Raw genomic sequence first — 57671 nt, 5'->3', positions numbered from 1 at the left:
GCCGAACGCGAACCAGGGTCCATATGACCGATAGAACGTTCGCCGAGAAAGGACGCACGGCCGCGGATCGCAAGCATGGGCGTGGTGCGATCGGCCGCTTGCGCCGCTTCCGCAGCTATCGCCTTGGCATCGCCGCCCCCGGCCAACACGACCTGCACCGGCACCAGCACATCCAGCAAGGTTTTCTGCCCCGCCTCCGAGCGCCCGCGCGCTTTGACGGCATCAATCGCCTTCGCCGTCGCCGCGACGAGATCCGCTCGGATCGACTGCTCCGGAAGCGCCTTACCTAGTTCCATGAAGAAAGTGCCAACCAGCGGCCCGGAAGCGCCGCCGACCTTCATGACCAACGTCATTCCGATCGCCTTCAGCATTTCCGGTAGCGATTTGTCAGCAAGGCCGGGCAGTGTCGCGAGCACAGCCTCGAAGCCGCGCTTCATGTTCAGCCCGTGATCGCCGTCGCCGATCGCCTGATCGAGGCTGGTCAATTCGTCGGCGTGCTGGATCACGGATTCCGCTAACGCCCGCACCAGCTTTTCCCTGGCAGCCCGATCGAGACTCATGCCGCCACCCTCCCGCCGGCCGCATCGAATAACAGCGGCTTGTTGAGTCGGAGCGACACCATGTCTCCCGGGCCCAACCTCGCCTCGGGGTCTGCCAACGTCACGACCGGCCGGCCGCCGAGGTCGAGGTGGAGATGGCTCTGGTCGCCGAGATGTTCGACTCGCGTGACGGTTGCCGACACGTCTCCGCCGCTGCGTGCGATCATCAGGTGCTCGGTGCGCGCGCCAATGGTCTTGGCGCCGGGCGGAATGCCGGCAAATAGAGCCGCCGGCAGCAGGTTGATCATCGGCTGGCCAAGCCGCGCAGCGACATGGGCGTTGATCGGATTCTCGTAAATCTCGCGCGGCGTACCGATCTGCATCAGCCGGCCGGCCTCGACCACGCCGATGCGCGAAGCCATGGTCATCGCTTCCGTCTGATCATGGGTGACATAGAGGATCGTGGCGCCGAGATCGGTCTGGATGCGCTTGAGTTCGAGGCGCATTTCGCCGCGCAGCTTGGCGTCCAGCGAGGAGAGTGGCTCGTCCATCAGATAGATCGAGGGCGAGCGCACCAAGGCCCGGCCGATCGCGACGCGCTGCATCTGCCCGCCCGACAACTGCGTCGCCTTGTTGTGCAGCTTGGTTTCGATGTGGAGAAGACGCGCGACCTCCTGCACCTTCGCGCGAATCTCGGCCTCGGGTACGCGGCGGATCGGCGCGCGTAACGCAAAGGCCATGTTCTCGAACACGCTGAGATGCGGATACAAGGAATATTGCTGGAAGACGAAGGCGACGTCGCGATCGGCCGGCGCATCGCCGGTCACATCACGTCCACCGATCCGGATCGAACCGCTGTCTGGCGTCTCCAGTCCGGCGACAAGTCGCAGCGCCGTCGTCTTGCCGGCACCCGTCGGCCCCAGCAACGCAACGAATTCGCCGTCTCCAACCGAGAGCGACAGGTCGACGACGGCGTGAGTCCGGCGGAACGCCTTGGAGACCGCCCTGATCTCAACTTCAGCCATGCGCACCTCCTTCATACAACGCAGTGCGGATGGCCCGGCCCGACGCCTTGTCGAAGACCGAGAGCGTATCCGGCCGGAAGTCCAGCCCGACACTTTCCCCAGTCCGAAAGCATATGCTGCTGGGCGAACGGGCCTTGAGCGCGCCGTAACGCGTCGTAACGGTCACGATCTGCGTCGTGCCGAGATATTCCGACCCATAAACCTCACCCCGCACCATGCCGCGATCGGTGAACCGCACATGCTCCGGCCGGACCCCGAGGACGAGGTCGCTTTCCACCAGCGCCTCGCGTGCAGCAGGAATTGCAACTTCGCGCTCGCCGAGCCAGATCGCCTGCGCGCCGACTTGCAGTCGACCGCGGAACGGCAGGAAATTCATAGGCGGTGAACCGATGAAGTCTGCGACGAAGAGCGAAGCAGGCCGGTCGTAGATGTCGCGCGGGCTCGCGACCTGCTCAACGATGCCATTATTCATCACCGCGATCATGTCGGCCATCGCCATCGCCTCGAGCTGATCATGCGTGACATACACGGTCGTCGCGCCCAGCCGGTCATGCAGCCCGCGCAATTCATGAATCATCGCCTCGCGCATTTCGGTATCGAGCGCACCGAGCGGCTCGTCCATCAGGAAGCATTTGGGCTGGCGGACGATGGCTCGCCCAAGTGCGACGCGCTGCCGGTCGCCGCCGGCGAGGCCCGACACTGACCGGTCGAGCAGATGGGAGATACGCAAAATACGCGCGGCCTCCACCACCCGCCGATCGTGCTCCGCCGCTCCGACGCCCTCGCATTTCAGGGGAAAGCCGATATTGCGCCGGACATTCATGTGCGGATAGAGCGCAAACAGCTGGAACACGAAGGCGATATCGCGCGCCGAGGCGCGATTCATCGTAACATCCTCGCCGCCGAGCCTGATGGTGCCGGCCGTCGGCAATTCCAGGCCTGCGATCATGCGCAGCGTCGTGGTCTTGCCGCAGCCGGACGGTCCAAGCAGGCAGAGGAACTGGCCGTCTTCCACCGTGAAGCTGGCGGCCTTGACCGCATGAAACGTCCCGAAGGATTTGTCGAGCCCTTCGACCCTGATCTGTGCCATCGCGCCTTACTCCCTGACCTTCGAGACGATGGTGAACATCACCGTCCCGAACAGCGCAGTCGCGAACGACCAAGAATAGAGCGTGAGGAAAAATGGCTGCATCAGCATGACGACGCCCGCGGCGATGATCGTCGTCGCGATAGCCTCCAGCGGACCGCGTCGCAGAATCCTGTTTGCGAGGCCGCGTCGGCGCGTGGATGTGTTCGCATCGAGGCTCATTTGCGGACGGCTCCAAAGGTGATGCCGCGCAGAAGATGCTTGCGCAACAGCACCGTGAACACGACGATGGGCACCAGGAAGAGCGTCGTACCGGCGGCTACTGCTGGCCAGTCCTGCCCGCCCTCGCCGATGATGATCGGAATGAAAGGCGGCGCCGTCTGCGCGTTGCCGGAGGTCAGAAGCACCGCAAAGGCGTATTCGTTCCACGCAAAAATCAGGCAGAAGATGGCCGTCGCTGCGATTCCTGTTGTCGCCTGCGGCAGCACTACTTTCACGAAGGCCTGAAACCGCGTGTAGCCGTCGATCATCGCTGCCTCCTCGTATTCCCGCGGGATTTCGTCGATGAAGCCCTTCAGAAGCCAGACGGCGAGCGAAACGTTGACGGACGTGTAGAGCAGGATCATCCCGAGCCGGGTATCCGACAGTCCGACGGTGCGGTACATCAGGTAGATCGGGATCGCGACCGCGATCGGCGGCATCATCCGCGTCGACAGAATGAAAAACAGCAGGTCGTCCTTCAGCGGCACGCGGAACCGCGAGAACCCATAGGCTGATAATGTGCCTAGTGCGACGGCGAGCATCGTCGAACCGAACGCGATGATCAGCGAATTGACGAAACGCGGGACATAGTTCGACGGCCCGGCCACAACCATATTGCGGCTGCGGGCGATGCTGTCGCAAAGCCCGTGCGGCTGGCCCAGCGTCTGGATAAATTCCGGCGTCTGGCGCGAGCGGGTTGTGAATAGATTACAGTAGCCTTCGAGCGACGGCTTGAACAGTATCTTTGGAGGATAGGAGATCGCATCGTCGGGCGACTTGAACGAGGTGAGCACGATCCATACCAGCGGAATCATCGTGATGATGGCATAGAGTATGACGAGCAGGCCGGCGAAGCGGCGCGTGCCGGCCGATGGTTCGACGACTGAATGGGCTGCATTTGCGACACTCATCGGTTTTTCACCCGGTTCAGCGCCTTGACGTAGATGTTGGCGAGGCCGAACACCGTCACGAACAGAATAATTGCGAAGGCAGAAGAATAACCGGTTCGCCAACTCTCAAAGGCTGCCCGCTTAAGCGTGATCGAGGCAACTTCCGTGGTCGAGCCCGGCCCACCGCCGGTCAGGAGGTTGACCATGTCGAACATCTTGAAGTTCTCGATACCGCGAAAGAGCACCGCGAGCATGATGAACGGCAGCGCCATCGGCAGCGTAATCGACCAGAACTGCCGCCAATTCGACGCGCGGTCGACCTCCGCCGCCTCATAGATGTAATCCGGAATCGAGCGCAGTCCCGCTAAGCAAATCAGCATCACATAGGGCGTCCACATCCAGGCATCGACGATGATGATGGCCCAGGGACTGAGTGTCACGTCTCCCAGCATCTGGAACGACGAGGCGCCGCGTCCCGTGAAGAAAGCGACCACATAATTGAACAATCCGATCTGCGGCTGATAGAGAAAGGTCCAGAAATTGCCGACGACGGCCGGCGAGAGCATCATCGGCAGCAGAATGATCGTGGTCCACATGCCATGGCCGCGGAATTTCTTGTCGATGAGGAGGGCAAGACCAAATCCGAGCACGGTCTCGATGAGCACGGTCCAGATCACGAAATGCGCCGTCACCTGCATCGCCGCCCAGATATCCGGATCGGTCAGGATCGACTGGTACCAGTCGGTGCCCAGCCATATCGTCGGCGCGTTCGCCCGATTGGCGCGGTAGTTGGTGAACGAGAGATAGATCGTCCACACCAGCGGGAAGATATTGATCGCCAGCAGCAGCACGATTGTCGGCGTGATGAAGAGCCAGGCGAGCGCCTGGTCCGACAGGCCCCGGATACGACGCACCACGGCTGGTCTGACCGGAACGGCCCGATAGGTGATCTGCGACGAAGCGCTCAAATCGTTCATGGCTTTGGTCGATCCTCGCGCCGGAACCATCAGCTATGCGACAGCTGCCGACGTGGCCGAAGAGAGCCTGGAGCGCGCTCGCGTGCGCTCCAGGCGGTTGCCCTAGAACTTCTTGCCTTCTTCCTTGAAGATGGCCTTCCAGTCCTTCACCAGACCGTCGAGCGCTTCCTGCGCGGTGCCCTTGTCCGCCACCACGTAGTCATGCACGCGCTTCTGTTCGGCTTGCAGGAGTTGCGCATAGGAGGGCTCGGCCCAGAAGTCGACGACCATTCCCATCGACTGCAGGAACTCCTTGGCGAACGGCGCGCTGGTCGGGAAGCTCGGATCGTTCAGCACGGACTTGGCGCAGGAATAGCCGCCGAGCGCCCACCACTTCTTCTGCACGTCGCCGCCGGAGAACCACTTGATGTATTGCAGCGCCTCGGGCTGGTTCTTGGAGTAGGAGACCACCGAGATGCCCTGTCCGCCGAGCTGGGTTGCCTGCGCGGCGGGACCGGCCGGATTGACGAAGAAGCCGATCTTGTCGCCGCCGACATTCGGGTCCTTGTGGAGGCCCGGGAAGAAGGCGAAGAAGTTCATCTGCAGCGCGACCTGGCCGGACTTGAAGGCGTCAAGCCCTTCGGACATGTAGGAGTTGGAAGCGCCGGGGGGCGTGCAGCACTTGTAGAGCTCCTTGTAGGCCTCGAGCCCCTTCACCGCGCTGGCCGAGTTCACCAACCCGTCCATCGCATAGGGCTTCTTCGGATCGTCGTATTTGAAGCCGTAGTCGTAGAGGTAGTTCGAGACCCCCATGGTGATGCCTTCGGAGCCACGCTCGGTATAGATCGAGGCGCCATAGACCTTCTTGCCGTCGATGTCGCGGCCCTGGAAGAATTGCGCGATGTCGCGGAGCTCATCGAGCGTCTTCGGCACGCCGATGTCGCGGCCGTATTTGGCCTTGAAGTCCTTCTGCACGTCCGGCCGCGCGAACCAGTCCTTGCGATAGGTCCAGCCCACCGCATCGCCCATCGCCGGCAGCGCCCAGTAGTTCGGCGTGTTCTTCGGCCATTCGGAATAGCCGATCACCGTGGCCGGCATGTAGTCGTCCATGCTAATTCCTTCCTTCTTGAAGAAATCGTTGAGCTTGACGTACTGGCCGTTCTCCGCCGCGCCGCCGATCCATTGTGAATCGCCGATGATGAGATCGCACAACGAGCCGTGCGAATTGAGTTCGTTCAGGAAGCGATCGGCATAATTGGTCCACGGCACGAACTCGAACTTCATGCCGATGCCCGACTTCGCGGTGAAGTCCTTCGACAATTCGACCAGCGCGTTGGCGGGGTCCCATGCGGCCCAGCACAGCGTGATGGTCTTGCCTTGCGCCTGCGCGGGCGTGGTGCCCGCTCCGACGCCGAATGCGGCGGCAACAGCCCCGCATGCCACAACAAGCGTCTTCATTGTCCGTTGCATTGCACGTTCCCTCCGAGTGGGCCGGCCATCGACGTGGCGCGGCTTTCCTGTCCGCCCGAATGCTTCGAGCAGAGCGACACAGTCCGTGACGAGCTGAATAACTAAACTAGCGTTTCCTCGCGCCACCCGGATTCTAGAGGCCCGGCAGGCTCGATTTGTTTAGTGAACCACCATTTACTAAACATTGCAAGCGGAGTTGGCGCGTTCTTCGCGGCGGGCGTCCGATCGGTCTTGATGATGTTGTGAGGGGCTCGCGCGCAACGCGCGTCAGTTCGAATGCGGCAGCGCGGTTTCGGCTGCGGCAGCATGAGCCGGCGGAGGCAATGAACTCTCCCCACTCGTCATTGCGAGCGAAGCGACCGGGGAATCGAACCCCTGTTTCAGCCTTGAGAGGGGCAGGTCGATCCGCTCGACTTATCCCGAAGAGCGTTCGTCGAGACCTCTATCCACCACGCACTCCGCACCATCGACAACATAGGCTGCGTGACGAAAATCCCTGATGGTGGCGAGCTTGCCGGCGGACCAGTCGAGGAGCATGAAATATTTCGCCCGCCCGCCCGGCTCATTCGGATCGAACACCAGGATCGCGGGACGTCCCTCGACCTGCCCCGTCACCAGGTGCCAGTCGCTGACCTTCGAGTAATTGCCGAAATAGTTCGACACCTCGGCCTTGCCTTTCAGCCTGGTGCGGTTGACGAGTTCGAGCCTGACGTCGTCGGCGATCATGGCGCGGATCGCGTCGAAGTCGCGGGCATTGAAATGGCCAACATAGGCGTTGAGCCGCGTCCGATCGGCGTCCGACAGGCCCGGCTGCGGCACATCGTCGGGCTCTCCGGCGAACTCACGCAGTTGCGTGCGTCCGCGATGCAGCGCGGCCTTCACCGCCGGCAGGCTGAAATCCATGATGTCGCAGACCTCAGCCAGTGAGCAGCCGAGCACGTCCATCAGGATCACGCTGGACCGTTGCGCCACCGGCAGTCGCATGAAGGTGCGCAGGCCGGTCGCGGCGATCTGGCGGCTTTCCACATCATCGAGCTGGTCGGCAATCATCTCCACCTCCTCAGCCGAATGCAGCGCCTCCTGCCGGTTGCGGCGACGCAGGAAATCCAGCGCGGTGTTGTGCGCGACGCGGAACAGCCAGCCCTCAGTGTTGACGACGGGCGTGACCGATCGCAGCGCCTCCATCGCCTTGATCAGCGCATCCTGCAGCACATCCTCACCATCGATGACCGAGCCGACCATGCGGGCGCAGTAGCGATGCAGTTTCGGTCGCATCCGCGCCAGCAGGGCCTCGATATCGATGGTAGTCAGCGGGTCTGACGCCATTGCTCCTCCGCCTCGGCTGTCAGGACTCGTCCAGCATACGGTAGTTGCCGACGATCCTCACATCACGAACCAGCGGCGGCTCCGCGCAGCGGTCGCGGATCCCGTCCTGGAACGTCTGAAACGCCTTGAGCTTCGGGATCGGGCTCGAGCCGTCCTCGGTCGCGGCCTCGACAAAATGGATGAAGGTGTCGTCCTCCAGCCGCAGCGTCAGATAGCGCACGCCGTCGGGCCCGGCCGCCTTCAACTCCGCAAATACGGCCGCAACCAGCTCGGCGTTCCTGTCGGCCAGCTCCGGCTTGGCCTTGTACCTGATCAACGTCCTTCTCATCGCGCGCTCCTTGCTGATGTCGCGACCTGGCTCGCTCATCGCGCTCCATCTTTCCATTCTAGCATGACCCTTGTCGGAAAACCGGTGCTGCGCTCCTCCGGATCAAGGTCGCGTAAATGGCCGCGTCCCCCTAAGACGTTTGCCGGCCGGCGAAGGATGCGGCCCCAGGAGAAATTATTTACGGGCGCATCCTTTGCCACTCCGGCCTCGTCTAGCCCGCAGAACGCGCCGCGAAAGGGCGGCGCGACACACGGAGACAGGGCGATGCAGACCCCGACCAATCGCGCCGCGCAAAACTGGGTGCTTGGCATCACCGCGCTTGCATCCTTCATGATGGCGCTGGACGCCATGATCATCACGACGGCATTCGCGGCCATTCGCGCCGAATTCGGCAGCCCGGTCGAGACGCTGCAATGGACTGTCAACGCCTTCAATCTGACCTTCGCCGTGCTGCTCCTGACCGGCGCCGCACTCGGCGACCGCTTCGGCCGCCGCCGCATGTTCGCGGCCGGGCTCGCCCTGTTTGTCGTTGCATCGGCGGCCTGTGCGCTCGCAGGCAATGCGACCGCGCTGATCGCCGCCCGCGCACTGCAGGGCGCCGGCGCCGCGCTAGTGATGCCGCTGGCGATGGCGATCCTGAGCGGCACGTTCGGCCGCGGGGAGCGCGCCCGCGCGCTCGGCATTTTCAGCAGCATCACCGGCTGCGCGCTGATCATCGGCCCCGCCATCGGCGGCTTCATCACCGAACATTTCGGCTGGCGCTGGGTGTTCTGGATCAACCTGCCGATCGGCCTGATCACGATCGCCCTGGTGCTGGCACGGTTGCGCGAAAGTTTTGGACCTTCTGCCGCATTGGACATCCCAGGACTGGCGCTCGTCGCCCTCGCAGCGCTGGCGTGGGTGTGGAGCCTGTTGCGCGGCAATGCTGTGGGGTGGACGAGCGCCGAGGTCATGGGTACGCTGATGTCAGGCTTGGTGTTCACCGCCGGCTTCGCGCTCCGGGAATTGCGCGCGGCCGCGCCGATGGTGCCGATGCGGCTGTTTGCATCGCGCGCCCTCGCCTCCGGCATGTCCGCAAGCGTCCTGTTCTACGCCGCGATGTATGGCGTATTGTTCCTGCTGCCGCAGTTCTTGCAAACCACGCTGGGCTTCGACGCCTTCGGCGCCGGACTTCGCCTGCTCCCCTGGACAGCGACGCTGTTCGTCACCGCCCCGGTCGCCGGCGCGGTCGTCAACAGGCTCGGCGAGCGGCCGCTGGTGGTGACGGGATTGTTGATGCAGGCGATCGGCCTTGGCTGGATCGCCGAGATCGTGAGCCCCGCGGTTGCCTACTCCGCCCTGGTCGCGCCGTTGGTGCTGGCCGGCGTCGGCGTCTCGATGGCGATGCCGGCAGCACAGAACGCCATCCTGAGCTCGGTCGCGGTGGCCGAAATGGGCAAGGCGTCCGGCATCTTCAACATGGGCCGCTTCCTCGGCGGCATGTTCGGCATCGCCGCGCTGGTGGCGAGCTTCTCGGCCAACGGCGGGGCCTACTCGGCCGCGCATTTCGAGCGCGGATTTGCTGCCGCGATGAGCCTCGCCGCAACGCTGTCGCTGGCCGGCGCAATTGCCGGGTTTTTCCTGCCGGCACGGCGACGGACCGCCGACGCAGCCGCGACGCAAGATGCGTGACGCTCGCGACGACAGAGTTTCGTTATCGGCACAGCGCCTTATGTCGCCACCCTTCTTTCTGATAGTGAAACGTCGTTCTAAAAATGACTTCTGGTGGAAGGGATCGCAGTCCTCTGACAGGCATTGCAACCCGCGGGACACGCTTTTGCGTCCTCGCGGCGCAAATCGCCCGAGCTTTGCCTGGTCACTCCACCCTCTAAGCCAAGAGGGCGCAGGGAAGACCGGGTGCTGACCTCGCACCCGCGGTCCGCTGCGCGAAATGGTAGCGCAAAAAGACCGCACAGCAGCATACAGGTGGTGCCAATCACTCGGCCTTCCCTGCGCAGTGGGTTGACGGCTTATGCCGTGCTCTCCCGGGAGCCGAGTTCGTTCTGGCCTCCCTCACTTCCAGCGAATTGACGATGCAGTTGACCCGGTTGGGCGCTCCACACCTCCGCGAAAGCTTGACCGTAGCGACGACGGCCAGGACCACACGGTTTTGCCGTACGCACGGCTCGCTGGTTCGCCGCATTATCTTCCAGCGTTGTCGACGTTGCCGGAAGAATGCAGGCGAGACGAACCTAGACAGCGCCGCTCGTCGGCACGAAGCCTCGGGCTCACGGAGAGCAATCCGCCCTGCCCGCACCTCTCGCACCCAACGCTGCCCGCGTCCACCGCAAGCCCGGCTCGCAACCAAGACGACACGAGATCGCCCCTCAAGGATGAGCCGGGATGCCGCAACACATACGTCATTTCCGAATTTCGGTAAAGTGGAATATTTTTGCGAGGAGGGGTTGACGGGGGTGTTTTGCCCGACGCCCCCAACACAGCGAGACGGACTTGGAAGTAATAGATTTTCTTTGTACTCAGGTGGCTCCTCAAGTATCCGTCCCAGAACAACTAAGTTCGTAGATTCGAGGAAAACCTACCCCGGTAAACACCCAGAGGCGGCTACCAACCAAGGCGTTATCCCGAACCTTGTTTGCCGATTTTGATCACGTCTAGCGTCCTGGAAATACGGCTCGCTCATCTATTTTGTGGTACGCGACGTGATGATCCATTGCATGTCCAAAGAGCTATACCACGCGCGACGCCCGAGTATGCTTCTGCTCATTCAAACTCGGCCGGAGCAGACAAAGACTAACAAACTTAGCCGACTTCAGCCTGATGCTCTAAAAGCAATTGCTCTGCATTCTTTGGGACATTTGTAGACAGAGCATTGAGATCCGCTTCCGTCAGAATAGGCGCGGAACGCATCTGATCCTTCGCTTCAACTCGCGAGACATCAATCTCGGCAAACCTATTTTCCATCTTTCTGAAATGAGCGTAACACCCGATGATCGAGGACATCTGGTTCATTCTGCATAGCCTTCAGTTTCTTGATGATGTCCACCAGCAGCTTTCGAGCCTGTGCCTTTCTCCCAAACCATCCAGTCAGATGCGCCTGCATGTCCGAGAAAAGGGAGACGAGTATCTCTATTAGAACGTTCGGGAATGTGTGGCGTTTGAAATCTTCGCAATTCAGGTAGATAGAGCGGACCTCCTTGGGGAGCCGTGCTGCAGAGGCATGCAACAGCAACGTCTTGCCACAACCTCGACGAGCGAAAATCGCATGGTTCTGCTTCGCGCAGGCGTCCTCAAGCGCGTTACCGACGTTGATGTAGGCTATGCGCTCCCCACCTAGCTAGCTGGACACGTAGGCCTTCGGTGATCAGTTGGCGCAGTCGCGCAAGCTTTTGTTTGTCCACCATGTCGTTCCCTCCGAGTACTCTCATTAGGAGAAACTGGTCGCGATTGCACGCCGATCGAGCCTGTTGCAAACAGGACGAAAGTTGAATGCGCGCGACAAATTCGTTCGCGGAGGATCTTGCAGGGAGATTGAATACGACCCTGCGCCTAGGCGAGTCCCAAAGCTCCGGATAAGGACGCTTGGCTTCGATAGCAGTTTGGAGAAAGCTAGGATCGAATTGGTAGCGGGAGACCGCTACAGCCTTTCACCACACCACGCAAATCTGCGATATTTCCTCCGATCGTCCGCCTAAAACTCAGAAGCTTGTCGAATTGCTCCAGATGTCCATGTTCCGGATGACCCCGGGGGCCGGGCTGGCCGCATCTTTAAGGCAGTTCTCCAAACAAGGTGCTGACGACGTGATCAGCGCCGGGTGAAATCAGTAGAGCCGATCGAAAGAAGATCGACCGCGACAACGCGCGCCGACTGTTCGGTCAGCCTTGACGGACGGGGACAGGCGGCGATCACCGCCTGTCTCCTCGTTCCTTCTTCTATTCGTCTCCGAAGATCGTTTCGTCCACGAGACGCCAATAGGCGGAGACGACCTGTGGATCCTCGGGTGACAGTCCGCTTGTGATCTGCATCTCGGGCCCGAACTCCGAGAGCGTCGCGCTCAGACTGACCATCATGTAGTGGAATAGGATGGGATCGACGGCGGGTATAAGGCCCTGTTTCTGAGCCTCAACGATCTGGGGCAGCAGCCGGCCCAGAAGCGGAGCGAGGACCGTTTCAGCCACCCATTTCAGTCGGGGATTGTTCGTCAAGGTCTCCTGGCGCATGAAACGATGGAATTCCGGAAACGCGACAGTATACTGGAAAAGAGTGGCGTATTCCCGTCGCAGCCGCGCCAACGGTGACAACTCGGATCCCTCAGGAGCCGAAACTTCCCAGTCGGACCGAATCTGCGCGAACGCATGCTCGGCTGCCGCCCGCCAGAGAATATCCTTACTGCGATAATGATAGGTGATCAGGGGATGTTGCAGGCCCAATCGATCGGCGATGGCACGAATGCTCGCGCCTTCGAACCCGCGCTCGGCGAATTCCGCGATGGCAGCATTGAGGATCGCAGCCCGCGTCTCGATCGAGCGCTGCTGTTCGGCTCGCTTGCGCGGGCGCTCTCGCCGGGCTGTCTGCTTGGCCATTTCGCCTTCGATTAGCACGGCCCCCAATCGAACACCAAGCGACGTGTTGGCTGGCTCCACATCAGCCTGGCGGCTTTCGCTCCTGACGTTGGCCGCGGAATTCCCGGCGGGCTCAATGCCGTCTCGCCGAGACTCATGCGCCAGCGTCCTCGGCGCGTGCAAACTCCTCGATCATCGCCTCTCGCATCGCGAACTTCTGCACCTTGCCGGTTACGGTAGAGGGGAAGCTCTCCACGAACCGGATGTAGCGCGGAATCTTGTAATGCGAGATACGGTCCTGACAGAATTTCCGGACAGCGTCCTCATCGAGCGCCGTGCCCACCTTTGGGACGATCCAGGCACAAAGCTCTTCGCCGTACTTGGCGTCCGGCACGCCGAAGACCTGGACATCCCTGATGTCGGGGTGCTGGTAAAGATACTCCTCGACCTCCCGCGGATAGATGTTCTCGCCGCCGCGGATGACCATGTCCTTGATCCTCCCGACGATGCGGCAGTAGCCGTCGTCGTCGACGGTCGCCAGGTCTCCGGTGTGCATCCAGCCGGCGCGGTCGATCGCCTCTTTCGTCCGGGCTTCGTCGTTCCAATAGCCGAGCATCACCGAATATCCTCTGGTGCAAAGCTCGCCGGCTTCGCCGCGCGGGACGACCCGCCCCTGGCGATCGACGATCTTGACCTCGAGGTGCGGCTGGATCCTGCCGACCGTCGAGACGCGCAATTCGAGCGGATCGTCACGGCTGCTCTGGAAGCTGACCGGGCTCGTCTCGGTCATTCCATAGGCGATCGTGATCTCGCTCATGTGCATGGTCGACGCCACCTCCTTCATGACCTCGATGGGACACGGAGCTCCTGCCATGATGCCGAGCCGAAGTGAGCTTAGATCGAATCGGCTGAATTCGGGGTGGTTCAGTTGGGCGATGAACATCGTGGGGACCCCGTAGAGCACATCGCAGCGCTCCGCCGCGACGGTCTCCAGGGTCTTCAGGGGATCGAAGGACTCGGATGGATACACCATGGTGGCCGCATGGGTGACGCAACCGAGGTTACCCATCACCATGCCGAAGCAATGATAGAGCGGGACCGGGATGCACACCCGAGATCCAGGCTCGATTCCGGTCGCCTCTCCCACGAAAAAGGCATTGTTGATCAGATTGTGATGCGAGAGCGTCGCGCCCTTCGGCAAGCCGGTGGTGCCGCTAGTGAACTGGATGTTGACGGCATCGTCCATCTGCACCGCGGCCGCGACGGCATCGAGCCGCCGGTTGCCGATCTGCTGTCCCCGCTCCGATATCCAATCGAACGCAAGGCAGCCGTCGTGCTTGCCCGCGATCGAGATCACGTGGCGCAACTCGGGCAGACGCGCGCTCTTCAGCTCGCCGAGCTCGCCCCCCAGCTCCGGGACGAGCTCGCGGATCATCGCGATATAGTCGCTGGTCTTGAAGCGTGCCGCCGTGATCAGCGCCCGACATCCTACAGTTCGCAGGACGTGCTCCAGTTCGCTCAGGCGATAGGCGGGATTGATATTGACCAGGATCAGGCCAGCCTTCGCGGTCGCAAACTGCGCGATCGTCCATTCCGCACAATTCGGAGCCCAAATGCCGACCCGGTCTCCCGACTCGAGGCCAAGGGCGAGCAGGCCCGACGCGAACGCATCCGAGCGTGACTTGAGCTCCGAATAGGTCCAGCGAATCTTCTGGTGAGCGACAACCAGCGCTTCGCGGGAGCCATCGGTCGCGCTCACCTCATCCAGAAGCGCGCCAATGGTTTTCCCGATCAGGGGCGGACCGCTGTAACCATGCACATAGCTTTCGCGTGGCACGAATTCCTCCCGGTCATCTCTGAGCTATCGAACGTTCGCCGCGCCGCAGCCGGCTCACTTTCCTTCGAAGATAAGTGTCGGCGGCTCGATGTCCTTGTCGAAAGCCGCTGCCGTGTTGGCAAAGCCGCGCTGCGCATCGGCGCCTTCATAGAGCTCCATCGCGACATCGAGCATCACGAGGTCTGCCGCTGCCACGCCGCCGCTCGACCATGCCTTCAGAAGCGTCCGCGTCGCCGCATAGGATCGGGTCGGCCCGGTGGCGAGTTGCTTTGTCAGAGCGGCAGCGGTTGCTGCGAGCTCGTTCTCGGGCACCACATGAGTGGCGATTCCGAGTTGTCCCGCCTCCTGTCCGGACATCGGCTCGCCAAGCATGGCAAGCCGCGAGGCGCGCGCGCGGCCGGCGCGCTCCGCGATGCGCTGGAGGGCCCCTGCGATCGGCAGCATGGCCGTGGTGACCTCGACGCAGCGGAGTGTCGCACTCTCGGCCGCGACGAGGAAGTCGCAGGCCAGCGCCAGTTCAAAGCCGCCGCCGAACGCGACGCCCTGGACCACTGCGACCGTCGGGATCTTCAGCATTTCAATGGTGCGGTAGGAGACGTTGACCTCGGCCACGAACGTCCTGAACCAGTTGACGTCCTTTCCCGGCCACTCGCGCACCTCGCCGCCAAAGGAGAAATGCGGTCCCTCCGCACGGATGACGAGCACGCGGATGTCGCTGGTGCTGGCCTGGTGCACTGCGACCCGCAGGGCCTCGGTAAAACGCAGGTCTAGGCGGTTGAATGGCGGGTTGGCGAGCACGATGCTGCCGACGGCGCCGTCGCGTTCAAATCGGATCGACATGGCAATGCCTCCTGCTCTGAGCCGACGATCAGGTCGGACGTTGATTGTTTGTTTGGGGAATGATGGGCAGCAGCAGATGCGATGGCCGCTCTGCGTCCCGATAAATCCTGTGCGTCACGGTCTTGCTGCTGCACACGTGATAGGGAATGTACTCGACATTGGTCATCGCGCCGGTCCCGGTCGGAACATCCATGGACGTGATGTCGAGGCAGATGCGGTGTCCGGCCTTGAACTGGTTCGCTGTCGCCAGGATCTGGATCTGGTACTCGACCACCTCGCCCGGCGTCACCGGTGAGATCGCGTCGCGAGTGAGCTTGTGGAATGGCTCCCAGGGCTTTGAACGCTTCTCATCGAGCGCCCGGTGCGAAGCCTTCAGCCAGCCTCGCGTCAACTCCCGTTCGGGCAAGGTTGTTGGCATATCGCGCTCGCCCTCGCGCGCGGTACGGACCGAGACGTCGGGGCCGACGTCCTTGAGGACGACGATCCAGTTGGTGTCTTCCTGATCGATCGCTGCATACAACGTGAGCGTGATTGGGCCGGCGACGGTGACGTCATGCGGCAACGGATCCGTCATGTAGCGCAGCCGCTCGACCTTCGTCGTCCGCGTGACGGGCATCTGAGTGAAGACGTCGGGCTCGCGCGCCGCGGCACCAACCTCCACAGCGGGCCGCGGCGGCTCTGCGGTCAGGCCGTCCCAATGCGAAAGATAGAATTTCGTCCACCGCGTTTCCGGCAGTGGCCAGTCCGCTCCGGTACGCCATTCGTTGGCGCCCATCAGCCAATAACGCACCGGCGGTTCGTCCATGATGCCGGTGTCCTGCCCTTTCAGCCAGTGGTCGTACCAGCGGATGATCTCGTCGTGGTATTGATGGAATGGCCGCTCCAGGTGAGCCGGGCCCGTGAACAGCAGCTTCTTCGGCGCGTCAACGTTCTGGAAGTAATGCTGCGCGCCCAGCCAGTGAAGCTTGTAGGTGTACGCGTAGGCTCCCGAGCCGGTGTAGAACGGCATCTTGATTTTCCTGAAGGTTTCTTCGGCGCGCTCGACGGTGCCGTCGAACTCCCAAGGGTGCGTCATCATGAGATACATGACGAACGTGCGCTGCCCCTTCTGGGTGAGGATGTTGTAGAGATTGATGTACTGCTTGTAGTCCGGGTTCTGCATGGCCTGCCGCCAGAGCGCTTCCTCTGCAGCAGGAAGCTCCGCGGGCCGGTCGCGTGACTCATGAACCGTGCTGAAGACGTCGAGCAAATAAGGAAATGTGTGCAGGACGCCGCCGGGATTGAAGTCGCGAAAGCCGAACATACCGCCATAGGCACTGCACGCATCGTAGGGAAAGATGGCCTTCAGGGCGGGATGCCCTTGCGCGGCCGCGCGCCACTGCTCGCCGGCATAGCCGGAGATGCCGACCATTCCGACCTTGCCGTTTGACCACGGCTGCTGCGTGATCCACTCGATCAGATCGTAATGGTCGGTATCCTCGTGGCCGTAATGGCCTTCCGACTTGGCCGATCCTCGCGGCTGCGCGATGACGTGGACATAGCCGTTGGCAATGAATCGTCTCGTATCGCCCGCCTCGATGGGCCCGAACCATAACGGGGCGTGCGCCGGTTGCGGCGGCAGGATGTCCGCGATGTCAGGCCCCTGAATGTCCTTGTTGTGCAACGCCGACGCATAGAGCACCGGGTATTTGCCCGCCGCATCCGGTCGGTAGACGTCGACGGCAAGTCGCGTGCCGTCGCGCATGGCAACACTGATGTCCCGTTCCTCGATCATCGTTTCACTCCGGCTGTTCGCGGCGCTTGCGGCCGACGTTCGGCGATCGTCGAGATGCGGCGAACCGGCCGCCAGCCCGACTGAACGAACCATGTCATTAAATTTTACGATCGTAAAGTATCTTTCTGGTGAACTCGCGCCGGCCCGGCGACGGGGCGTACTGCCGTCGGAACGGTCGGCGCGAGCTCATGAGTTCAGCGGGCCGCAGCATTCGCGACAGCGACGCCGCCCTTGGACAGGCGGTTGTCGAGGCTGAGCGCGCCTGCGCCGAACGCCGCGATCTGAAGCAGGCCGCCGGCCATCATGACGTTCTTGAGGAAGTGGATCATCTGGTTCTGGTCGGCGAAGTTGCTGTGGAACGCCACGCCGGCCGCGATACAGAACACTGCCAGCGCCAGCGCGACCGTTCGAACCTGGTAGCCTGCAATCAGCAGGAGTCCACCGCCGAGTTCAAGCGCGACTGCAACGATGTAAGCAAGCGGCGGCACAGGCAGACCGGCAGCAGCGATCATCGCGGTCGTCGGACCGAAAGCGGCGAGCTTGCCGAGGCCGCTCATCGCGAAGGGCAGGCCGATCAGGATACGGCCGATCAGAGGGAGGTAACGGTTCATGGTAATAGCTCCTTTGCTGGTGTGAGATCAGGCGGCGTCGACGAGGATGAACTCCGCGTTCTCGATGGCCGTGATGATGAGTTTGGGTTCGTCGATTGCGGCGATGCCGTCGCCGACAGCAACTCGTTGCCCGTTGACGAGGATCGCGCCCTGGGCAGGGGCGAGATAGGTGTGCCGCAAATGCGCCGACGGCGTATGTGTCAGAGTGGTCCGCGCAAGCAGCGTGGCACCGAGGACGCGGGCGTCGGCGCGGATCATGAGCGCCTCGGCGTTCTCCGGATTCCCGCTCGCGAGCTCGATGAGATGTCCGGCGCGATCTGCCTTCGGGAATTTGCGGGTATCCCACCGCGGCGTCCCGCCGCGCTGACGCGGCAGCAGCCAGATCTGGAAGAGCTTCAGCGGGTCGTCGTCGCGGTTGTGCTCGGAGTGGCTGATGCCGGATCCAGCGCTCATCACCTGGACGTCACCGGCCACGGTGCGGCCGAGATTTCCGGCGCTGTCTTCGTGCGTGACGGCGCCCTGGCGGACATAGGTCACGATTTCCATGTCCGCGTGCGAGTGGCGTCCGAAGCCGGAGCCGGGCGCAATCTCGTCGTCGTTCCAGACCACGAGCGCGCCAAGGGGGCCATTCGCGGGATTGCCCTCAGCCGACACGATGAAATGGTGGCGTGCTTTCAGCCAGCCGCGATCTCCGTGATCGAGCGTTTCCTTGGAGCGAAGCTGCAACATGACCATTCCTCGGCATCGGACCCGTGTCCGTTTCGGGAATGGTTATGTGGCCAAACCGGTCGGCCGATTAGTCAGCAGATTCCGGACGCCTCGTTCTACCTGGTGAACGATCGCCGGCGGATGGGACCGGAAGCCGCGACTACGCCGAAGGCCGCACCCGTCTCCGCTGAGAGACAAACCACAGCAGCGCACGGCGGTTGAACGCCGGCTATGACGCCGCTGACGATCTCAGGGCCGCGGCAGCGAAGTCGATCACCGCCCGGACGCCAGGCAGCATGCCGCGCCGCGAGGCGAAGACGAGATGCAGGATGCCCTCGGTGCCGCCCCATTCCGGCAGCACACGGACGAGCGCACCACTCACGAGTGCGTCCTGACAATATCTGGCCGGCAACAACGTAATTCCGGCGCCCTGGCACGCCGCCGCCATCAGGATATCGAAGCTGCCGCTGGCAAGGCGTGGCTCGACCGACAGGCTGCTGGTCTCACCATTTTTCGCCGTCAGAAGCCAGGTACCGCCGCTCTGCTCGTCCTGGTCCAAAATCGGAAAATTGCCGAGATCCGCCGGCGATTTCGGAGCACCCGTCTTTGCCAGCAGGTTGGGGCTTGCGACAAGGATGCGCCGGCTGACCCCGATGCGCTTCACTTGCAGATCTGCGTCGGTGTCGAGGCGCTCGCGAACGCGGATCGCGACATCGATACCTTCGTGGATCAAGTCGACTCGGCGATTGGTCGCGATGCATTGAACACGCAATTGAGGATGAGCGGCAAGGAAGCTGGGCAAGGGACCGGCAATCGCCCCCTGAAGCCCGAGCGGACAGGTCAGCCGAACGAGCCCGCGGGGCTCGGCTTGCATACGAAGCGCGACCTCCTCGACCGCGTCAGCTTCGATCACCGCGGCTTGCGCGTGCTGGTAGACTTGCTGACCAACCTGGGTCACACCAAGTCCGCGCGTCGTCCGATCGAGCAGCCGCACGCCGAGCCGCTCCTCCAGGAGAGCGATGCGGCGACTGACGCGCGATTTGGGTACGCCAAGCACGCGGGAGGCCGCCGAGAATCCCCGATTGACGACAACGGCGACAAAGAACTGGAGATCGTTAAGATCGCGCACCATTTGCCGCCGTTTCTCTCCTGCGTCTTCCGAGGCGTTCCATCATCGGCCGGTGAAGACGATTCTCGGCGGCTCGATCCCCTTCTTGATGGCCTCGGCCCGTGCCGTGCGGCCGCGTCTTGCATCCTCGGAGCTGTGGAGCGCCATGGTGATATCCAGGATCATTGCGTCGGCGGACGGCACGCCCCCGCCCGACCAGGCCTTCAGCAGGGTTCGTATGGCCGCATACGAGCGCGTCGGACCGCTCGACAGATCCTGCGCGAATTTGAGCGCAGCCGCTTCGACGTCATCCGCGGGCATCACCTGGATCGCAATTCCCAGTTCGCCGGCGGTGGCGCCCGACATCGGCTCACAAAGCATCGCGTATCGGGCCGCGCGCGAACGGCCGATCCGCTCCGCGAGTCGCTGCACCGCGCCGGCGACGGGCGCAGATCCCACCGAAGCCTCGATACAGCGAAACACCGCATCTTCGGCCGCAACGATGAAGTCGCAGGCGAGCGCGAGCTCGAAGGCGCCGCCAAACGCAGCGCCGCGGACGGCTGCGACCGTCGGGATCGGCAAGGCCTCGATGGCGCGGAACGACTGATTACATTCGGCAATGAAGGTCCGGAATTGACTGGCATTCTTCTCCAGGAAGTCGAGCACGTCGCCGCCCTGGCTGAAATTGGGTCCTTCCGCCCTCACCAGCAACGCCCTGATGTAGCTCTCGCCGGCTTCGTGAACGGCCTGCTTGAGCGCGTCCGAAAAGTCCGATGCAATGAGATTTTTCGGCGGATTGGCGAGTACGATATGACCGACCGCGTCTTTCTGTTCGAACCTGATCACTTGCATTTCCGACCTCCCTTCAACATGTTGATATTGTGATTCCAGAAACGGCCGCCTCATCGCGCGCGCTCGGGAACAAGCGATGGCACGTCACGGCCGGGTCGCATCTGCCAATAGACGGCGAGAAGACATAGCCCGCCGGCTATCGCCAGCGCACCGCCGACAGTTGATAGCGCGGAGCCGAGAGCGCTCTGGGCTCCCTCAAATAGTCGATCGGCGATCACCGCAACGAGCGTCGGCGCGACCGCCGTTCCCGTGATGCCGACCCACGCGAAATGAACGGCCGTGATTTTCCCGATGACCGCGCCCGGCGACAGATGCACGATCGTCGAGGTGCCGATGGTGAACAAGCTCGCAGCCAGGAGATTAAAAGCTGCCAGCAAAAACCAGGTCGCCGAAATGGATCCGGCCGCAGGCGCCAAGACGGCAGGCACGAAGATCAACGCGCAAATCGCAATTCCGAGCGCCGGGACACCCGACAGGCCGTACCGTCGGTAGACCAGGTCGACGAGAAAGCCCGCACTGAGTTGGCTCGTGGTGCTGAGCAGCAACACGATCAGACCGTAAGTCAGGCCGATCTCGCCTGCCGGGATTTTCCACACCCGCCCGAGAAACGCGGGAATCCAGGACGAATAAGCCACCGACAGCATGATCGTCGCAGCGTTTGCCAGAAAGAGCAACGCAAAGACCAGCCATCGACCACGGATCGCCTCGAGCACTTCCTTGAAAGCCACAGATTTGCTTGGGCCGGCTGATCGTCTTGCGGGCTCCGGGAACGTGAAAACGAGCAGGGCAACGGGCAGCGCAAACACGCCACAGGCGATCATGACGAGCTGCCACGAGCGAATTGATATCCCGAGCACGGGCACGACATAGGCCCCGTTCTCGCCGACCAGGTGAAGAATGGCGCCTCCGGCAAGAAGGGCGATCCCGCCGCCGATGCTCGCGCCCATCGCCCAGATCGCGACGGCGCGCCCGCGGAAGCGCGTATCAAATGCATCTTTCACAAGCGACATGCTCGCCGGTCCACATGTTGCCTCGCCCGCGCCAACCCCGCAGCGGCCCAGGAACAGACCGGCATAGGTCGTGGCGGAGCCGCACAGGATCGTCGACACTCCCCAGGCCGCGATCCCGATACCAAGGATGCGTCTGCGGGAGAACCGATCGACAAGCACGCCGACAAGCCAGCCCCCGATGGCGTAGGTGATGATGAAGGCAGCTCCAATCAGAAGGCTCATCATCGTGTCCGATATCCCGAGATCACGCTTGATGGGTTGAACCAGGAGCGGTAGCGCCGCACGATCGATGAATGCGACCGCATTCACCAGGCAAAGGACGCCGACCATCCACCAATGAGTTGGAGTAGGCCGCTCTGCTTCCTGTTCGATCTTCATCCTTGGTTTCCTCGCGTGTCGGCTTTCGTGTTCTATTTCGCTGCCGAGACTTCGCTCCGCGTCTCGGCTGCGATTTGCCGGACGATGGCGTTGAACTTCACTGGCGCTTCGAGCTTGAGCATGTGGCCGCAAGCCTCGAACGGATGCGACGTCGCGGCAGGCGCCGCGGCGAGCAGCCGCGCCGCGTGATCCCGATGTGGCGCGACCTGATCGAGCGTGCCGGAGAGGATGGCAATCGGGCACCGCACGGCCGAGACGGTGTCCGGCGTGTAAATGGTGAACAGCGACCGTATCGCCTGTCGCCAGCCGTCGGTCGTCATGGCGTCGCGGAGGCGCTCGACATGCTGCCTGACCAGCGATGGCGTGTCCGGTGTCAGCAACTTGTCCGCGATGGCTGCGCGTGAAACCGGAATGTCGATATCCGCCGTGCCAAGCCAGGCATTGAGCTCGGCTGCACGGGCATCGCCGAGGAGATGGCCTCTGGCGACATTCGGGGCGGAAAGAACGAGACCGTCGACCATTGCTGGATATCGCCGTGCGAAGGCCAGCGCCACGACGCTCCCCCAGGAGCTGCCGACCAGAACGGCAAGCCGCCGCACCCGAAGTGCGCGCAGCAATCCTTCCAAGGCCTCCGCATAATCGTCAATGCCTGGGTCCTGCCCCGGGATGGGCGTGCTGCCGCCGAAGCCCGGCGCATTCCAGGCAAGCACGTGAAAATCCCGCGACAACCCGGCAAGCTGGGCACGATATCCGGCCGAGCTGGATCCGAGTCCGTGAAGCATCAGCACCGTGGGATTGCGCGCGCTCCCACTGGCGCGATAATTGATGTGCCCCCGTTCTCCGGAATAGACCGGTGACGCAACGGTCACCTGGACAAGTTCAGGCAGCTCCTGCGTGAGGAGCTCGGTGTCGAGGGCGGACAAAGCGGCCATCGATCAGGCTCCCGCCGCCGGTTGCAGCCGCTTGGCCGGTTCAGACGCATTGTCGGAGCGGTAGCCGAGGCGGCGAGACAGATCTTCTGCGCTCTGCCGGAGGGTGCGGGCGAACACACCGTCGAGATCCGCGCGAAACCGGCTCGCCTCGCCGACCGCGGTCAGAGCCAGCACCGCCTGGCCGCTTGCATCGAGCACCGGCGCACTGAGGGCATTGATCAGCGTTTCGCTGCGGTAGAAGGTTTCGAGTCCCTGCCTTGCGAGTCCCAGTCGCCGGATGTCTTCGAGGCGTTCCTCCCAATCGCCCTCCTCGGCCGTCGTGGCCTCTCCTGGCCAGCCCGTCTGCGCAATGGCCTCAGGCGGAAGATGTGCGGCAAATGCCAGACCGGTTGCCGTCGAGGTCACGGGCAGTATCAGTCCGACGGGAAGCGCGTCGCTGACGGGAGCGGACGCCGGTTCCCAATGGGTGATGGTTGGGCCGTGTGTACCCCAGACCGCGAGCGCCATCGTCTCGTCGAACTGGTTGGCGAGGCGCTCGATCGCGCGCGTGCCGAGCCGCATGGCGGCCAGTTGCGCCTGCTTGCGATCGGGCAACAATGCGCCATCAGCCATATCGTGGGGGTCAGCCAGCAGATATTGACCGTTGCCGAAGACGAGCGGCTTGCGTTCGGCGCGATCGATCGCAAACACCTCGCCGACATAGATGGTGTGGTCGCCGCCCGGCACCCGCGACACGACCCGGCACTGGAGCCTGGCGCCGCAATCGCGGAGCAGCGGCACGGCGCCGGAGCCGATATCGACATCGATGCCGACGAACTTCTCATGCGATGACTTCGCAAAGCGCTTTGACAGCTCGATCTGGTCCTCGGCCAAGATGTTCACGGCAAAGCGTTCGGCCTTGAAGAAGGCCGGGTGGCTGTGACTTTTGACCGACTGGCTCCAGAGCACCAGCGGAGGATCAAGCGACACCGAGCTGAAGGAGTTGGCGGTGACGCCATGGAATCTGCCTTCGTCATCGGTCGTGGTCACCACGGTCACGCCGGTGACAAAGGTTCCGAGCACGCGCCGCAGATCGCGGCTGTCGAACAGAGGAGCATCAGCCATCTTCCACCTCCTTGCGTTCACCCGTTTTGTGCACTCATGCGGCGACCGCTTCGGCCGCCTTCACCACAGGCATCACCTGCTCGGCGAAGCGGCGGATCGAGGCCGCCGCCTCCGTGTGCGGCATGGTTCCGAACATGAAGCTGCCGATCACGTAGTTCAGCCCGCCGAGCGCGACCTGGCCGGACAGGATTTGCGCGACCGTCCGGGCAGAACCGGCGATCGCATGGCCGGATTCGACGAGCTGGTCGAACGAGGGTGGCAGCTTCGCGTTGACCGGCTGGGTCCCGTGCTTGCGCCAGAGCTTGATGAAATTTTCGTAGAACGCCGGCCAGGCCTTTCGGCCGAGCTCGTGGGCTTCGCGGTCGGTCTCGCCGACGATGATGTAGCGATTGACGCCGATGAGGGGAGAGGCTTTGCCCTCTAGACCGGCGGCAGCCATCTCCTCGCGATAGCGATCGGAAATGGCGCGCACGCGGGACACCTGTCCGCCGCAGACCACATTCATGCCGTTGCGCGCCGGCCAGACCACGGAGTCGGGCGAACCGACCGCGTACCACATCGGCGGATGCGGACGCTGGAGCGGCTTCATTTCCACCGCGTAGTCGTTCAAGTTCCAGAACTCGCCTGTCGTCGTGACCGCATCCTGCGCGAAGCAGCGCTGGATCGCTTCGAAGGCCTCCGCGTACATCTTCGCCGCCTTCGCGGAGTCGATCCCGAGTGCGTCGAGCTCGTGCGGCGAGGCGCCGCGACCTATCCCGAACTCAAACCGGCCGCCACTCAAATGATCGAGCATGCAGATCTCTTCATAGAGACGCGCGGGATTGTAGGTCGGCAATAGATAGACCAGCGGACATAGCCGCAATCTCCTGGTCCGCTGGGACAGAGCCGCCATCCACACGCTGGGCGACGGTGTGGTGCTCAGCGGCGTGCCGTGGTGCTCGCTCATGTGGAAGCAGTGGAAGCCGAGCCGGTCATAGAGCTCGGCGAGCGCAAGCCGGTTCTCGTACTGCTCTGTCAGCGGAACACCGGAGCGGTCGTTCTGATCGAAGACGCCGAACTTCATGATGAATATCCTTTCGCAGGTGGCACGGTTGTTTCGCGGCCGTAGCTAGGTGCTTTGCCGGACGTGGATCTGGAACAGATTGTTCTCGGGGTCGGCGAACGTCGCGACGCTGCCGTGCGAACCCATGTCGCGGCTCGACAGGTGCAACCCTCCGAGCCGCTCGATCCGCTGCGCCAACTGAGCGACGTCGGTCGCGCCGAACACGACCACACTTCCGCGCGCGCCCGTCGCCGCTTCGGCTGGTGAGCTCAGCGCGAACCCGAGCTGTCCGACCTTGAACTGGCACCAGTTGTCGCGATCCCGAAAAGCCAGCGGAAGCTCCAGCGCCTCTGCGTAGAAGGCCTGCATGAGATCCATGTCATTGGCGACCGTGTAGACGCTGCGGATGGCCCCAAGGGGCATTTTCGTGTCCTCCGTGCATATTCAATATAGTTGAACATATGCTTTATTGTTGTATAGTGCTCGCAGCTTTCGTTTGTGTCAATCTCGATTCGCTGAACCGGTCGAAGGAAGCAGATGCAGGAGAAGAAGCCGCGCCGCGGCATTCAGTCGGTGGAAATTGCCTTTCGGATTCTGAGCGTTATGCAGACGAGCCAGCAGGCGATGGCTCTCAAGGACATCGCGCCGCTGGCGGGCCTGACGACGAGCGCCACGAATAACTATCTCGTGAGCCTCGTCAGGATCGGGCTCGCCGCTGCGGACGAGAAACCGGGCCACTATCGCCTCGGGCCTGCGGCGCTCTCGCTCGGCGTCAGCGCAATTCAGCAGATCGACGGCTTCGAGATCGTCCGCCGCGAGGTCACCAATCTGCGCGACATCACGAGCCGAAGCGCGGCCGTCACGACGTGGACCGACGACGGCCCGCTCAGCCTGTTCAAGCAGGACGGCGATCAGCGCGGCGCGTTCGAGTTTCGGACCGGACTGATCCCGATGCTGGGGTCTGCGGCAGGGAAGATCTATGCCGCCCGACTGGCACCAAACCTGACGGCGCATCTGATCGAGCAGGAGTGGGGCGCCGTCTTCGGCGACAGGCCCGACGCCGGCAAGTTCAGGGACGATGCGGCGCGCGAGCTCAAGCGAAAAGGCTACACGACGATCGTTCGATCCGACCTCACCGGCTATGTCTCCATTGCGGCGCCGATCGCGGACTGGAACGGCGATGTCCGCTTCACGCTCAGCCTCGCCGGCACCCGGGCCTCGATGAAGGTGGAGCCGTCAAGCGATCAGGTGAAAGCCCTGCTCGCCAGCGCCGCCAGCGCGACGCGGGCGCTCGGCGGCAAGATCGAAAGCCGCAATTAGGCGATTGCGCATTCCGTACGGCTACAGGACGACCTCGATGACACGGGGACCGCGATTGTTCATGGCACCGCCGAACTGGCTCTCGAATTCCCCAACCGACGTCGCGCGGCTCGCCTCCACGCCCATGCCGGACGCGAGCTTGACCCAATCGAGCTCGGGATTGTGCAGATCCAGCATCGAAAAAGCCTTCGGCCCCGGATCTCCGGCGCCGACCCGCGCAAGCTCGATGTTGAGGATCGCGTAGGACCGGTTGGCAAAGATCACCGTGGTGACGTCGAGCGATTCCCGCGCTTGCGTCCACAGCGCCTGCAGCGTGTACATCGCCCCGCCGTCGCCATGAAGACAGACAATCTTCCGGTCCGGACAGGCCACCGCAGCGCCGGTGGCGACCGGAATGCCCTGCCCGATCGCGCCGCCGGTCAAGGCAAGATGATCGTGCGGCGCGATCGTTGCCGCAAATCGATGCACACCCCCGCCTGCCGTCGCCCCCTCGTCGGAGATGATGGCGCCGTCAGGCAGCAAATGGGCGATGACCTGTCCGGCCGTCTGCGGATTGAGCGGTCCGGCCGGAATGTCGGGCCGGCTCAGTGGACCGACATGCAGCGCCTGCCTGGTCGCCTTCACCGCATCGGCAAGAGCCTCTAGCGCTGCCGGACCATCCTCGTGAGCGTGCGCAAGATAGGTGATCTTGCAGTCCTCGGGCGTGCACCAGGACGGCTTGTTCGGATAGGCAAAGAAGCTCACCGGCGGGCTCGCGCCGACCAGGATCAGTTGCTCCGTTCCCTTCATGAACTCGACGATCTGCTCGGCGAAATACGGGATGCGCTCGACCGCCACGCGCCCGGCGCCGCGCTGGCAGCGTGGCGCGAAGGTGTCGCACACGATCCGCGCGCCGGTCGCCGCCGCGATGCGGCCTGCCGCGCTCAGTCCACGCTCCTTCAGCGCGGCCCCCCGGATCAGCAGCATGGTCTTGCGGCCCGATTTGAGCGCCGCAGCTGCCTGATCGATTGCCGTACTGGAAACCGCGGCCGGCATCGGTTTCGGGAGAGCGGGTGCCGGTCGATCGGCTTCTAGCCACGCCGTGTCAGCGGGCAGGATCAGCGTCGCAATCTGACCGGGCCATTGCAACGCAGCCTGCACAGCGCGCGCGCCGTCCGCAGCGACGGTCTTGGCACTCGCCGACGAATGCACCCAGGCAGAGACCGGTCGCGCGAAACCATGAACGTCGGATGCGAGCGGTGCGTCGTACTGCGCATGATAGGTGGCGTGGTCACCCACGACATTGACGATCGGCGTCGCTGCGCGACGCGCGTTGTGCAGATTGGCAAGACCATTGGCGAGTCCCGGTCCGAGGTGGAGCAGGGTCGCGGCCGGCTTCTCCGCCATGCGACCATAGCCATCGGCCATGCCGGTTACCGCGCCTTCGAACAGGCCGAGCACGGCCCGCATGCCCTCGACCCTGTCGAGCGCAGCGACGAAGTGCATTTCCGAAGTGCCAGGATTGCCGAAACAGACCTCGACGCCCGATCCGACCAGCGTTCGCAAGAGACTTTCCGCGCCATTCATGCCGCTTCCCCGTCTTGTTGATCGCCCCTGCTATGATGCCCACTCGATGTCCGTCTGGTCAGACGAAGGCGCTCAGCCCGGTGATCGCCTTGCCGACGATCAGCGTGTTCATCTCCCTGGTGCCTTCATAGGAATAGATCGCCTCGGCATCGGCCACGAACCGCCCGATATGGTTCTCGAGCAGGATGCCGTTGCCGCCGAGCAGCTCGCGTGCATAGCCGACCGTCTCGCGGCACTTGACGGTGCAGAATGCCTTTGCCAGCGACGCATGCTCGTCGCGCATCACGCCTTCGTCCTGAAGCTGGGCGAGGCGCAGCATCATCGCCTGGGTCGATGTGACGTTGCCGAGCATGCGCACCAGGAGATCCTGCACGAGCTGGAAGCCGCCGATCGGCCGTCCGAACTGGATCCGCTCCGTCGCGTAGCGCAGCGCGTGCTCGTAGGCGCCCATCTGGCAGCCGACGGCGAACCATGCCACCCCGGTGCGGGTCATCCGCAGCACCTTGGCGGTGTCCTTGAAGGAGTTCGCATTCTGGAGACAGTCTGCCTCGGAAATGCGGCAGTCCTTCAGGGTGATCAGCCCGTTCTGCACGACGCGAAGCGCCATCTTCGTCCTGATCTTCTCGACCGAGAAGCCCGGATTGTCTTTGCCGACGACAAAGCCCTTGACCTGGTTCGTCCCCTCCTCGCGCGCCCAGATCACGTTGATGTCGGCGAAGGTGGCGTTGCCGATCCATTTCTTCTGGCCGTTGAGGATCCAGACGTCGCCGTCGCGTCGGCAGGTCGTCAACATGCCGCCCGATGTGGCGGAGCCTATCAAAGGTTCAGTCAGGCCGAACGAGCCGATCCTCTCGAAGCGCATCATCGACGGCAACCAGCGCTGCTTCTGCTCCTCGTCTCCGCACAGATAGATCGAGCCTGCCGACAGGCCGGTGTGTACGCCCCAGAACGTCGCGACTGAGGCATCGACCCGGGCCAGCTCCATCGCGACGAGGCCATTCAACAACCAGCTCCCGCCCACCGCGCCGTAGCCCTGATAGCCGACGCCGCCGATGCCGATCTCGGCCATCTTCGGAACGATCGCGAATGGGAATTCGTCCCGCCCCCAATACTCCTCGATCACGGGCGCAACGACGCCTTCCGTGAACGTGCGAACGCGCCCGAGCAACGCGCGCTCGCTTGCGCTCATCACGTTCGCAATCCCATAGAAGTCGCCGTCGATCGGCGGTGGCACATAGTCCGGCCGTCCCGTTCGTGTCACCTGCGGGTTCGCCATGGTCTCCTCCCTGGTACGCGGATGGTTGCGTCAGGCCGACTTGTTCGGGCGAACGCTGGCGCGGATCTCCACCAGGCTCTCCTTGACGCGGTCCTGGATGATCTTCACCGCGTCCGTCGTCGATTGCCGCGCGGTCGATGCGCTCTCCCGCGCGCCCTCGACCGCGATCTCGAACACTTTTCGCGCGAATTCGGTCTGCAACGCGACGTTCTCGTGCATCTGGCCGAGCGGCTTGTATTGGCGCGCGAGCGTTTCGGCTTCTCTGAGGCCGGCCACTAGCACCTCGCGTTGCTTCTGCGCCACCGACTGCGCGCCCTGCGCGGCCACCTTCGCGCTTTCGCCGAGAGCGTCGATATTCTTCTTCTGTGCCTGGAGCAACTCGTCCACGTTCAGCTTCGGCAGGCCGAGATCGCTGCCGAACTTTCTCAGCATGTCGATGTATGAGGTCGCGTCCGTCATGATATCCTCCCTTGTGGTTATGCTCAGGACTGGCGGCGTCCGCCCTCGGGCGCCGGAACGAGATTCTTGACGTAACTGACCGTCCGCGACAGCAGGGATGACGGCCCGGCCTGCTTGCTCTCATCGGCCAGGAACGCCTCGATCAGAGCTGCGGTTTCCGCAGGCCGCGTCATTAGGAACAGGTGCCCATCATCGATCATGCGGAGCTCGGCGTTCGGGATCAGGCCTGCGAGGATGTGACCATTGATCGGAAGCACGAGAGGATCGTCGCTGCCCATCAGCACGAGCGTCGGCTGCGGCAGCGACCACAGCCAGGGCAGGCTGGTCCAGCCGGCCATGGCGAGGAGCTGATAGAGATAGCCCAGGCTTCGCGTACCGTGCATTGCGGTCGCATGCCGGCCGATCAATGACGGGTCGTCGCGAAACGCGCCGCCGTAGATGTCCGCCGCAATCCTGTTCATGTAGTCCTTGTCGGTGTAGCGGCGGGGCGTCGCCATCTTCCACAACACCGAGGGGCTTGCCGGCACCATGGTGAAACCGGGCGCCGTCGCGGCGAGCACCAGCCGCCGGCACAGTGTTGGGTATTGATGGGCAAATTGCTGCGCGATTCCCCCGCCCCACGACACGCCGGCGACGTCGACCTCCGCATAGCCCAGCTCCGCGACGAGCCCCGCCGCAAGGCGCGCCAGTGTCGATGGGCGATATGGCAACAGCGGCCTTGGCGAACCGCCGACGCCCGGCACGTCGAAGATGACAGTGGTCGTGCTCGTAAGCGCTTCGAGAAACGGCCTCGCCAACTCCCAGTTGGCGCCGATCCCGTTGAACAGCAGCAGCGGCGGTCCATGGCCGCTTCCGTGCCTGACCGCGACCTGAAGCAGTTGAGCGTCGATCGTAATCTGCCGGACCTCGATCGCCCCCGGCGTCGCGACGACAACCGAGTCGGCCTTTTTCCCGCTGGTGAGATTGTCATTCAAAGACGTAGGTCCCCGGGGCGACGCCAAGGGTTGGGTGACGCACACTGCCTGGCGAAGCAGGCGCCGCCACCTCCTCGCCCGAGCGGGCATGCAACCAATCGCGCCAGTCGAGCCACCAGCTTCCTTTCCGTTTCTCGGCCGAAGCCTGGAACGCCTCCGGGGCACCGGTGCCGACCGGCCCGATCATGAAGGACGCCTTTGGATTGGTGGGCGGATTGAGCAGGCTTTGCAAATGTCCGCTGCTCGAAAGCACGAAGGTGGTGCCCTCGCCCATGATCTGAGCGGTCTTGTATACACCCTTCCACGGCGTGATGTGGTCGGTGACGCCGGCGACGACATAGCTGTCCGCCTTCACCTTGCTCATATCCACGGTCTTGTCGTTGAGCGTGAGCTTGCCGGCATTCACGAACGGGTTGGTGAAATACAGGTCGAGATAGTCGCCATGCAGTGCCGCCGGCAGCCGCGTCGTATCGGCGTTCCAGTAGAGAATATCGAAGGCCGGCGGCTGGTTGCCGAGCAGATAATTATTCACCCAATAGTTCCAGATCAGATCGTTGGGCCGCATCCAGGCGAACATCCGCGCCAGGTCGTGACCATCGACGATGCCACGCAGCCGTGACATCTCCTTGGCTGCGCGCATGGTTTCCGGCGTCATCAAGCAGCCAAAGGCGCCCTCCTCGGCCGCGTTAGGGTCGAGCAGGCAAACCGCCAGCACCAGGTTCTTGATCTTCTTCTCGGCCGCGCTGCCGAGCGTCGCGAAATAGGCCGTCGACGTGATGCCGCCGGAGCAGGACCCCATCATGGTGATGTCCTCGCTGCCGGATATCTCGCGCGCCGCATCAACGGCCTCGTCGAGCGCTGCGACATAGGTATCCAGGCCCCAGTCGCGATGCGCCTCCGTCGGGTTGCGCCAACTGACAGCAAATGTCTGGATCCCGCTCTCGAGCAGGAAGCGGATCATGCTCTTGTCCGGAGAGAGATCGAGCGCGTAGTACTTGTTGATTTGCGGCGGCGTCACCAGCAACGGCCGCTTCCAGACGGTTGCCGTCATCGGCGTGTACTGGATCAGCTCGAGCAATTCGTTGCGCAGCACGACCGCACCCGGCGTGACCGCAAGATTCTCGCCGACCTTGAACGCGCTCGTGTCGACCATCGACGGCATGCCGCGGTTACGGGTCAGATCGTCGAAGTAATTCTTCAATCCACGCCACATGCTCTGTCCGCCGCTGTCGACGAACTTGCGGACCGCCGCGGGATTGGTGACCATCGCGTTGGTCGGCGCGACGGCATCGATCAGGATCTCGGTGACCAGGTGCGCGCGCGCCTTGTCGATATCGCTGAGGCTGGTCTTGTCGACAAGGCCATTGAAGGCCTCGCCCCACGCCAGATAGGCCTTGAGCAGGCCGCTGTGCAACGAGCTCTCCTTCCAAGTCGGGTCCGAGAACCGCTTGTCGCCGGCCTTCGGCGCGCGCTCGGACTTCCCGGCAACGATGGAGCCGAGCTCGCCGACGAAGGCGAGCCACTGTTCCGTTGCGACCTTCGGCTCGTTGATGACCGCCTTGAACAGGATGCCGGCGCTGTCGAGCAGATCCTGGCCCTGGATGGCCACGAGCGGATTGAGCGCCAGCGTATTCCTGGATGCTTCCTCGGATATTTCTACGCGCGACGATGTCGGGCCGGGGCTTACCGTGCTCATGACCGGCTCGCTTCCGTTGCGGGAATCAGCAGTGCCAACGTCTCGGCAATCAGCGCAGGCTTTTCCGTCCCCTCCACTTCCAACGTATTCCGGGTCTTCATGACCACCTGCCCACGTTCCTTCGGCTCGATGGCGGCAAGAACGACACGCAGCCTGACCCGCGCGCCCGCTGGCACCGGCGCGAGGAAGCGCACCTTGTCGATGCCGTAGTTCAGGCCGGCTGCCGCGTCGACGGGGATGACGCCGACCTGCATCGACAGCGGCGCCACCATCGCCAGCGCCAGATAGCCGTGTGCGACCGGACTGCGGAACGGACTTTCACGGCACGCCCGTTCGACATCGACGTGAATCCACTGATGGTCGCCGGTGCAGGAGGCGAACGCGTCGATACGCGCCTGGTCGATCACGGCCCATTCCGACACGCCAAGCTCCTGTCCAATTCGTTCGCTCAGGCCGGCAAGGGTGAGGTTGCTCACATTTTCCTCCTCTGATGCTTTTCGCCGACCGGGATCGAACGGCTACATGTCGCCGTAGCGCTTGCGCAGCTCCTTCTTGTTGATCTTGCCGACGCTGGTCTTGGGGATGCTGTCGATGAAGAGTATCTTCCCGGGGATTCCGTATCGTGAGATGACGCCCTTGTCGGCGAACGCCTTGAGATGATCTTTCACGATCGTATCGGTGACATCATTCGTCTCCGCCGGTTTCTTGACGACGAGGGCAAGCGGACGCTCGCCCCAGCGGTCGTCCTTGACGCCGATGACGGCCGCCTCTTCCACGCCCGGACATTGCGTGATCAGGTCTTCGATCTGCAACGAGGACACCCACTCGCCGCCGGTCTTGATGACGTCCTTGAGGCGATCGGTGATATGCACGTAGCCGCCCGGGCTCACCACCGCGATGTCGTTCGTGTGCAGATAGCCGCCGGCCCAGAGCTCCTCCGAGCCCTCGGGATTGTTGTAGTAGCCCTGCGTCAGCCAAGGTGAGCGCAGCACGATCTCTCCGGACGACTTGCCGTCATGGGGGACATCGTTCATGTCCTCGTCGACGATACGCAGGTCGACCAGCGGCGCCGCCATGCCCGCCTTGGTCCGGAACTCCACCTCCTGATCGTGATCGCCGCTCAGGTCGCGCGACATGACGTGCGCCACCGCGGCGATCGGGCCGGTTTCGGACATGCCGTAGCCGGCAAAGATGTCAATGCCTGCGGCAAGCGCCTGCTTCGCCAGCGCTTTCGGCAACGCCGAGCCGCCGATCACCATCTTCAGGCCCGTGAGGTCTGTCTTGGTGGCTGCCGCGGCGTTCAGCAGCATTTGCAGGATCGTCGGGACGCCGTGGGTGAACGTGACGCCCTCGCTCTTGATCAGCTTGACGAGCATCGCCGGGTCGTAGCGCCCGGGATAGACCTGCTTGACGCCGGCAAGTGTCGCAGCCCAGGGAAAGCCCCAGGCGTGCACATGGAACATGGGCGTGATCGGCATATAGACGTCGTCGCGCGAGAACCGGCCCTGTTGGCTCGCGATCCCGAAGAATGCCAGCTCGCCTAGCGAATGCAGCACCAGCTGCCGGTGACTGTAATAGACCCCCTTGGGCAGGCCAGTCGTTCCGGTGGTGTAGAAGGTCGTCGCCTGCGTATCTTCGTCAAAATCCGGAAAATCATAGGTGGGCGACGCATCGGCGAGCAGGCTCTCGTACTCGCCGGCAAACGGCAGGCTTCCAGTCTCGGGACGAGGACGATCCGACATCACGACAAGTGTCTTGACCTTCGTGAGCTGCGGCTTGATGCCTTCCAGCAAGCCGACGAACTCATCGTTGACGAGCAGTGTGGATGCGCCGGCGTGATCGATCGTATAGGCGACCTGATCGGGCGAGAGCCGGACGTTGACCGTTTGCAGCACCGCACCCATCATGGGGATCGCGAAGAAGGCCTCAAGAAACCTGTTACTGTCCCAGTCGAGGACGCCGACCGTGTCGCCGGGCTCGACACCGAGCCTCTTCAGCGCGGAAGCAAGGCGGGCGATGCGCTCTCCGAGCTGGCGATAGGTGAAACGCGTTCGATCGCGATAAACGATCTCCTGCTCAGGCGATTGCAGCAGCGGGGTATGCCACAACTGCTTGAGGATCAGGGGATATCGATAGGCGGATTTGGCGGTCTGGATCAGCCTTCCCACCATGGCGGCCTCCCTCGAAACGTTGTCTCTCCCCCGGCTCCTCGCGACGTCCGCAATTATGACCTGCGGATCGCCTCGGCCGGTCGTCTCTCACACGATGATTTCATCACCTGACGTGGACACCGACCGTCGCGTGACGCCTGGTGTTTGTGAAGGTCCGAAACGGACATCAACGGGGTCCAGAACGGACAGGTTACGACCACTCCGGCATTCGTTCTTGAATAAAGCTGCTCATTTCGCGATTTGCGGCGACGCGGCATCCGCCTGACGCATCGCAAATCCCGCTCTTGCTTCTGACGATCCAAAGAGCTGTTATCCTTGCGAGACCACGGGCGGATGGTGAGCGGGAGTGCGCTCATCTCGGATGCTCCGGCGCAAAGGCGGACCTGATTGCAAAAAGTTCGGCAGCATCATCCTTCCCCGTCCTCACGACCGCCCCCGGAAGGCGCGCAGGGATCGCCGATCGTCGGCTTAAGCGAGCGCGTCTACGAAACGACCAAGCTTGCCGCACTGTTCGACATGCTGTCGAACCAGGGGCACCCGGCCAGCGAGATATTGAAGGATGTCAATCTGCCGGCGAAGGAGGTGTATTCCTCGAAGGCCCGGATCTCGCTCAAGCAATTGCTGACCGCCTACAAGAATGCCGTCCGGCTCTCGCAAGATCCTCATCTTGCCTATCGGATCGGAGCAACCATCCATATCTCCACCTACGGAATGTACGGCTTCGCCATCCTGTGCTGTCCCGACTTTCGCCGGACGATGCAGTTCGCGACGCGGTACCACATGCTCGCGGCCCCCTTGGCCGCAATCAGCTTCAGCGAGGAGAACGGATCCGCCATCTGGTCCATCGAACCCAATCTGCACGCCACGACTGATCTCGCGCTGTATCGCTTCATCACCGAGATGCAGATCGGAATACATATCTCTCTGATGCGCGACGTCATGGGTCCCGCGTTCGCTCCCGACGAGGTCTGCCTCGCCTACCCCGGCGCTGACGCCAGCTTTCCGAAAGACGAGTTACGGTGCAACGTGAGCTTCGCGAACCCCGCGAACAAGATCGTCTTCCGTTCCACCTGGCTGGAACAGCAGGCGCGCCTCGGCAACAAGACCACCTATCCAGCGATCGTCGCGCTTTGCGACGATCTGCTCGACGATTTGACGTTGCGAATCGGCATCGCCGGAAAGATTCGCGACCTTCTGCTGGCGGATATTACCAACCCACCAACCTCCTCGGCGGCGGCCAAACTTCTCGGCATGAACGACCGCTCCCTGCGCCGCAAACTACGCCAGCAGGGTCTTTCCTATCGCGGTCTGCTGGACGAGCTACGCACCCAGATTGCGCTGAAGTATCTGCGCACGACCCGGCTCTCGAACGACGACATTGCCCTGGCGCTCGGATTCAGCGATGCCGCCAATTTCCGTCGCGCGTTCCATCGATGGACAAACAAGGCACCAAGCGACATCAGGGCAGAATAGGACGCGTGTTCGCCGGTCCATTTTATCCAACTTGATCCGCCGGCCGGCCGCAGACCAGCCGGTCGACCGGTTGCAGGGCAGGCCTTGGCTCTCTTCTCATGCTGAAGAGGCGGATCGGCTCCTTGCAGCCGCGCAAGACGTGGACACCTTCGTCGACAAAGGCTTTCGCAAGGTCCAGGCTCCCCTCCGCCCGCAGCGCCTCCACGAATTCGCCGGTCACCAGCACCGGGGCATCGAGAATTCGGCAATAGGTTTCAACGCGGCTCGCGATATTCACGGTGTCCCCCACCAAGGTCAGCTCGAGCCGTTTCTCGCTGCCGACATCTCCTTGCACGACCTCACCATAGTGAATTCCGACGGCGATGCGGACGGCACTCTCGTTGCAGTGGATGCGCTGCCGGTTCCGGCATTCGATCGCGTTGACGATTTCCACAGCGCACAGGGCCGCGTTCGTGGCATCTCGCCGGCTCATCAAGGGCGGGCCAAAAAATGCCATCAGTCCATCGCCCAGATATTTGTCGACCGATCCATGATTGGAGAAAACCGCCTCGCTCAGGAGGCGAAGCAGATCGCGCAGCATGCTGATGACAACATCTGGAGGCTTTCCGGACGAATACGCGGTAAAGCCTACCATATCGGCAAACATGACGGTGGCGGGTTGACGGCGTGCGAAGGAGAACGGCGTTTGAATGTCGACAAGCTGATCGACAATTTTCGGCGAGAAGAAGCGGGCGAGGTTTGCCCGCTCCCGCTCAACTGCCTTGACGCGCAGGTTTGCCGAAACGTTCCGGAGCACCAGGATGGTGGCAATCAGGATTGAAATCAGGCTCACCGCAAACCGCAACGGGGCGGCTCCGTCGGCCTCAAATCCGTGCATGAGCACATAGCTGAGAACTGTAAGAAGCCCACAGGTGACGCCCGTGATCACGATGCCGCGGCGACGAAGATCATAAGCGGCAATCAAGACAACGGTCACGTAGAGCGACGCCACTGCAAAGTGCAGGGACGTCAGCGTGTCAACCAGGAAAATGCCGATCGCGAGCGCGGCCGCTACGGGAAGGGAACGGAGCCCGATAAGATAGCGCAGCATCGAACCATCGCCATTCGTTCGTCGGATCTGCTGCCTATGCTGGGGCCAGAACCCGGCACTACAGCAAATCCGCGCGTCGCCGATCCGACGAACCCTGGAAAGGCCGCCGGCCGAACCTGGTATTTCCCAACGCTGCCCCTCGGCACTTCTCAACCTGCCATTGCGACGACCGGTTTGGCCTTCGGCGCTTTGTCAGCGTTCTTCGACCAGGACCGGTAGTACGCCAGCACGGTCATCATCAGGATGCCGACAATGCTGACCACGATCTGCATCCAGATCGCACCGGAAATCTCGACCAGCACGACGTGCGCAGCAAAGGACAGGAATATCCCGGAGCAAAAGACTTCGAGCGACTGCTGACCGCATTTGATTGCGGGCCGAAAGATCGCCCATTCGAGCCCCGGCCAATCGCGTGGCAGCAGACGAACGACGAAGAACGCGAACACAACGAAATGCAGCAAGCGATAAGGCGCGAGGTTGCTCTTGTCGTTTGGATTGAAGGCGCCGTAGACCTCCGGCGGAATCAATGACCGCAGTTCGTCAAATCGGGCCGCCATCGTCATCACCAGAGCGAACAGAAGATAGCCGATGCCGAGCACCAACGCGGTACGCGACCGGATGAACGGCATCGCCTGCGCCGCTCCGCCGAGCGCAAACCAGGCCCCGAACGTGAACAAAAATTGCCATGCGAATGGATTGAAGTACCAGAGGCCAGTTGGATAGGCCGAGAGGTTCCAACCGAAGTGCCTGGCCGCCAAATACAGCACCCCCGAAGCGGCCAGGGTCATGTTGGGCCTGCGTAGCATCAGCCAGAGTATCGGCGGGAAGACGCCCATCAGCACGATGTAAAGCGGCAGCACATCCATGTTCACCGGCTTGAAGCGCAGGATCAGCCCCTCGAACAGGAACTGCGCAGGATTGTCGAGGAAACCTCGTATGTTGAAGTCATCAGTGAAACCGGAGTTACCAGACCTCTGTGCGACATATCCGATTTCAGCGAGATAGAGCACGAAAAGGAAAACGTGGGCGACGTAGATCTGCCAGACCCGCTTCACAAGCCTGGTTGCGCCGATGATGAACCCGCGTTCGAGCATCATCCGCGCGAAGACGAAGGCGACAGTGTAGCCGGAAATGAAGATGAAGAGATCCGCAGCATCGCTGAAGCCGTAGTTTCGCGTTGTCACCCAGTTCACGATGTTGTTGGGGATATGGTCGAGGAAGATTCCCCAATTTGCCACACCTCGAAACAGGTCCAGCCGGAGATCTCGGCCTTTCGTCGGGAGCGTCGCAAGAATCTTCATCGTCAATGCACCGAAGCTCTAACACGCGGCATCTCTTCCGCCGACGACCAGCCTGCGCAGCGCCTCCGTTTACGGAGTCCAGAGCCTGTCCCGGCATTTCGACGTGTTCGCTCCGAGCATAACGGCCCATGACTTTTCGTATTGTACAATCGTGCGCATGCTGGATGTGAGTTCGGCAGAAAGAAGAGACGAGGCCGGCAGAGCGGCCCTGACTTTCAATTTGCCTCCGGAAAATGCCATCCTGTCCATGAGTCACGACCCGCGACGCGATTGCGCGAGGCAGGTCTCGATGGTGCCCGCCTGTCCATCGGCTCAAACCAGCAGCACTCCTCGGTCGGCCTCTGAAGCTCATTGGGACTACGGGCTCTTGCCACATGAGCCGATGGAGCCGTCCGAGCCCTCTTACGCTTGGCTCGCACGAACGGATGCTCGGCAACGATCGGTCGAACATCCGGTTTCGGCCTCGCCACCGCGTCGGCCTGAGAGTCGACGTCCGGTTGAGCCGTCTCTTCATCGGGTAGACGCTCGACCAGGTCCCGGGCCGGCGCCACATCGACGGATGGGGGAAAGAATGTCGGCTGGCTGGTATCCAGGACAACCTTCTCCGGCCATTTGCGCGCGGACTCGATCCGGATCGTCGCCGCATCGATGCTGTCCGGCCGATCGGGAAATCTGTCCGGCAGCTCCGGCAAGGACCGGCCGGCTATCAGCAGAAGAACAGCGAGTGCGGCCCCGACAACAGCAAGATACCTTGCCATGGGCAAAGCCGATGGCTCCGCCGATTTCCGCAATCTCGATGGAGCCATGATAGCAATGCTTGGCCACTCTCAGGCCGTGCGGCGAAGCGATCGGGATGCCACACTGCCGCTGAGGGAAGGCGACCTCGGCTAGAGGAAATTCTCCTTGACCATCTCCCAGACGTCTCCTCCACGGCCATGCAGGACGGCACGAGCGGAGTACAGCGCCATCCCGATTGCAGGCTCGACCTGCATGAATGGCGGCATGACAAGCTGCATCGGGTTGATGTGCACGTGCAGAAGCGCGGGCCCTGGTTGGGCCAGCCAGTCCTTGACCGCAGTCTGCAATTCGTCCGCGTTCGAAACAGTCTGGCCCCAGAGACCCAGTGCGCGCGCGACGCCGGCGAAATTCGGATTCTTCAACTTCGTGAAGGTATCGAGCATGCCCTCCGCCTTTTGCTCGATCTCGACAAAGCCAAGCTTGCCGTTGTCATAGACGGCAATCAACTCCTGTTGGACGATCGTCATCAGGTCTCCGAACAGCATCGAGATCCCGCCGTCGCCTGCCATGCATACGACTTGCCGGCCGGGTTCTGCCTTCTGGAGCCCGATGGACGACGGCATGCCATTGGCCATCGTTCCATGAAGCAGACTCGCGAAAATGCGGCGCTGCCCATTCGCCTCGATATGGCGGTAGGCCCAGGCGGCCGGGGTGCCGTCGTCGGCCGTGAACAAGGCATCCTTTGCCGCATGGCGACTGATCACCTGCGTCAGATAGCTTCCGGGAATACTGCCATCGTGACCGGCAGCGACCTTGGCCCGCTCGGCCTCCCGATATTTCGCGTAGCGCTTCACATACGCGCTTTGGAACGCGGCGTCGGTGCGCTCGACCAGCTTCGGTAGCAAAGCCTCCAGCGTCGCCTTCACATCGCCGACGACGCCCTTCGTGATCGGATGACGTCGTCCCAGATGGGTCGGGTCGATATCGACCTGCACGATTTTTGCCTTGTCCGGGTAGAATTGCCGCCAGGCAAAGTCTGCGCCCAGCATCAGCAGCGCATCGCAGTCCAGCAAGGCGTGGTACCCGGCCTCGTTGCCGAGCATCCCGGTCATCCCAATATTGTAGGGATTGTCAAACTCGAGAAAATCCTTGGCCCGCGACGTATGCGCGATCGGCGCCTTCAGCCTGTTGGCGACCGCGAGAATCTCCTGATGTGCCCCCTGGCAGCCCGAACCACCATACAGGACGACGTTTTCGCTAGTGTTGAGGATGTCTGCGATCTCATCGAGATCCGCATCGTTCGGTCGCGTGACAGGCTTGGCGACGTGCACCGCATAGGGGACGTTGTTATCCACGGCCGAGGCGGAGATATCGGCCGGCACGATCAGAACGGCAACACCGCGTTTCGCCAGAGCCGTTTGGCAAGCGATCACCGTCTTCCGGCGCGCCTGTTCCGGGGTATGGATCATGTCGCAGAAAACGCTGCAATCCCTGTAGACCTGCTTGAAGTCGACTTCCTGGATAAAATCGAAGCCCAATTCGTCGCGAATGATCTGACTTGCGATCAGGATAACGGGCGCACGGTTGCGATTGGCCTCGAAGATCCCGTTGATGAAGTGCAGGCTTCCGGGCCCGCAGCTGCCGGCAACTGCCGTCAGCCGATCGGTGAGCTGCGCCTCAGCCTGCGCGGCGAACGCCCCCGCCTCTTCATGTCTCATCGAGATCCACTCGATCTCGCTTTTTTCGAGCGAGCGGGCGATCAGATTGAGGGTGTCGCCGACGACGCCATAGCAATGCTTGACGCCCGCACTTTGCAGGGTTTCGACAATGATATCCGCGACCAGCTTGCTCATGACATTCAACCCTGGCTGTGACCGTTTCTGCCACAGCCTGCACCCGACTGCACCGTGGGGGCTTGGATCGGAATGCGAGGACTTGAACCCGCCTGCGCAGACGGCGCACCGCCGGCGAGCGCACCTTTCAGCCGACGTCATCGGTTCCGGATTGGAGTTGGCCGAGCATTTGCACCGCACGATTGCGAGCAGGAAATGAAATTCCGGCCGGCATTCGGTCAAGACTCGCGCTGAGATATTCGTAAGCTTCCGGCAAGCGATCCTGTTTCAGCAACAGCTGGGCGAGGTCCGTCGCGGCCGTCAATTCGAACAGGGCGGCGGACTGGCGTTTGGCCCAGTCGATGGCCGACAGCAGGCTTTCTTCGGCGTCGAAATGATCCTCCGCAGATCGAGACGCCAGAATGAGCCCTTTCATCCCGAACAGGGCTGGCATGTGCGGGAACTTGCCGGCGCGCTGTTGTTGCGCGATTGCATTCACCGTGAGGGTCACCGCTTCGTCATGCTCACCGAGGTCGACGAGAGCCGCGGCCAGATCGCAGGTGAAATCCATATTCAGCATCTCGTGACGCTGGACGTGAAGCTCTTCCAGGGCTCGCTTCAGCAGTTGGATCGCTTCGATGCGATTGTCCTGAAGGAGCAACCATTGACCCTTCAGGCCCGTCGCTATGGCGCGATACGGCATCAGGGAATGGGCGACGGAGAGCTCGCTCAGTTCACCGATGTACTGGTCCGACTGCCTCAGGTCCGCCATGGTCAGAAACACGGGAAGGACCAAAGCCAGGGATCGGCAAAACGTAGCGGGGCTACCTGATCTCTTGCCTTCCTCTCTGGCGCGCCTTGCATAGTCCAGCGATTGGTCGAGCAAGCCCCTGTACAAGAGAGATCGTGCCATACCGACGAGCAGGAAGCTCGTATAATGAAAAAGATACGGTTCCATTCGAGTCCGTGGCCCGGACGCCAGGTGCCGGAGGCCCGATTCGCAATGCAGTTGCGCGGCGAGGTGATTTCCCAACAGATGTTCGGAGGCCGCCAACATTGCCTCCGCCAGCGCCATGTCGTCGTGATCCCCGGTCCGTAGCGCCAGTTCCTTGCTCCGGACGGCAATGTCGGTCGCACCGCGAATGTCCATGATCCAGTGCGAAAACATGAAAAGTCCGCTTAGAATCCTCAACTCGTAGGCGATATCTGCCTGTTCGATGGCAATCTCCAGCGCGTTTGCGAAAGCAGTCCGGACGCGCTGATCGTCAGCTTCCGTATGCATCAAGGCCAGCGGTATCGATGCAGAGATTTCCATTGCGCGGCGGGAGCCTCGATGGGGACGTCCCAGGCTTGCCATCGCGCGTTCTGCCCATGCCTGGCATTCGATCAGCAGTGACAGCTCGAGAAACACCTTCGTGGACGCGGCTGCCAGTCTCCCAGCCGTCTCGGCATCGCCGTGCGGCCCAAAGCTCCATTCGAGCGCCGCACGGACGTTATTTATTTGGTCAGAATAGACCGCAGCTCTTTCAGAGCCTGGCAAGGCTGATAGGGCCTCCCTCAGCGTTTCGAGGTGTCCGGCGAGGTATTCCGCATGCCGGCCGAGGACCATGTCGACTTCGGCATGCTCCTCCAGCTTTGCCAGTGCATAGGCGCGGGTCGTGTTCGGCAATCGATACTGTGCCTGCGCGGCATCGATCCGGGTTGCTATCAATGACTTCTCGACCAGGCCCGCGACCGCGTCAAAAATTTCCTCGGCTCCCACGCCGGGTTCGCCCGCGACAGACCGCGCGCCATCCAGGGTGAAATGTCCGACGAAGGGAGCGAGGCGTCGAAAGACGATCCTCTCGGCGTCGGACAGCAGATCGTAGCTCCAGTCCAATGTCGCCTTGAGGGTCCGATGTCTGGCAACTGCCGTCCGATGGCTCAGTTTCAGCAATTCCAGCCGGGACACCAGGAGGTCAGCCGTGTTCTTGAGGCCAAGGGCGGCTGCCTGGCCCGCGGCCAACTCGATCGCCGACGGGATTCCGTCCAGCTTTCGGCATATCTCCGCGACGAATGGCGCCTCCTTGTTGCTGAGAGCGACGCTGCCTGCTCGCGTGGCCGCACGCCGCACGAACAGCTGCACTGCCGGATATCGCAGCACGGCATTTGCCGTTTGCTCCGAGCCGTCCAGTGGAAAATCGAGTGGAAGAACCCGGCAGCAATGCTCACCCTCGACCTTCAGCAATTCCCGGCTCGTGGTCAGAACATGAATCTCTTCGGTTTGCTGGTAGAGTTGTTCGGCGAGCGAGGCGACCGCCTCGATCACATGCTCGCAACTGTCGAGGATGACGAGAAGCTTCCGCGACCGGATCAGGTCGAGCAGCTCCTGGCCGGGATCTTTCGATTTGAGTGCAAGCCCCAGGGAGGTCGCGACGGCCGCAGCGACATGGTTCGGATCGGTGAGGCTTTCCAGATCGACAAAATAGATCTCGCTGCCGAACGCCTCGGCGGCGGCGCGGCCAACGGCCAGGGCAATGGTTGTCTTTCCGATGCCGCCGGGGCCGAGCAGCGTCACGAACCGGTCATGTCGAAGCTTGTCGCAGACCTCCCTGACGACCATCTCGCGCCCGATCATCGTGATCGGTCGCACCGGAAGCCTGCCCTGATGCGGGGACCCGGCGTTCCCGCTTTCCGCGACGCCTCCGAGGGAGACCATCGTGCCGACGAACGAGTAGCCCCGCCCCTTGATGTTTGCGATGTAGCGGTTGCCGAATTGGCCGTCACCAAGCGCCTTGCGGATCGCGGCCACGTGGACGCGGATGCTCCCCTCCTCGACCGTCACATCCGGCCAGACGTGATCGATCAACTCCTGCTTTGCGATCACCTCACCCGGACGCGCGGCAAGGTAGATCAGGATGTCGAGGGCCCTGCTGCCGAGCGGCAGCGCCACGCCGTCGCGCCGAAGCACCCGCTCCCTGCTCGAAAGCTCGAAGGGGCCAAACAGCAGATTTCCACGAAGCTGATCTTCAGCCATGGCTATTGGCACGGGCCTTGGGTGCTTTTCCTGGATGTTCAACGATCCGCGAGAAACCCAAGCGTGCGTTCTTGATAGACATCAGCCTGCTTTCGGCTCCGCGCGCGGATCTGAAGGGATCAGCACGCGGCAACCGGCATGCAGACTGCATACAACCGACGTTGCCCGGCGCTTCCCTCTCGCTAACAGAGATCGTACACTTTCACCATTGTTTGCATCCCCCGAATGGGGGGAGGACCGACGTGGGTAGGGGGAGCCCTTGATCCAACCGCGCTCCAGCCATCCGACCCATGGAACGGGCACCTTGCCCGGCGGAGGACAGCTGCCATTCCTTGCGACCAAGATCTTGCCGGCACGATTCGGCGGGCTGGTCACACGCCCCCGGCTCATCGCCATCTTGTCCGAGCTTCCGGCCAAGCGACTTGGAGTCATCAAGGCGCCAGCGGGCTTCGGCAAGAGCTCACTGGCAGCCACCTGGGCCGAGACGCTAGAGCAGGGCGGCAATGCCGTTGGGTGGCTGACCATCGATTCAGACGACGACGAGGCCACGCGGTTTCTGTTCTACGTGGCTCAGGCCCTGCACCACGCCTGTCCGGACGTCGGCACCGACGCGATTGGGCTGATCCTCGAGAACAACCTGATCGACCCGACAGCGATCCTGTCGAGCCTGATCAACGATCTGGCGGAGATCGAGGATGATGTTTACCTGTTTCTCGAGGACTATCACTGGGTCAGCGCTTCCCGCATCCATCAGACCGTCACGTATTTTCTGAAGCACGCACCGTCCCACTGTCATGTGGTGCTGACGACGCGCACCGAACCTCCGCTGCCACTCGCGACCTTGCGCGCCCAGAACCAGCTGATGGAGATCGATGCCGAAGCGCTGCGGTTCGACATGCAGGAGACAAAGGCGTTTCTGGACAGCACCAAGCCCGGGGTTCTGGAAAACCCCGACGTCCAACTCCTGCAGCGCAAGACCGAAGGGTGGCCCGCCGCGCTTCGAATCATCTCATCCATGCCTTCGCAGTCCGGATCCGGTCTGAGGGAATATGTCCACAATCTCTCGGGCTCGCAGCGCCCGATTGCCGCCTACCTGACGGAGATGCTGGATGGGCTTCCGGTCGAACTGGTCGACTTCATGCTGCGCACGGCTGTTCTTGACCGGCTCTCCGGTCCTCTCTGCGAGGCCATGACCGGCTTGAGCGCGAGCCGTGCAATCCTGGCATCGCTTGCCCAGCGCCAGATGCTGCTCACGCCGCTCGACAGCGATGGAGTCTGGTTTCGCTACCACACCCTGCTTGCCGAATATCTGCGACAGCGGCTGGAGGCGGACCGCGGCATTGAAGTTCCTCAACTGCACGGACGCGCGGCTCTTTGGTATGCCTCCCACGAATTGTGGACCGAGGCGGTCCAGCACGCGATTGCGGCCGGCGCTTCTGACCGTGCGATCGGCTGGATCAACAACTGCGCGATGGCTTTGATCAAGAGAGGCGATCTCTTCACCTTGCTGGAATGGCAGCGCCAGTTTCCCGACGAGCTCATGCGAGGCCAGTGCGAGGTCCGACTGGCGATCGCCTGGGGATTGGCGCTCGCGCTACGTTTTGACGAGGCCCTGAAGCTCGCAACCGACATCGAAGGCGATATCGCTGCGACGCCTCTGCCGGATGCCAACCTGCTGTGCGAATGCCAGGCGATCCGCTCGGTCGCCATCGCGCTGAAGGATGACAGCGAGAGCCCGCTGCCCCTGGCGCAGGATTGCGTGAACCGTTCATCCGATCCCTGGACCGCGAACGTCGCCTCGAACGTCGTTCGCTTCAGTCATATGAAGGCGGGCAACCTCAAGCAATTCCATGCGACGCCTTGGATTCCCTATTCAGTCGAGGAGGATCGCAGGAACGTATTTGCCTCGGTGTATAGACACTGCCTGAACGGGCTCGCAGAAGAGCGGCAGATACGTCTGGCGGCGGCAGGTGAGCACTACCGCGAGGGCTTCCGGATCGCCGAGCAGGATGTCGGGCCGAATTCAGTTGCGGCGGCCTTGCCTGCAAGCCTGATCGCGCGAATCAAATACGAGCAAGGCCTGCTCGATGAGGCGGAGGCCTGGGTGATCGATCGCATCCCGCTGATCAATTCGGGGACGATGCTCGACTGCGTGTGGAGCACTTACTTCGTGATCTCCCGGGTCGCCGCTGCGCGGATGAACTTCGAGCGGGCCCGCACCCTGTTGGAGCGCGCCGAAAATCTTGGCATCTCGCGGGATTGGGGAAGGCTCTCGGCCGGCGTGATCGCGGAGCAGGCGCGACTCTATTTGAACGATGGCCGGTTGGATGAAGGTGCCGCCTGCGTCGACCGCCTCGAACGCCTGGCACGGAAATACCCCGCACCGAGGCCTGGCGCCTGGTCGGAGATTGGATGGTACCACCGATTGACCCGCGCTCATTTGCTGGGCCAGCAAGCTCGCCCGGACGAGGCCATTTCAATCCTGCAACAATTGCAGCACGAAGCCGAAGCCATGGAACACCGTCAGTTCCTGATCTGCATTGCGATCCGCCAGTCGGCAGTTCAGCTCAGTGCGGGCAAGACGGCGGAGGCGGTGAGCCGCTTTCGCCGTGTGCTCGCCGCGTGCGCGGCGGCCGGTCTTTATCAGACCGTTCTGGACGAAGGGCCAGTCATTTCCGAGCTTCTCCAGGCGACCCGGGAAGGAAACGTCAAAGCGGATCTGATCCCTTACGTCGATCGGCTCGCGGCGGGTCTACAGCGAGCACGACAGGATCGTTCAGCGCCGAGTTCAAGCGCGCGGATTCTCGGCGCATTGAGCCGCCGCGAGACTGACATTCTCACGCTGATCGCGGATGGATTGTCCAACAAGGAAATCGCCCGAAGCCTCGATATCGGTCCTGAGACCGTGAAGTCGCACCTCAAGAGCGTTTTCACCAAGCTCGGTGTGGAGAAGCGCGCACAGGCCGTATCACGCGCACAGACCCTGGGCATTGTCACCACGCAGTGAAGCTTCGCCCCATTCATCCGGCTTGCCGCGCACGAACACTGGTCTGCTCGAGGACTCGCCTCGCCAGCACGAGATCCGGCGTTTCGAAGCCCTCGGTAAACCGGCCGTAAACGGCTCCGATGAGCTCATGAGCTCTTCGGCCTTGCCCCCGATCGATCCAAAGCCGCGCAAGCTCCAATCCCGCCCGAAGTTCGAACGACAGCGCCGATTGTTGCGCAGCCAGGGTCATTGCCTCCCCGAAACACTCGGCAGCCAGATCGCGCTGCTGGGATTCCCCGCACACAAGGACCGAGCCTTTCGCCAGGAACAGCGCCGGAAGGTGAAGAGGCCTGTTCGATCCAAGCTGCGTGGCGATCGAACCATCAATGAGATTCAGCGCTTCCGCGCGCTGGTTTTGTTTGGCCAGACCGACGGCCAATTCGGAGACAAAATCCGTTACCAGCATTTCGTATCGCAGGACCCGCAGCTTCTCCAAGCTGTCCCGCAGATGACACATGCCATCCTCCGCCTGGCCGACGCGGACCAGATGGCGCCCCTTAAGTCCCACGGCGACGGCGCGAAATGGCTCCAATGAATATTTCTCGGCGGTGAGCTCGAGCGCAGAGAGATTCAGCTCGACCTGACCCAGCTCGTCGATCCAGAAATAGAGAGGCATCGTCAGAATCAGGGCTCGACACAGCGCGATCGGATGATCCGCTCTCTCTGCCTCCTCGATGGTTCTTTCAGCATAACCGGCGGCGCTGTCGAGATTGCCGGCGAACCAGTGCGATCGGGTCAGGTTGAACAGCGAGGTCGTGCGCAGATCAAACAGATATTGCGTTGCGTTGAACCGTCGGGAAGTCGGCGCCCCGCGCAAGGCCCGTTCGAGGTATTTCGGCGCGCGAACGTGGTCCGCAAGCATATAGTACGCTGCTCCCAGCATCGAATCCGCAAGCGCCGCATCCTCCGGATTTCCGGTCTTGTTCGCGACAGTCTCTGCGCGTCGCGCAACTTCAAGACTGCCCGCCGCGTCGATCGTACGATGAAGATACATCGACAGCCCGCTGAGAAGACGGAGTTGCTGGTAGGCATCCTCGCGCTGCTCCGCGAGCGTCAACGCAGTATTGAAGGCGTCGCGAACCCTTTCACTGTTGCCGGCGGTGAACATCAGCGACAGGGCGAGCGAAGCGTGGATTTCCATCTGGTCCCGCGGGTCGTCTTCCGCAGCAATCCGATCGAGCGCCTTCTCCATCCAATTCCGGCACTCCAGGAAAAGCGACTTGGCCAGAAGCAATTGCGAGGCGGCCGCCGCCATCCGTGTGGCCGCGCGATCGTTTCCATCGGGACCAAAGCTCCATTCGAGCGCGGCACGGACATCTCCAAGATTGTGCTGCGTCGAGTCTGTCAGAGATTGTCCGGGCTCCGGATCGAAGAGATTGCCGCGATTGTCCTGCAACGATCGGCTCAGATGGCTCGCGTGCCGCGCCGCCATGGAATGATGTTCACCGCTTTCGGCCAATTTCTCCCAGGCATAGGAGCGCGTGGTGTCAAGCAATCGGTAGAGCATCCGCCGGTAGCTGGGCCACGCCACGATCAGCGATTTGTTGACAAGGTTTTCGACGGCGCCCTCGATCTCGGACCGGTCAGTTCCGCCCTGCTCCGCAACCGCGCACGCCGCTTCCAACGAGAAGTGCCCGATGAAGATTGCGACACGTCGCAGCACGACGCGTTCGACCTCGGAGAGGTGATCGTGGCTCCAGTCCAGCGTTGCCTTGAGCGTCTGATGCCGCGGATTCGCTGTACGGCGACCGAACTTCAGAAGATCGAGGCGCGACCCCAACCTCGCCACGGTATTCCTGACACCGAACACAGCGGCTCGTCCGGCGGCGAGCTCGATGGCGAGCGCAATGCCGTCGAGCTTGCGGCAAATCTCGGCAACCAGGGGAGCTTCGTCGTCGCTGAGCGAAAAGCTGCCGCGGCGAGCACTGACGCGCTCGGCGAACAACCGTGCCGCCGGATAGGCAAGCACCTCTGACGCGGTCGGTCGCGGCTGCTCTGGCGGGCAGTCCAGTGGACAAAGACGCAATACGCGTTCGCCGGGAACGCGCAAGGTTTCCCTGCTGGTCGCGAGTATGTGGATCTCCGGGGCATTCCGGACGATATAGTCGGCGATGTCAGCGGTTCTCTCGATGACATGCTCGCAACTATCGAGAATGACAAGCGCCCTGCGCGCGCGCAGAAAATTGAGCAACGCCTCCCTTGGATCGACCAATTGCGGGGCGAGCCCGAGCGCGGACGCGACAGCGCCGATGACCTGCTCATTGTCGCCTGCCGTTGAAAGATCGACAAAGAAGACCGCCCCGGAGAAGTCGGCCAGCGCTCCGTGCCCGACTGACAGGGCAACCGTCGTCTTGCCAATGCCCCCGGCGCCCAAAATTGTAATCAGGCGCTGTTCCGTCCGGAGCCAGCGCTGGATCTCAAGGACCACGTTGTTGCGGCCAACCATGCGGCCCAGCGCGGGCGGCAGGTTGGACAATCCCGAAGATGCGTTACCCGTGTCGCGGCCTCCGGGAAGTCGCGCGACGGGCGCAATGAAGCTATAGCCGCGGCCCTGGATGTTCGCGATGTACTTGTTGCCGAACTGGCCGTCGCCCAGCGCCTTGCGCAGCGCTGACAGATGAACGCGAAGACTGCCTTCCTCGACCGTGACGTCAGGCCATGCCTTCGCGATCAGCTCAGACTTCGGGACGACCTCACCGGCGTTTTCGAGCAGAGCGATCAGGATGTCGTAGGCTCTGCCACCGAGTGGAACGATCTGGCTCGCCTTGCAGAGAGAGCGCTCGGCGACATTCAGCTCGAATGGGCCAAACCGAAGCCGGATTGCACTCGATGAGCCAACGTGTTGGACCGACATAAATCATTCCGCCAAGGCCGTCGACGATTTGGTTGTACCATTCGCCGTCAGCCTCGTGCAAACGCACCCCCAGCCATCAAGTGTTATCCGAAACCTCGTTTGGCAACAAGCCTGTCACTGCATCGAGTTGGCGGCGCCATCGTGCGAATGTGAAACGGCCAAAACCTGCCTGGCAAGCCGTAGATCGCGGCTCTCAAGATCGTCCCGAAACTTGGCGTGAGTGGCTTGCAAAGTGCGCCACGCAGCTTCCTGTCGTCCGGTTGACCGTTCGGCGATGGCGAGGCTGGTCGCGGCCCTGAGCGCCCACGACAGGCTTGCTTGCCTGTTTGCAAGCTCGAACGCGCGCTGAAAGTGTTGCCTGGCAACCGGCAATCCCTCGCCGCTGCTCAGGGCCAGTTCGCCCCTGATGCGATGCAGCTCCGGGCCATACCATCGGCTTTCGCCGAGATCGATCTTCGCGCGCTCGAAGATATCAAGCCCTTCCCTCGGCCGGCCCGCGAGAGCCATGCACATCGCAAACTCCGCCTGCAAGAACCAATCGAAAATTCCATAGCGGGCCGCGGACAGCTTCTCGAGACCCGCGTAGAGCATTGCGGAGGCCGCACTGGTTTGCTCTCCTCGCCTGATTTCGTAGATGGCCTGCATGCCGAGACCAAGACCCTGGTAGTTGTGCAGAGCGAATTTCCCGGCATGGGTGACGAGCTCGTCCACGAGTGCTTCGGCTTCGCCGTCATCCGGATTTGTGAAATATGCGATGAGGCCCGCAAATGTCAGCGCCCCGCAAAGGTTCACGGTCCGGTTGGATTGGCGCGCCTCGGCGACAGCCATCTGATTGAACCTACGGGCTTGATCCGGAGAGCCACGCAACCACGCCAGGGTCGCAAGACCGGCCAAATTGTCGACCTTGCGATCATAGCCAAACCGCTTGATCAGCAATTGGCGTGCGGCCTCGTCATCACGATGCAGCGACAATTCCAGCAGGCCTTGAGCTTCCGCAATGCGGCCGACGTGGTAGTAGGCGATGCCTCGCATATAATTGGCCGTTGCGATGGCGCCGATACGCCCCGTTCCTTCCGAAAAAGTGCCGCCGCGGTCCGCCAGCTCGATCGCTTGCGGATAGTTCGGAACGCGCAACTCGTGAGCCCATAGCACAAGCACGGCATCCATCTGATAGTCGATATCGTTGAGACCTTCGGCGAGAAGCAGCGCCTTGGCCCATGTCGCGTACGATTTTTCCGTCATGCCACCCGTGAACATCACGCAACTGGCGAGGGCCGACTGAAGGACCATCTCCTGCCGTGTGCCCGAATTCATCTCGTCGAGATGGCTTATGGCCTTTCTCATCCATTCCACGCATTCGGTAAGCAGCGCCATGCCCATCCAGGCGCTTGCCGATGCCGCAGCAAGTTCGACGCCGATTTTCGCATCGCCCGTGGCGGAAAACGCCCAATTCAGGGCGGCTCTGAGATTATCGACCTCGATCCCGAGCGCCCTGGACCAACCCGATATGTCCATCGCGGCGCCCTGCTTGAAAAGGTCGGTGAAATAGAGGGCGTGACGCCGGCGAAAAAGGTCCTGCTCGTCGCTCCTGGCCAGCCGCTGCAAGGCAAACGCGCGAGTGGGATCGAGCAAGCGCAGCCGCCCGTCTTGTCCCTGAGCCGCAATCATCGATTTCGAACGAAGCTCCCAGACGCAATCCGATACACTTGCTTCATCCACCGTCTCATCGGCTACAATTGCGACTGCCGCTTCGAACGTGAATCCGCCGGCAAATACGCTGAGCCGATTCAATATGCGCTTCTCTGCCGCGCCGAGCAGATCGTAGCTCCACTCCAACGTCGCGTTCAACGTCTGGTGCCTCGACGGCGCGGTCCTGCGCCCCACCCATGACAGGTTCAGCCGCTCGTCGAGCAGGCTTGCGGTCTTGCCAAGACCAAATATGTCGACCCTGCAGGCTGCGAGTTCGACGGCCAATGGAATACCATCGAGCCGACGGCAGATTCCCGCGGCAATCGGCGCATCCGCATCCGTCAGTTCGAAGTCACTTCGCACGGCCCGCACGCGGTCGACCAGCAATTGAATGGAGGGGTATTGCAGCGCGTCGCGCGCCGACAGGTTGCTGTCTTCCGGAGGGCATTCAAGCCCATCGAGTTCGTAGACATGCTCCCCCTCAACGCGCATGGCTTCCCGACTGGTCGCGAGCAAATGCAATGTCGGGACACGGCGAGTCAGTTCTTCGGCGACGGCCGAGGCTCCATGGATCAGATGCTCGCAACAGTCGAGAATGATGAGCGTTGGCCTTTCCTGCAAACGATCGATCAGGGCAGGCACGACGTTGGTTGTTTGCACCGACATGCCGAGTGACGTGGCAATGGCCGGCGCGACGAGTGACGCGTCGCCGAGCGCACTCAGGTCGATGAAAAGAACCTGGCCGTCGAAAGCTGCGCCCATTTCGTGGGCAACCGCGACCGCCACCGTGGTCTTGCCGACGCCGCCGGGCCCGATGATCGTGACAAACTTCTGTCCGGCCAGCTTCGCCTGAATCTCGGCCACGGCGCCTTCTCGTCCGAGCATCCGCATCAAGCGCGCAGGCACGCGGGGCCTCGGAGGCGGCCTGGGATTCTCCGACACGTCTGCGGCGCGTGAGGTGACTGGTACGACGAAGCTGTACCCCCGCCCGGGTATGTTCGCGATGTATCGCCTGCCAGGGTCGCTTCGATCGAGAGCCTTGCGCAGCGCTGAAATATGGACGCGCAGGCTGACTTGTTCCGCTCCTCTCTCCGGCCAAACGCGTTCGATCAGAGTTCTTCTGCCGATGACCTTGCCTGCCTGCTCCACCAGGACGATGAGGAGATCCACGGCACGCGCGCCGAGCGGCACGACTTTCGCGTCATTCGTCAGCAGTCGGTTTGCGATCGATAGTTCGAAGGGGCCGAAGCTGAGAACTGTCCCCTGCTGACCGCTCATGGGATAGTCTCGTCCATGTCGATTCTCGAGGTGATTACGCAGGGGATTCCGAGCTCGCGTCGCCAGTTGGCCGGGCTCTGGCCAAAGGCGTGTCTGAACAGCCTGCATAGATGGGCTTGATCGGAAAATCCTACGCTCAAGGCAATTTCGCTCAGTGGCGCCGCGCTGGTCATCATCAGGTGGCAGGCTCTCTCGAGGCGCCTTCTCACCACGTAGGCATGCGGCGACTCCCCAATGGCCAGCTTGAACTTCCGGGAGAAGTGCGCCGGGCTTCGACGTGCAACCGCGCTGAGATCCCGTATATGAATGGTCCGGTGTAGATTGCTATCGATGTACGCTCGCACGCGCAGGATCTGCCAGGCCGCCAGACCGCCCCTCGTGGAGCCGTTAGCGCCTGAACAGCGCTCGATCTCCGCCTGCAGGATGTGGGATGCCGTGGCCAGCGACACCCTGGCGGCATCGCGATCACGTTCCAGCTCCCGCCTTGCCGTTTCAAGCAGCGTGGCCAGGCTGCTCGCAACCAGGTTGAACTGTTGGTCGGATGCAAAGGAAGATCCTGGTGCAGTAGCCGGAAGTCCTGCCATAGTCATTCCCTCGACGATCACCCAACAGCCCGGATCGGCGAGAGAGTGCAGCAAGGCAAGCCTCTTGGCTTGTTAAGTAGTGTTCTGAACAGTTAAATACGAGCAAATGCTCCGTTTCTGGGCAAACGTTCGAAAATGAGAAAAACCGTTTTATTTTCAATAAGATCGCTTACGCGCCGTGATTTTCGAGGACCTTCAGATCGCTGATCGAGTAGGACAGTGAGTAGCGGAATCCCGCCTCGATCCGCCTCGGCGCGAGCGCGTGGAGTTCTTCGCCATTCGTTTCCGGAAAATTGAGCTCTCCCGTCCCGATCCATGCGCCGGCCACGGTGAGATTGTCCGTGACCGACATCGCCAGCTCGTCGACCGCGGGCTCGTCCCGGTCTCCGGCCACCAGTCTCGGGAAATATCGCAGCAAGACCGTGGGGCGGGTGAACAGAGACAATCCGTCTTCGACCGGCTTGCGCAAGGTGACGCACGCTTCCGCAAGACGCTGGCCATGCGCCGAGAGGCTGGCGCCAAACCGGCTCCCGGGCGCGACCGGCGCCGCGGCGGGCCCTGAGGCCACAAAGGAGCGTGTCTGAAAGATGCTGCCCATCTTCTTCGGAAACCCCTGCGTCCAGCCGCGCGCCAGCGCAGCATCATTGTCGACATAGATGTAGGGACACCACATGACCGGCACGTCGCGATGCATGGCGTCGACCAGGACAAGCGCCTCACGATATTGATAACGGGCCGGCTCGAGATATTCGTCGTCCTGGGCGGTGAATTGCCAATCCAAAAACATCATGACGGCGTGACCGTTCGACGCCGGATCCGGCGACAGACCGCTCGGCAATGTGGCTGCTGCCGCGTCGGGATCGGTCCAGAACTCTATTCCGACGGCATCACCGGCATAGTGCCAGGGCGGCGGCGGAGTGAGAGCGGCCTGGCCGAATGGTGACTTCGGAACTGTAAAGCCTTTGAGCATGCCCGTGTCCTGGGTGCATCACTTTCGGCACAGAGGCTACCGGAACCAGCCGCGCTGGATTTGATTGAAATGCGTCGATTTGTTGATTCCTGCCGCAATCCAAAACACGCCGGGTTGCACCGACCTATTGCTAGGCGGTCAGGTCCGCCAGAACCTCGACATCGGTGACGGAATAGGAAAACGAGAACCGATATCCGCGCCCGACCTTGAGCGGCCCCAGCATGTCCAGCTCCTCGCCATAGGCTTCCGGAAACTCGAGCTCGGCCTCGCCGATCCAGGCGTTTGTGATGAGGAGGTGATCCGAAATGCATCGAACGAGCTCATCCACCGCCGGCTTGTCGTGCATGCCAGCGCAGAGCCGCGGAAAATATCGCCGTCCCACAATCCGGCGATCGAGCAAGCCGATCAGACGCTCGGCTTTTTCGCGCAAGGTCACGCTGGCCTGCACCAGCAAACGGCCATGAGCGGACATGCAGGCCGAAAATCTGCCATCATGCACGAGCGGCGCCGAAGCCTGGCTCGCAGCGGCAAACGTCCGGGTCTGGTGCACAGTGCCGAACTTTCTCGGGTAGCCTTGAATCCAGCCTCTCATCAATGCGGCGTCGTTGTCCACATAGCAGTATGGGCACCACGCGATCCGTGTGCCGTTCCACATCGCGTCGAGGAGAACGCTGAATCCGCGACATTGATATCTGGCCGGATCCAGATGCTCATCGTTTTGCGCGGTGAACTGATAGTCCGTGAAGACCGCAACAGAATGGCCTCGACATTTCTCATCGAGCTCCACACCCGGCGGAAGGATCTGGACCGATACATCGGGATCATTCCAGAATTCCACCGCGAGCACGTCTCCCGCGAAGTGCCAGGGTGGCGACGGGACCAATGCGGCAATGCCAAGGGGAGACCGAGGCGCAGTAAATCCCTTGAGCATGTCTTCGCCCCGCCAGCAGTCGATGTCAGGCGCATCATTCCAAGATCGAACACTAGCGTCCGCATCAAACTCGACGCTTGGACGAACGTGTGATGACTTGGCCGTTCGTGCGCGCCCCCGTCGATACCCCACAAGGCCGTTCCAGGACGCGGTCGGCCGCGGCAGGGTCGAAAGCTACAAACGCTGACGTTTTGCGACAAGCCCGCGCTCCGGCCAGAGCGTATCGATGTCTGCTTGACGAGATCGAGTATTGGCCTCGATTAATCAGCGCGAGACTCCTGATGAAAACGAAAAGCTCAAACAGACGGACGCAACGACGGTCGAGATCCCTGGCGCGGGGTATGTCCCTGTGCCTGCTGCTCGCCACCGCCTGGTCCGCGCCCTCGTTCTCGCAAGGGACACCGGAACAACGCGCGGCATGCACGCCCGACGCGTTCAGGCTTTGCAGCGCGTTCATCCCAAATGCGGACGACATAGCGATTTGTCTCAGAGAGCGGAGCTCCGAACTCAGCGATGCTTGCAGGCAGGTGATCCAGGTAGAAATCACCCAAACGCGCGGCGCCAGGGATGCCAGAAGCACGCGCAAACCCACCACAAGATAGTCAACTCGTAAGACGTCCATCCCTCAGCGCTGTTCGACAGCGCTTGGGGCGCAAATGCCTCTTGATCGACGAAGTCTCCAGAACCATCAAAATACACTGCGCGGGGACGGCATGATCGATCGACAGCGCCCGTCCCCGCGCCCTCATCAATGTTGCATCCTCATGCCCATCGGCGCGCCCGGCGGCATCATCATGTTCGCGTTCATGTCAGCTACAATCCACATTGTGCCGGCGATTACGACGAATGCGATGAGAGCGCCAAAGGCGAGCGCGAGCACGTTGTTGGTGCTTTCCGGCCCGCTGCTGATGTGCAGGAAAAATACCAGGTGAATGCCCATCTGCGCAATGGCGAGGACCGCGAGCCCGAGGACTACGCCGCCCGACCAGAGCAACGTCGTGTTCGCCGTCCAGAACGATGTGGCCGTGAGAAGAGCCGCCACAAACAGGCCGATCGAGTAGACGAGAAACTCCGATGGAGCCGATGCGTCGATCTCGCGGCTCGGCCTGTCTCCGGGCGCGCGTTCGTGTCGGGTCTCGGTCATGAACTCACTCCCATCAGATAAACCACCGTCAGCACCCCGACCCAAACGATATCGAGCGCGTGCCAAAACAACGAGAAACAGAGCAGGCGATGCTGCACCCTCGCAGCGAATCCAAATACCGCAACCTGCACCATCATCACGGTCAGCCAGATCAATCCGAGCGTAACGTGCAGCCCGTGGCATCCGACAAGCGTGAAGAATGCAGACAGAAACGCACTCCGCTGCGGCGCCGCACCGATGGCTATCATGCCCACGAATTCGCGGATCTCGAGACCAAGAAATATGGCTCCGAGGACGAAGGTGATCAGCGCTCCCAAATAGGTCCTGAAATAGCGGCGCGAATTGACCGCCAAGGACATCAGCCCGCACGTGTAGCTCGAAAAGAGAAGGCAGGCCGTCTCGATCGCGACCGTCGCCTGATTGAACAGCTGGGCGCCGGTCGGGCCGCCCGCCGTTGAGCGCACGAGGACCGCGTAGCTTGCGAACAGCGCGGCGAACATGATGATGTCGCTCAGCAGGAAGATCCAGAAGCCATAGGCGACCACGATCCTCTTTGGAGCAGGTCCCGCTTCACTCGCACTTGGCAGTGGCTCTTGCGGAATCTGATCAATTGCGATGGCGATATTCATGCTGCAACTCCAGCCTGGTGGGCCCGTACGAACCGGGCGATCTCCTCGGCCGGCACCTCAATTTCGTTGTGTCGGCGGAATGAGAAGGCAACTAGCGTCACGAATGCGCCGAACATCCCGACGCCGGCCAGCCACCAGATGTGCCAGATCAGCGCAAAGCCGATGACGACGGCGAAGAACGCAGTAACAAAGCCCGTTGCGCTGTTCTTCGGCATTTCGACGGGCTCGTACGTGCGCCTCGGCGTTGGCTCCTCCTTCGTCGCCTGGGCGCGGCTCTTGCTGCTCCAGAACGCATCCAGTCCGGCGACCTTGGGTTGGAAAGCGAAATTCCATGCCGGTGGTGGCGACGCCGTCGCCCATTCGAGCGTGCGGCCGTTCCAGGGGTCACCGGTCGCGTCCCGCAATTCCTCACGATGACGGATCGACACCACGAGTTGCACGATCTGGCAGACGACACCGACCAGGATGATTGCAGTGCCGAATGCCGCCGCTATCAACCACGGTTGCCACGACAGATTGTCGTAGTGTTGCATGCGCCGGGTCATGCCCATCAGGCCCAGCACGTAGAGCGGCATGAAGGCAACATAGAAGCCGACGAACCAGCACCAGAACGACGCCTTGCCCCAGCGTTCGTCGAGCCTGAACCCGAACGCCTTGGGGAACCAGTAGTTATATCCCGCCATCACGCCGAACACGACGCCGCCGATCGCGACGTTGTGGAAGTGCGCGACCAAGAATACGCTGTTGTGCAGCTGGAAGTCTGCCGGAGGCACCGCCATGAGCACGCCTGTCATGCCGCCGATGACGAAAGTCACCATGAAGCCAATCGACCACAGCACCGGCACCGAGAACCGAACCCGACCGCCGTACATCGTGAATAGCCAGTTGAACACCTTCGCGCCCGTCGGTAGAGCAATGATCATGCTCATGACGCCGAAGAAACCGTTGACGTTTGCGCTGGCACCCATTGTGAAGAAGTGGTGCAGCCAGACCAGG

46 protein-coding genes and 1 pseudogene (1 of these 47 running past the window's edge) are annotated in these 57671 nt (G+C 62.2%); 4 read left to right on the top strand and 43 right to left on the bottom strand.

Going from position 1 to position 57671, the window contains the following annotated elements:
- The 9 genes from dhaL to FXB38_RS10815 all read right to left on the bottom strand — a co-directional run.
- A protein-coding gene (dhaL, locus tag FXB38_RS10855) for a dihydroxyacetone kinase subunit DhaL (RefSeq protein WP_148750852.1) crosses the window boundary here: on the bottom strand, window positions 1-560 show its 5' portion. The gene continues 55 nt to the left of window position 1, outside the view; 560 of the gene's 615 nt are visible here — the first part of the coding sequence; the start codon lies at window positions 558-560; its stop codon lies off the left edge, out of view.
- Window positions 557-1564: an ABC transporter ATP-binding protein gene (locus FXB38_RS10850; protein WP_148750851.1), complete on the bottom strand. Its 1008-nt coding sequence runs from the start codon at window positions 1562-1564 to the stop codon at window positions 557-559. The genes dhaL and FXB38_RS10850 overlap by 4 nt, the downstream gene beginning before the upstream one ends.
- On the bottom strand, window positions 1557-2654 hold the full coding sequence (locus tag FXB38_RS10845; protein ID WP_148750850.1) for an ABC transporter ATP-binding protein: 1098 nt from the start codon (window positions 2652-2654) through the stop codon (window positions 1557-1559). Before FXB38_RS10845 ends, FXB38_RS10850 begins: the two co-directional genes overlap by 8 nt.
- 6 nt (window positions 2655-2660) lie before the next feature.
- A complete protein-coding gene (locus tag FXB38_RS10840) occupies window positions 2661-2873 on the bottom strand; it encodes a hypothetical protein (RefSeq protein WP_148750849.1) in 213 nt (70 codons plus the stop codon).
- Window positions 2870-3823 (bottom strand): carbohydrate ABC transporter permease, encoded by a 954-nt coding sequence (locus FXB38_RS10835; RefSeq protein ID WP_148750848.1) that lies wholly within the window; start codon window positions 3821-3823, stop codon window positions 2870-2872. Before FXB38_RS10835 ends, FXB38_RS10840 begins: the two co-directional genes overlap by 4 nt.
- The gene (locus FXB38_RS10830; RefSeq protein ID WP_148750847.1) at window positions 3820-4779 is read right to left on the bottom strand and encodes a carbohydrate ABC transporter permease; all 960 of its coding nucleotides are present in this window, start codon (window positions 4777-4779) and stop codon (window positions 3820-3822) included. The genes FXB38_RS10835 and FXB38_RS10830 overlap by 4 nt, the downstream gene beginning before the upstream one ends.
- Before the next feature lie 102 nt (window positions 4780-4881).
- A complete protein-coding gene (locus FXB38_RS10825; RefSeq protein WP_148750846.1) occupies window positions 4882-6228 on the bottom strand; it encodes an ABC transporter substrate-binding protein in 1347 nt (448 codons plus the stop codon).
- A 414-nt stretch (window positions 6229-6642) separates the two neighbouring features.
- Window positions 6643-7554, bottom strand: coding sequence for an RNA polymerase sigma factor (locus tag FXB38_RS10820; protein WP_148750845.1), 912 nt, complete (start codon window positions 7552-7554; stop codon window positions 6643-6645).
- A gap of 19 nt (window positions 7555-7573) precedes the next feature.
- Window positions 7574-7882 carry a hypothetical protein gene (locus FXB38_RS10815; RefSeq protein ID WP_148750844.1) on the bottom strand — a complete coding sequence of 103 codons (309 nt, stop codon included), beginning with the start codon at window positions 7880-7882 and terminating at the stop codon, window positions 7574-7576.
- Window positions 7883-8146: 264 nt separating this feature from the next.
- Between FXB38_RS10815 and FXB38_RS10810 the strand changes: the two genes are divergently transcribed.
- Window positions 8147-9553, top strand: a complete 1407-nt coding sequence (locus FXB38_RS10810; RefSeq protein WP_148750843.1) for an MFS transporter — start codon at window positions 8147-8149, stop codon at window positions 9551-9553.
- 1128 nt (window positions 9554-10681) lie between these two features.
- Here FXB38_RS10810 and FXB38_RS10795 read toward each other — a convergent pair.
- The 14 genes from FXB38_RS10795 to FXB38_RS10730 all read right to left on the bottom strand — a co-directional run bounded on the left by FXB38_RS10795 (window position 10682) and on the right by FXB38_RS10730 (window position 25061).
- The gene (locus tag FXB38_RS10795) at window positions 10682-10882 is read right to left on the bottom strand and encodes a hypothetical protein (protein WP_148750842.1); all 201 of its coding nucleotides are present in this window, start codon (window positions 10880-10882) and stop codon (window positions 10682-10684) included.
- Between the two features lie 930 nt (window positions 10883-11812).
- Entirely contained in the window at window positions 11813-12463 is a 651-nt protein-coding gene (locus FXB38_RS10790; protein WP_148750841.1) for a TetR/AcrR family transcriptional regulator, read from the bottom strand.
- Between the two features lie 133 nt (window positions 12464-12596).
- Window positions 12597-14279: an AMP-binding protein gene (locus FXB38_RS10785; protein ID WP_148750840.1), complete on the bottom strand. Its 1683-nt coding sequence runs from the start codon at window positions 14277-14279 to the stop codon at window positions 12597-12599.
- A 54-nt stretch (window positions 14280-14333) separates the two neighbouring features.
- Window positions 14334-15119: an enoyl-CoA hydratase/isomerase family protein gene (locus FXB38_RS10780; RefSeq protein WP_148750839.1), complete on the bottom strand. Its 786-nt coding sequence runs from the start codon at window positions 15117-15119 to the stop codon at window positions 14334-14336.
- A gap of 28 nt (window positions 15120-15147) precedes the next feature.
- Window positions 15148-16893: a CocE/NonD family hydrolase gene (locus FXB38_RS10775; protein ID WP_187434796.1), complete on the bottom strand. Its 1746-nt coding sequence runs from the start codon at window positions 16891-16893 to the stop codon at window positions 15148-15150.
- Window positions 16894-17087: 194 nt separating this feature from the next.
- Window positions 17088-17504, bottom strand: a complete 417-nt coding sequence (locus FXB38_RS10770) for a DoxX family protein (RefSeq protein ID WP_210250900.1) — start codon at window positions 17502-17504, stop codon at window positions 17088-17090.
- Window positions 17505-17531: 27 nt separating this feature from the next.
- Window positions 17532-18233 carry a pirin family protein gene (locus FXB38_RS10765; RefSeq protein WP_148750836.1) on the bottom strand — a complete coding sequence of 234 codons (702 nt, stop codon included), beginning with the start codon at window positions 18231-18233 and terminating at the stop codon, window positions 17532-17534.
- A 208-nt stretch (window positions 18234-18441) separates the two neighbouring features.
- The gene (locus FXB38_RS10760) at window positions 18442-19344 is read right to left on the bottom strand and encodes a LysR substrate-binding domain-containing protein (RefSeq protein ID WP_210250898.1); all 903 of its coding nucleotides are present in this window, start codon (window positions 19342-19344) and stop codon (window positions 18442-18444) included.
- A gap of 39 nt (window positions 19345-19383) precedes the next feature.
- Window positions 19384-20172, bottom strand: coding sequence for an enoyl-CoA hydratase/isomerase family protein (locus FXB38_RS10755; RefSeq protein WP_148750835.1), 789 nt, complete (start codon window positions 20170-20172; stop codon window positions 19384-19386).
- A gap of 50 nt (window positions 20173-20222) precedes the next feature.
- Window positions 20223-21560, bottom strand: a complete 1338-nt coding sequence (locus FXB38_RS10750) for an MFS transporter (protein WP_148750834.1) — start codon at window positions 21558-21560, stop codon at window positions 20223-20225.
- Between the two features lie 32 nt (window positions 21561-21592).
- A complete protein-coding gene (locus tag FXB38_RS10745; RefSeq protein WP_148750833.1) occupies window positions 21593-22492 on the bottom strand; it encodes an alpha/beta fold hydrolase in 900 nt (299 codons plus the stop codon).
- 3 nt (window positions 22493-22495) lie between these two features.
- Window positions 22496-23596, bottom strand: a complete 1101-nt coding sequence (locus FXB38_RS10740) for a flavin reductase (RefSeq protein ID WP_148750832.1) — start codon at window positions 23594-23596, stop codon at window positions 22496-22498.
- 34 nt (window positions 23597-23630) lie between these two features.
- Window positions 23631-24659 carry an LLM class flavin-dependent oxidoreductase gene (locus FXB38_RS10735; protein WP_148750831.1) on the bottom strand — a complete coding sequence of 343 codons (1029 nt, stop codon included), beginning with the start codon at window positions 24657-24659 and terminating at the stop codon, window positions 23631-23633.
- 45 nt (window positions 24660-24704) lie between these two features.
- Complete coding sequence (locus tag FXB38_RS10730; protein ID WP_148750830.1) at window positions 24705-25061, bottom strand: VOC family protein; 357 nt, start codon at window positions 25059-25061, stop codon at window positions 24705-24707.
- A gap of 114 nt (window positions 25062-25175) precedes the next feature.
- On the opposite strand from FXB38_RS10730, the gene FXB38_RS10725 reads away from it, so the two are divergent.
- Complete coding sequence (locus FXB38_RS10725; RefSeq protein ID WP_148750829.1) at window positions 25176-25958, top strand: IclR family transcriptional regulator; 783 nt, start codon at window positions 25176-25178, stop codon at window positions 25956-25958.
- Window positions 25959-25979: 21 nt separating this feature from the next.
- On the opposite strand, the gene FXB38_RS10720 is transcribed toward FXB38_RS10725, so the two are convergent.
- The 7 genes from FXB38_RS10720 to FXB38_RS10690 are packed head-to-tail and all read right to left on the bottom strand — an operon-like array spanning window position 25980 to window position 34100.
- On the bottom strand, window positions 25980-27524 hold the full coding sequence (locus FXB38_RS10720) for an acetolactate synthase large subunit (RefSeq protein ID WP_148750828.1): 1545 nt from the start codon (window positions 27522-27524) through the stop codon (window positions 25980-25982).
- A gap of 58 nt (window positions 27525-27582) precedes the next feature.
- Window positions 27583-28800, bottom strand: a complete 1218-nt coding sequence (locus FXB38_RS10715) for an acyl-CoA dehydrogenase family protein (RefSeq protein ID WP_148750827.1) — start codon at window positions 28798-28800, stop codon at window positions 27583-27585.
- A 30-nt stretch (window positions 28801-28830) separates the two neighbouring features.
- The gene (locus FXB38_RS10710; RefSeq protein WP_148750826.1) at window positions 28831-29259 is read right to left on the bottom strand and encodes a phasin family protein; all 429 of its coding nucleotides are present in this window, start codon (window positions 29257-29259) and stop codon (window positions 28831-28833) included.
- A gap of 23 nt (window positions 29260-29282) precedes the next feature.
- The gene (gene phaZ / locus FXB38_RS10705) at window positions 29283-30233 is read right to left on the bottom strand and encodes a poly(3-hydroxyalkanoate) depolymerase (protein ID WP_210250896.1); all 951 of its coding nucleotides are present in this window, start codon (window positions 30231-30233) and stop codon (window positions 29283-29285) included.
- Window positions 30226-31929 carry an alpha/beta fold hydrolase gene (locus tag FXB38_RS10700; protein WP_148750824.1) on the bottom strand — a complete coding sequence of 568 codons (1704 nt, stop codon included), beginning with the start codon at window positions 31927-31929 and terminating at the stop codon, window positions 30226-30228. Before FXB38_RS10700 ends, phaZ begins: the two co-directional genes overlap by 8 nt.
- The gene (locus tag FXB38_RS10695) at window positions 31926-32405 is read right to left on the bottom strand and encodes a MaoC family dehydratase (RefSeq protein WP_148750823.1); all 480 of its coding nucleotides are present in this window, start codon (window positions 32403-32405) and stop codon (window positions 31926-31928) included. The genes FXB38_RS10700 and FXB38_RS10695 overlap by 4 nt, the downstream gene beginning before the upstream one ends.
- Before the next feature lie 42 nt (window positions 32406-32447).
- Window positions 32448-34100, bottom strand: coding sequence for a fatty acid--CoA ligase (locus FXB38_RS10690; protein WP_148750822.1), 1653 nt, complete (start codon window positions 34098-34100; stop codon window positions 32448-32450).
- Window positions 34101-34487: 387 nt separating this feature from the next.
- Here FXB38_RS10690 and FXB38_RS10685 point away from each other — a divergent pair, with 387 nt between their 5' ends.
- On the top strand, window positions 34488-35573 hold the full coding sequence (locus FXB38_RS10685; RefSeq protein ID WP_148750821.1) for an AraC family transcriptional regulator: 1086 nt from the start codon (window positions 34488-34490) through the stop codon (window positions 35571-35573).
- A 22-nt stretch (window positions 35574-35595) separates the two neighbouring features.
- Here FXB38_RS10685 and FXB38_RS10680 read toward each other — a convergent pair whose 3' ends face one another.
- From FXB38_RS10680 to FXB38_RS10665, 4 genes are all read right to left on the bottom strand, one after another.
- Window positions 35596-36663 carry an adenylate/guanylate cyclase domain-containing protein gene (locus FXB38_RS10680; RefSeq protein WP_148750820.1) on the bottom strand — a complete coding sequence of 356 codons (1068 nt, stop codon included), beginning with the start codon at window positions 36661-36663 and terminating at the stop codon, window positions 35596-35598.
- A gap of 149 nt (window positions 36664-36812) precedes the next feature.
- Window positions 36813-37964 (bottom strand): OpgC domain-containing protein, encoded by a 1152-nt coding sequence (locus FXB38_RS10675; protein WP_148750819.1) that lies wholly within the window; start codon window positions 37962-37964, stop codon window positions 36813-36815.
- An 887-nt stretch (window positions 37965-38851) separates the two neighbouring features.
- Window positions 38852-40555 carry a thiamine pyrophosphate-dependent enzyme gene (locus FXB38_RS10670; protein WP_148750818.1) on the bottom strand — a complete coding sequence of 568 codons (1704 nt, stop codon included), beginning with the start codon at window positions 40553-40555 and terminating at the stop codon, window positions 38852-38854.
- A 127-nt stretch (window positions 40556-40682) separates the two neighbouring features.
- On the bottom strand, window positions 40683-43550 hold the full coding sequence (locus FXB38_RS10665) for an ATP-binding protein (RefSeq protein ID WP_148750817.1): 2868 nt from the start codon (window positions 43548-43550) through the stop codon (window positions 40683-40685).
- A 259-nt stretch (window positions 43551-43809) separates the two neighbouring features.
- Between FXB38_RS10665 and FXB38_RS10660 the strand changes: the two genes are divergently transcribed.
- Window positions 43810-46557 (top strand): winged helix-turn-helix domain-containing protein, encoded by a 2748-nt coding sequence (locus tag FXB38_RS10660; protein WP_148750816.1) that lies wholly within the window; start codon window positions 43810-43812, stop codon window positions 46555-46557.
- 13 nt (window positions 46558-46570) lie between these two features.
- Here the strand turns inward: FXB38_RS10660 and FXB38_RS10655 are convergent, their stop codons facing one another.
- From FXB38_RS10655 to FXB38_RS10615, 9 genes and pseudogenes are all read right to left on the bottom strand, one after another.
- Window positions 46571-49072, bottom strand: coding sequence for an ATP-binding protein (locus tag FXB38_RS10655; protein ID WP_246229819.1), 2502 nt, complete (start codon window positions 49070-49072; stop codon window positions 46571-46573).
- A gap of 69 nt (window positions 49073-49141) precedes the next feature.
- Window positions 49142-49450: pseudogene (locus tag FXB38_RS45050) on the bottom strand (winged helix-turn-helix domain-containing protein); the annotation flags it as partial.
- A gap of 114 nt (window positions 49451-49564) precedes the next feature.
- Window positions 49565-52417: an ATP-binding protein gene (locus FXB38_RS10650; RefSeq protein WP_187434795.1), complete on the bottom strand. Its 2853-nt coding sequence runs from the start codon at window positions 52415-52417 to the stop codon at window positions 49565-49567.
- Window positions 52414-53055: a helix-turn-helix domain-containing protein gene (locus FXB38_RS10645; RefSeq protein ID WP_148750813.1), complete on the bottom strand. Its 642-nt coding sequence runs from the start codon at window positions 53053-53055 to the stop codon at window positions 52414-52416. Before FXB38_RS10645 ends, FXB38_RS10650 begins: the two co-directional genes overlap by 4 nt.
- Window positions 53056-53170: 115 nt before the next feature.
- Window positions 53171-53971 (bottom strand): acetoacetate decarboxylase family protein, encoded by an 801-nt coding sequence (locus tag FXB38_RS10640; protein WP_148750812.1) that lies wholly within the window; start codon window positions 53969-53971, stop codon window positions 53171-53173.
- A gap of 130 nt (window positions 53972-54101) precedes the next feature.
- Complete coding sequence (locus tag FXB38_RS10635; RefSeq protein ID WP_148750887.1) at window positions 54102-54902, bottom strand: acetoacetate decarboxylase family protein; 801 nt, start codon at window positions 54900-54902, stop codon at window positions 54102-54104.
- Between the two features lie 748 nt (window positions 54903-55650).
- Window positions 55651-56046, bottom strand: a complete 396-nt coding sequence (cyoD, locus tag FXB38_RS10625; RefSeq protein WP_148750811.1) for a cytochrome o ubiquinol oxidase subunit IV — start codon at window positions 56044-56046, stop codon at window positions 55651-55653.
- Complete coding sequence (locus tag FXB38_RS10620) at window positions 56043-56675, bottom strand: cytochrome (ubi)quinol oxidase subunit III (protein WP_148750810.1); 633 nt, start codon at window positions 56673-56675, stop codon at window positions 56043-56045. The genes cyoD and FXB38_RS10620 overlap by 4 nt, the downstream gene beginning before the upstream one ends.
- Window positions 56672-57671, bottom strand: a 1000-nt coding sequence (locus tag FXB38_RS10615; protein ID WP_187434794.1) for a cbb3-type cytochrome c oxidase subunit I, incomplete at its 5' end; no start/stop codon positions are given. The genes FXB38_RS10620 and FXB38_RS10615, both read right to left, overlap by 4 nt.

The sequence above is a fragment of the Bradyrhizobium cytisi genome (genome assembly GCF_008123515.1).
In the GTDB taxonomy this organism is placed as follows: domain Bacteria; phylum Pseudomonadota; class Alphaproteobacteria; order Rhizobiales; family Xanthobacteraceae; genus Bradyrhizobium; species Bradyrhizobium cytisi.
This window is presented reverse-complemented; position numbering and strand designations above follow the sequence as displayed.

Bases quoted from the DNA above. Each gene is read 5' to 3' on its own strand.
- FXB38_RS10850 (WP_148750851.1), bottom strand. From the start codon at position 1,564: ATGGCTGAAGTTGAGATCAGGGCGGTCTCCAAGGCGTTCCGCCGGACT.
- FXB38_RS10845 (WP_148750850.1), bottom strand. From the start codon at position 2,654: ATGGCACAGATCAGGGTCGAAGGGCTCGACAAATCCTTCGGGACGTTT.
- FXB38_RS10840 (WP_148750849.1), bottom strand. From the start codon at position 2,873: ATGAGCCTCGATGCGAACACATCCACGCGCCGACGCGGCCTCGCAAAC.
- FXB38_RS10835 (WP_148750848.1), bottom strand. From the start codon at position 3,823: ATGAGTGTCGCAAATGCAGCCCATTCAGTCGTCGAACCATCGGCCGGC.
- FXB38_RS10830 (WP_148750847.1), bottom strand. From the start codon at position 4,779: ATGAACGATTTGAGCGCTTCGTCGCAGATCACCTATCGGGCCGTTCCG.
- FXB38_RS10825 (WP_148750846.1), bottom strand. From the start codon at position 6,228: ATGCAACGGACAATGAAGACGCTTGTTGTGGCATGCGGGGCTGTTGCC.
- FXB38_RS10820 (WP_148750845.1), bottom strand. From the start codon at position 7,554: ATGGCGTCAGACCCGCTGACTACCATCGATATCGAGGCCCTGCTGGCG.
- FXB38_RS10815 (WP_148750844.1), bottom strand. From the start codon at position 7,882: ATGAGAAGGACGTTGATCAGGTACAAGGCCAAGCCGGAGCTGGCCGAC.
- FXB38_RS10810 (WP_148750843.1), top strand. From the start codon at position 8,147: ATGCAGACCCCGACCAATCGCGCCGCGCAAAACTGGGTGCTTGGCATC.
- FXB38_RS10795 (WP_148750842.1), bottom strand. From the start codon at position 10,882: ATGTCCTCGATCATCGGGTGTTACGCTCATTTCAGAAAGATGGAAAAT.
- FXB38_RS10790 (WP_148750841.1), bottom strand. From the start codon at position 12,463: ATGGCCAAGCAGACAGCCCGGCGAGAGCGCCCGCGCAAGCGAGCCGAA.
- FXB38_RS10780 (WP_148750839.1), bottom strand. From the start codon at position 15,119: ATGTCGATCCGATTTGAACGCGACGGCGCCGTCGGCAGCATCGTGCTC.
- FXB38_RS10775 (WP_187434796.1), bottom strand. From the start codon at position 16,893: ATGATCGAGGAACGGGACATCAGTGTTGCCATGCGCGACGGCACGCGA.
- FXB38_RS10770 (WP_210250900.1), bottom strand. From the start codon at position 17,504: ATGAACCGTTACCTCCCTCTGATCGGCCGTATCCTGATCGGCCTGCCC.
- FXB38_RS10765 (WP_148750836.1), bottom strand. From the start codon at position 18,233: ATGTTGCAGCTTCGCTCCAAGGAAACGCTCGATCACGGAGATCGCGGC.
- FXB38_RS10760 (WP_210250898.1), bottom strand. From the start codon at position 19,344: ATGGTGCGCGATCTTAACGATCTCCAGTTCTTTGTCGCCGTTGTCGTC.
- FXB38_RS10755 (WP_148750835.1), bottom strand. From the start codon at position 20,172: ATGCAAGTGATCAGGTTCGAACAGAAAGACGCGGTCGGTCATATCGTA.
- FXB38_RS10750 (WP_148750834.1), bottom strand. From the start codon at position 21,560: ATGAAGATCGAACAGGAAGCAGAGCGGCCTACTCCAACTCATTGGTGG.
- FXB38_RS10745 (WP_148750833.1), bottom strand. From the start codon at position 22,492: ATGGCCGCTTTGTCCGCCCTCGACACCGAGCTCCTCACGCAGGAGCTG.
- FXB38_RS10740 (WP_148750832.1), bottom strand. From the start codon at position 23,596: ATGGCTGATGCTCCTCTGTTCGACAGCCGCGATCTGCGGCGCGTGCTC.
- FXB38_RS10735 (WP_148750831.1), bottom strand. From the start codon at position 24,659: ATGAAGTTCGGCGTCTTCGATCAGAACGACCGCTCCGGTGTTCCGCTG.
- FXB38_RS10730 (WP_148750830.1), bottom strand. From the start codon at position 25,061: ATGCCCCTTGGGGCCATCCGCAGCGTCTACACGGTCGCCAATGACATG.
- FXB38_RS10725 (WP_148750829.1), top strand. From the start codon at position 25,176: ATGCAGGAGAAGAAGCCGCGCCGCGGCATTCAGTCGGTGGAAATTGCC.
- FXB38_RS10720 (WP_148750828.1), bottom strand. From the start codon at position 27,524: ATGAATGGCGCGGAAAGTCTCTTGCGAACGCTGGTCGGATCGGGCGTC.
- FXB38_RS10715 (WP_148750827.1), bottom strand. From the start codon at position 28,800: ATGGCGAACCCGCAGGTGACACGAACGGGACGGCCGGACTATGTGCCA.
- FXB38_RS10710 (WP_148750826.1), bottom strand. From the start codon at position 29,259: ATGACGGACGCGACCTCATACATCGACATGCTGAGAAAGTTCGGCAGC.
- FXB38_RS10700 (WP_148750824.1), bottom strand. From the start codon at position 31,929: ATGAGCACGGTAAGCCCCGGCCCGACATCGTCGCGCGTAGAAATATCC.
- FXB38_RS10690 (WP_148750822.1), bottom strand. From the start codon at position 34,100: ATGGTGGGAAGGCTGATCCAGACCGCCAAATCCGCCTATCGATATCCC.
- FXB38_RS10680 (WP_148750820.1), bottom strand. From the start codon at position 36,663: ATGCTGCGCTATCTTATCGGGCTCCGTTCCCTTCCCGTAGCGGCCGCG.
- FXB38_RS10675 (WP_148750819.1), bottom strand. From the start codon at position 37,964: ATGAAGATTCTTGCGACGCTCCCGACGAAAGGCCGAGATCTCCGGCTG.
- FXB38_RS10670 (WP_148750818.1), bottom strand. From the start codon at position 40,555: ATGAGCAAGCTGGTCGCGGATATCATTGTCGAAACCCTGCAAAGTGCG.
- FXB38_RS10665 (WP_148750817.1), bottom strand. From the start codon at position 43,550: ATGGCTGAAGATCAGCTTCGTGGAAATCTGCTGTTTGGCCCCTTCGAG.
- FXB38_RS10650 (WP_187434795.1), bottom strand. From the start codon at position 52,417: ATGAGCGGTCAGCAGGGGACAGTTCTCAGCTTCGGCCCCTTCGAACTA.
- FXB38_RS10640 (WP_148750812.1), bottom strand. From the start codon at position 53,971: ATGCTCAAAGGCTTTACAGTTCCGAAGTCACCATTCGGCCAGGCCGCT.
- FXB38_RS10635 (WP_148750887.1), bottom strand. From the start codon at position 54,902: ATGCTCAAGGGATTTACTGCGCCTCGGTCTCCCCTTGGCATTGCCGCA.
- cyoD (WP_148750811.1), bottom strand. From the start codon at position 56,046: ATGACCGAGACCCGACACGAACGCGCGCCCGGAGACAGGCCGAGCCGC.
- FXB38_RS10620 (WP_148750810.1), bottom strand. From the start codon at position 56,675: ATGAATATCGCCATCGCAATTGATCAGATTCCGCAAGAGCCACTGCCA.